General features: G+C 56.5%; 60 protein-coding genes, 1 pseudogene and 1 other annotated feature (2 of these 62 only partly in view). Of the genes and pseudogenes, 36 read left to right on the top strand and 25 right to left on the bottom strand.

Annotation, left to right across the window (positions count from 1 at the left end):
- Positions 1-251, top strand: the final stretch of a protein-coding gene (locus ACF8PE_RS01980; RefSeq protein WP_117386085.1) for a DNA topoisomerase III. 1,654 nt of this gene lie to the left of the window's left edge; 251 of the gene's 1,905 nt are visible here — the last part of the coding sequence; the start codon falls outside the window, past its left edge; it ends in the stop codon at positions 249-251.
- A 72-nt stretch (positions 252-323) separates the two neighbouring features.
- Here ACF8PE_RS01980 and gdhA read toward each other — a convergent pair whose 3' ends face one another.
- Complete coding sequence (gene gdhA / locus ACF8PE_RS01975) at positions 324-1,667, bottom strand: NADP-specific glutamate dehydrogenase (RefSeq protein ID WP_103792879.1); 1,344 nt, start codon at positions 1,665-1,667, stop codon at positions 324-326.
- A gap of 236 nt (positions 1,668-1,903) precedes the next feature.
- Between gdhA and ACF8PE_RS01970 the strand changes: the two genes are divergently transcribed.
- Positions 1,904-2,179 (top strand): YnjH family protein, encoded by a 276-nt coding sequence (locus ACF8PE_RS01970; protein WP_032617697.1) that lies wholly within the window; start codon positions 1,904-1,906, stop codon positions 2,177-2,179.
- Here ACF8PE_RS01970 and ACF8PE_RS01965 read toward each other — a convergent pair.
- The gene (locus ACF8PE_RS01965) at positions 2,145-2,555 is read right to left on the bottom strand and encodes a pyrimidine (deoxy)nucleoside triphosphate diphosphatase (RefSeq protein ID WP_077226404.1); all 411 of its coding nucleotides are present in this window, start codon (positions 2,553-2,555) and stop codon (positions 2,145-2,147) included. The genes ACF8PE_RS01970 and ACF8PE_RS01965 overlap by 35 nt on opposite strands.
- Positions 2,556-2,696: 141 nt before the next feature.
- On the opposite strand from ACF8PE_RS01965, the gene ACF8PE_RS01960 reads away from it, so the two are divergent.
- Together ACF8PE_RS01960 and ACF8PE_RS01955 are read left to right on the top strand one after the other, a co-directional pair.
- Complete coding sequence (locus tag ACF8PE_RS01960; protein WP_233629078.1) at positions 2,697-3,197, top strand: carboxymuconolactone decarboxylase family protein; 501 nt, start codon at positions 2,697-2,699, stop codon at positions 3,195-3,197.
- Entirely contained in the window at positions 3,190-3,801 is a 612-nt protein-coding gene (locus ACF8PE_RS01955; RefSeq protein ID WP_234549075.1) for a CDP-alcohol phosphatidyltransferase family protein, read from the top strand. The genes ACF8PE_RS01960 and ACF8PE_RS01955 overlap by 8 nt, the downstream gene beginning before the upstream one ends.
- A 12-nt stretch (positions 3,802-3,813) precedes the next feature.
- Here the strand turns inward: ACF8PE_RS01955 and ACF8PE_RS01950 are convergent, their stop codons facing one another.
- The 6 genes from ACF8PE_RS01950 to xthA all read right to left on the bottom strand — a co-directional run bounded on the left by ACF8PE_RS01950 (position 3,814) and on the right by xthA (position 10,029).
- Positions 3,814-5,121 (bottom strand): rhodanese-like domain-containing protein, encoded by a 1,308-nt coding sequence (locus ACF8PE_RS01950; RefSeq protein WP_200142802.1) that lies wholly within the window; start codon positions 5,119-5,121, stop codon positions 3,814-3,816.
- A gap of 87 nt (positions 5,122-5,208) precedes the next feature.
- Positions 5,209-5,841, bottom strand: a complete 633-nt coding sequence (locus tag ACF8PE_RS01945; RefSeq protein WP_234549074.1) for an ATP-binding cassette domain-containing protein — start codon at positions 5,839-5,841, stop codon at positions 5,209-5,211.
- Entirely contained in the window at positions 5,841-7,376 is a 1,536-nt protein-coding gene (locus ACF8PE_RS01940) for an ABC transporter permease subunit (protein WP_234549073.1), read from the bottom strand. Before ACF8PE_RS01940 ends, ACF8PE_RS01945 begins: the two co-directional genes overlap by 1 nt.
- The gene (locus ACF8PE_RS01935) at positions 7,349-8,512 is read right to left on the bottom strand and encodes an ABC transporter substrate-binding protein (protein WP_392494498.1); all 1,164 of its coding nucleotides are present in this window, start codon (positions 8,510-8,512) and stop codon (positions 7,349-7,351) included. Before ACF8PE_RS01935 ends, ACF8PE_RS01940 begins: the two co-directional genes overlap by 28 nt.
- 20 nt (positions 8,513-8,532) lie before the next feature.
- A complete protein-coding gene (locus ACF8PE_RS01930; RefSeq protein WP_077226399.1) occupies positions 8,533-9,219 on the bottom strand; it encodes a TVP38/TMEM64 family protein in 687 nt (228 codons plus the stop codon).
- Positions 9,220-10,029, bottom strand: a complete 810-nt coding sequence (gene xthA, locus ACF8PE_RS01925) for an exodeoxyribonuclease III (RefSeq protein WP_077226398.1) — start codon at positions 10,027-10,029, stop codon at positions 9,220-9,222.
- Positions 10,030-10,473: 444 nt separating this feature from the next.
- On the opposite strand from xthA, the gene ACF8PE_RS01920 reads away from it, so the two are divergent.
- From ACF8PE_RS01920 to ves, 7 genes are all read left to right on the top strand, one after another.
- Positions 10,474-11,694 carry an aspartate aminotransferase family protein gene (locus ACF8PE_RS01920; protein WP_234549072.1) on the top strand — a complete coding sequence of 407 codons (1,221 nt, stop codon included), beginning with the start codon at positions 10,474-10,476 and terminating at the stop codon, positions 11,692-11,694.
- Positions 11,691-12,725: an arginine N-succinyltransferase gene (astA, locus tag ACF8PE_RS01915; RefSeq protein ID WP_077226397.1), complete on the top strand. Its 1,035-nt coding sequence runs from the start codon at positions 11,691-11,693 to the stop codon at positions 12,723-12,725. Before ACF8PE_RS01920 ends, astA begins: the two co-directional genes overlap by 4 nt.
- A complete protein-coding gene (astD, locus tag ACF8PE_RS01910) occupies positions 12,722-14,209 on the top strand; it encodes a succinylglutamate-semialdehyde dehydrogenase (RefSeq protein WP_234549070.1) in 1,488 nt (495 codons plus the stop codon). Before astA ends, astD begins: the two co-directional genes overlap by 4 nt.
- Entirely contained in the window at positions 14,196-15,521 is a 1,326-nt protein-coding gene (gene astB, locus ACF8PE_RS01905; RefSeq protein WP_032617710.1) for an N-succinylarginine dihydrolase, read from the top strand. Before astD ends, astB begins: the two co-directional genes overlap by 14 nt.
- 10 nt (positions 15,522-15,531) lie before the next feature.
- Positions 15,532-16,497, top strand: coding sequence for a succinylglutamate desuccinylase (gene astE / locus ACF8PE_RS01900; RefSeq protein ID WP_059308163.1), 966 nt, complete (start codon positions 15,532-15,534; stop codon positions 16,495-16,497).
- Between the two features lie 338 nt (positions 16,498-16,835).
- Positions 16,836-17,324, top strand: a complete 489-nt coding sequence (gene spy, locus ACF8PE_RS01895; protein WP_032617714.1) for an ATP-independent periplasmic protein-refolding chaperone Spy — start codon at positions 16,836-16,838, stop codon at positions 17,322-17,324.
- A 296-nt stretch (positions 17,325-17,620) separates the two neighbouring features.
- Positions 17,621-18,178: an environmental stress-induced protein Ves gene (gene ves, locus ACF8PE_RS01890; protein ID WP_059308162.1), complete on the top strand. Its 558-nt coding sequence runs from the start codon at positions 17,621-17,623 to the stop codon at positions 18,176-18,178.
- Here the strand turns inward: ves and cho are convergent.
- A complete protein-coding gene (gene cho, locus ACF8PE_RS01885; protein WP_165717689.1) occupies positions 18,147-19,034 on the bottom strand; it encodes an excinuclease Cho in 888 nt (295 codons plus the stop codon). The two genes, ves and cho, sit on opposite strands and share 32 nt — an antisense overlap.
- 85 nt (positions 19,035-19,119) lie before the next feature.
- Complete coding sequence (gene nadE, locus ACF8PE_RS01880; RefSeq protein ID WP_032617717.1) at positions 19,120-19,947, bottom strand: ammonia-dependent NAD(+) synthetase; 828 nt, start codon at positions 19,945-19,947, stop codon at positions 19,120-19,122.
- 231 nt (positions 19,948-20,178) lie between these two features.
- Between nadE and osmE the strand changes: the two genes are divergently transcribed.
- The 7 genes from osmE to chbG all read left to right on the top strand — a co-directional run bounded on the left by osmE (position 20,179) and on the right by chbG (position 26,031).
- Positions 20,179-20,520: an osmotically-inducible lipoprotein OsmE gene (osmE, locus tag ACF8PE_RS01875; RefSeq protein ID WP_032617719.1), complete on the top strand. Its 342-nt coding sequence runs from the start codon at positions 20,179-20,181 to the stop codon at positions 20,518-20,520.
- A gap of 271 nt (positions 20,521-20,791) precedes the next feature.
- Positions 20,792-21,109 (top strand): PTS N,N'-diacetylchitobiose transporter subunit IIB, encoded by a 318-nt coding sequence (gene chbB, locus ACF8PE_RS01870; protein WP_032617720.1) that lies wholly within the window; start codon positions 20,792-20,794, stop codon positions 21,107-21,109.
- Between the two features lie 84 nt (positions 21,110-21,193).
- Entirely contained in the window at positions 21,194-22,552 is a 1,359-nt protein-coding gene (gene chbC / locus ACF8PE_RS01865; RefSeq protein WP_032617721.1) for a PTS N,N'-diacetylchitobiose transporter subunit IIC, read from the top strand.
- A 46-nt stretch (positions 22,553-22,598) separates the two neighbouring features.
- Positions 22,599-22,955: a PTS N,N'-diacetylchitobiose transporter subunit IIA gene (gene chbA / locus ACF8PE_RS01860; protein WP_032617722.1), complete on the top strand. Its 357-nt coding sequence runs from the start codon at positions 22,599-22,601 to the stop codon at positions 22,953-22,955.
- Positions 22,956-22,983: 28 nt separating this feature from the next.
- On the top strand, positions 22,984-23,802 hold the full coding sequence (chbR, locus tag ACF8PE_RS01855) for a transcriptional regulator ChbR (protein WP_032617723.1): 819 nt from the start codon (positions 22,984-22,986) through the stop codon (positions 23,800-23,802).
- Between the two features lie 103 nt (positions 23,803-23,905).
- Complete coding sequence (locus ACF8PE_RS01850) at positions 23,906-25,261, top strand: 6-phospho-beta-glucosidase (RefSeq protein WP_103792867.1); 1,356 nt, start codon at positions 23,906-23,908, stop codon at positions 25,259-25,261.
- A gap of 11 nt (positions 25,262-25,272) precedes the next feature.
- Positions 25,273-26,031 (top strand): chitin disaccharide deacetylase, encoded by a 759-nt coding sequence (chbG, locus tag ACF8PE_RS01845; protein WP_103792866.1) that lies wholly within the window; start codon positions 25,273-25,275, stop codon positions 26,029-26,031.
- A gap of 81 nt (positions 26,032-26,112) precedes the next feature.
- Here the strand turns inward: chbG and katE are convergent, their stop codons facing one another.
- Positions 26,113-28,371 carry a catalase HPII gene (katE, locus tag ACF8PE_RS01840; protein WP_077226390.1) on the bottom strand — a complete coding sequence of 753 codons (2,259 nt, stop codon included), beginning with the start codon at positions 28,369-28,371 and terminating at the stop codon, positions 26,113-26,115.
- Between the two features lie 198 nt (positions 28,372-28,569).
- On the opposite strand from katE, the gene cedA reads away from it, so the two are divergent.
- Positions 28,570-28,824, top strand: coding sequence for a cell division activator CedA (gene cedA, locus ACF8PE_RS01835; RefSeq protein WP_071886525.1), 255 nt, complete (start codon positions 28,570-28,572; stop codon positions 28,822-28,824).
- 58 nt (positions 28,825-28,882) lie between these two features.
- Here the strand turns inward: cedA and ACF8PE_RS01830 are convergent, their stop codons facing one another.
- The 4 genes from ACF8PE_RS01830 to hxpB form a co-directional block, all read right to left on the bottom strand.
- The gene (locus ACF8PE_RS01830) at positions 28,883-30,274 is read right to left on the bottom strand and encodes an L-cystine transporter (protein ID WP_032617728.1); all 1,392 of its coding nucleotides are present in this window, start codon (positions 30,272-30,274) and stop codon (positions 28,883-28,885) included.
- A 129-nt stretch (positions 30,275-30,403) separates the two neighbouring features.
- Complete coding sequence (locus ACF8PE_RS01825; RefSeq protein WP_032617729.1) at positions 30,404-30,994, bottom strand: metal-dependent hydrolase; 591 nt, start codon at positions 30,992-30,994, stop codon at positions 30,404-30,406.
- 92 nt (positions 30,995-31,086) lie between these two features.
- On the bottom strand, positions 31,087-31,848 hold the full coding sequence (kduD, locus tag ACF8PE_RS01820) for a 2-dehydro-3-deoxy-D-gluconate 5-dehydrogenase KduD (protein ID WP_077226389.1): 762 nt from the start codon (positions 31,846-31,848) through the stop codon (positions 31,087-31,089).
- 147 nt (positions 31,849-31,995) lie between these two features.
- Positions 31,996-32,664, bottom strand: coding sequence for a hexitol phosphatase HxpB (hxpB, locus tag ACF8PE_RS01815; protein ID WP_032617731.1), 669 nt, complete (start codon positions 32,662-32,664; stop codon positions 31,996-31,998).
- Between the two features lie 143 nt (positions 32,665-32,807).
- Between hxpB and ACF8PE_RS01810 the strand changes: the two genes are divergently transcribed.
- Positions 32,808-33,344, top strand: coding sequence for a YniB family protein (locus ACF8PE_RS01810; RefSeq protein WP_117386206.1), 537 nt, complete (start codon positions 32,808-32,810; stop codon positions 33,342-33,344).
- A gap of 39 nt (positions 33,345-33,383) precedes the next feature.
- On the opposite strand, the gene ACF8PE_RS01805 is transcribed toward ACF8PE_RS01810, so the two are convergent.
- From ACF8PE_RS01805 to pfkB, 3 genes are all read right to left on the bottom strand, one after another.
- Positions 33,384-34,244, bottom strand: a complete 861-nt coding sequence (locus ACF8PE_RS01805; RefSeq protein ID WP_165717693.1) for a fructosamine kinase family protein — start codon at positions 34,242-34,244, stop codon at positions 33,384-33,386.
- Between the two features lie 105 nt (positions 34,245-34,349).
- On the bottom strand, positions 34,350-34,640 hold the full coding sequence (ghoS, locus tag ACF8PE_RS01800; RefSeq protein ID WP_191152861.1) for a type V toxin-antitoxin system endoribonuclease antitoxin GhoS: 291 nt from the start codon (positions 34,638-34,640) through the stop codon (positions 34,350-34,352).
- An 88-nt stretch (positions 34,641-34,728) separates the two neighbouring features.
- Complete coding sequence (gene pfkB, locus ACF8PE_RS01795) at positions 34,729-35,661, bottom strand: 6-phosphofructokinase II (protein ID WP_392494379.1); 933 nt, start codon at positions 35,659-35,661, stop codon at positions 34,729-34,731.
- 293 nt (positions 35,662-35,954) lie between these two features.
- Between pfkB and ACF8PE_RS01790 the strand changes: the two genes are divergently transcribed.
- Together ACF8PE_RS01790 and ACF8PE_RS01785 are read left to right on the top strand one after the other, a co-directional pair.
- A complete protein-coding gene (locus ACF8PE_RS01790; RefSeq protein ID WP_032617735.1) occupies positions 35,955-36,713 on the top strand; it encodes a YdiY family protein in 759 nt (252 codons plus the stop codon).
- Between the two features lie 255 nt (positions 36,714-36,968).
- Positions 36,969-37,202, top strand: a complete 234-nt coding sequence (locus ACF8PE_RS01785) for a hypothetical protein (protein ID WP_117386102.1) — start codon at positions 36,969-36,971, stop codon at positions 37,200-37,202.
- Positions 37,203-37,382: 180 nt separating this feature from the next.
- Here ACF8PE_RS01785 and yniD read toward each other — a convergent pair whose 3' ends face one another.
- Both yniD and yncL read right to left on the bottom strand, forming a co-directional pair.
- Positions 37,383-37,490, bottom strand: coding sequence for a small membrane protein YniD (gene yniD / locus ACF8PE_RS01780; protein WP_098946236.1), 108 nt, complete (start codon positions 37,488-37,490; stop codon positions 37,383-37,385).
- Between the two features lie 100 nt (positions 37,491-37,590).
- On the bottom strand, positions 37,591-37,683 hold the full coding sequence (gene yncL, locus ACF8PE_RS01775) for a stress response membrane protein YncL (protein WP_072036629.1): 93 nt from the start codon (positions 37,681-37,683) through the stop codon (positions 37,591-37,593).
- A 326-nt stretch (positions 37,684-38,009) separates the two neighbouring features.
- On the opposite strand from yncL, the gene thrS reads away from it, so the two are divergent.
- The 14 genes and pseudogenes from thrS (at position 38,010) to selO (ending at position 50,623) form a co-directional block, all read left to right on the top strand.
- Positions 38,010-39,938: a threonine--tRNA ligase gene (thrS, locus tag ACF8PE_RS01770; protein ID WP_032617737.1), complete on the top strand. Its 1,929-nt coding sequence runs from the start codon at positions 38,010-38,012 to the stop codon at positions 39,936-39,938.
- Between the two features lie 3 nt (positions 39,939-39,941).
- Positions 39,942-40,484 carry a translation initiation factor IF-3 gene (infC, locus tag ACF8PE_RS01765; RefSeq protein ID WP_059287945.1) on the top strand — a complete coding sequence of 181 codons (543 nt, stop codon included), beginning with the start codon at positions 39,942-39,944 and terminating at the stop codon, positions 40,482-40,484.
- Between the two features lie 96 nt (positions 40,485-40,580).
- The gene (rpmI, locus tag ACF8PE_RS01760; protein WP_001124225.1) at positions 40,581-40,778 is read left to right on the top strand and encodes a 50S ribosomal protein L35; all 198 of its coding nucleotides are present in this window, start codon (positions 40,581-40,583) and stop codon (positions 40,776-40,778) included.
- A gap of 51 nt (positions 40,779-40,829) precedes the next feature.
- Positions 40,830-41,186, top strand: a complete 357-nt coding sequence (gene rplT / locus ACF8PE_RS01755) for a 50S ribosomal protein L20 (protein ID WP_032617738.1) — start codon at positions 40,830-40,832, stop codon at positions 41,184-41,186.
- Positions 41,187-41,303: 117 nt separating this feature from the next.
- Positions 41,304-41,427: a sequence feature (Phe leader region), on the top strand.
- Positions 41,309-41,353: a pheST operon leader peptide PheM gene (gene pheM / locus ACF8PE_RS01750; RefSeq protein WP_001386830.1), complete on the top strand. Its 45-nt coding sequence runs from the start codon at positions 41,309-41,311 to the stop codon at positions 41,351-41,353. Its footprint overlaps the feature before it by 45 nt.
- 40 nt (positions 41,428-41,467) lie before the next feature.
- Positions 41,468-42,451: a phenylalanine--tRNA ligase subunit alpha gene (gene pheS / locus ACF8PE_RS01745; protein WP_032617740.1), complete on the top strand. Its 984-nt coding sequence runs from the start codon at positions 41,468-41,470 to the stop codon at positions 42,449-42,451.
- Between the two features lie 15 nt (positions 42,452-42,466).
- Positions 42,467-44,854: a phenylalanine--tRNA ligase subunit beta gene (pheT, locus tag ACF8PE_RS01740; protein WP_144837682.1), complete on the top strand. Its 2,388-nt coding sequence runs from the start codon at positions 42,467-42,469 to the stop codon at positions 44,852-44,854.
- A 4-nt stretch (positions 44,855-44,858) separates the two neighbouring features.
- Positions 44,859-45,158 carry an integration host factor subunit alpha gene (gene ihfA, locus ACF8PE_RS01735; protein ID WP_006820203.1) on the top strand — a complete coding sequence of 100 codons (300 nt, stop codon included), beginning with the start codon at positions 44,859-44,861 and terminating at the stop codon, positions 45,156-45,158.
- A gap of 101 nt (positions 45,159-45,259) precedes the next feature.
- Positions 45,260-46,240, top strand: a complete 981-nt coding sequence (gene btuC / locus ACF8PE_RS01730; RefSeq protein WP_059308153.1) for a vitamin B12 ABC transporter permease BtuC — start codon at positions 45,260-45,262, stop codon at positions 46,238-46,240.
- Between the two features lie 36 nt (positions 46,241-46,276).
- Positions 46,277-46,828 (top strand): glutathione peroxidase, encoded by a 552-nt coding sequence (locus ACF8PE_RS01725; RefSeq protein WP_392494374.1) that lies wholly within the window; start codon positions 46,277-46,279, stop codon positions 46,826-46,828.
- Positions 46,828-47,583: a vitamin B12 ABC transporter ATP-binding protein BtuD gene (gene btuD / locus ACF8PE_RS01720; RefSeq protein WP_164540187.1), complete on the top strand. Its 756-nt coding sequence runs from the start codon at positions 46,828-46,830 to the stop codon at positions 47,581-47,583. The genes ACF8PE_RS01725 and btuD overlap by 1 nt, the downstream gene beginning before the upstream one ends.
- A 71-nt stretch (positions 47,584-47,654) precedes the next feature.
- The gene (locus ACF8PE_RS01715) at positions 47,655-48,119 is read left to right on the top strand and encodes an NlpC/P60 family protein (protein WP_059308152.1); all 465 of its coding nucleotides are present in this window, start codon (positions 47,655-47,657) and stop codon (positions 48,117-48,119) included.
- Positions 48,120-48,406: 287 nt separating this feature from the next.
- Positions 48,407-49,119 (top strand): annotated as a pseudogene (locus ACF8PE_RS01710) (EAL domain-containing protein).
- Between the two features lie 61 nt (positions 49,120-49,180).
- The gene (selO, locus tag ACF8PE_RS01705; protein ID WP_392494371.1) at positions 49,181-50,623 is read left to right on the top strand and encodes a protein adenylyltransferase SelO; all 1,443 of its coding nucleotides are present in this window, start codon (positions 49,181-49,183) and stop codon (positions 50,621-50,623) included.
- On the opposite strand, the gene ACF8PE_RS01700 is transcribed toward selO, so the two are convergent.
- The 5 genes in view from ACF8PE_RS01700 to ACF8PE_RS01680 are tightly spaced (at most 48 nt apart) and all read right to left on the bottom strand, a layout consistent with a single transcriptional unit that may run on beyond the window.
- Positions 50,620-51,399, bottom strand: a complete 780-nt coding sequence (locus tag ACF8PE_RS01700; RefSeq protein ID WP_144837688.1) for a heme ABC transporter ATP-binding protein — start codon at positions 51,397-51,399, stop codon at positions 50,620-50,622. The genes selO and ACF8PE_RS01700 overlap by 4 nt on opposite strands.
- The gene (locus ACF8PE_RS01695) at positions 51,392-52,384 is read right to left on the bottom strand and encodes an iron ABC transporter permease (RefSeq protein WP_130588983.1); all 993 of its coding nucleotides are present in this window, start codon (positions 52,382-52,384) and stop codon (positions 51,392-51,394) included. Before ACF8PE_RS01695 ends, ACF8PE_RS01700 begins: the two co-directional genes overlap by 8 nt.
- The gene (locus tag ACF8PE_RS01690; protein WP_191152856.1) at positions 52,384-53,205 is read right to left on the bottom strand and encodes a hemin ABC transporter substrate-binding protein; all 822 of its coding nucleotides are present in this window, start codon (positions 53,203-53,205) and stop codon (positions 52,384-52,386) included. The genes ACF8PE_RS01695 and ACF8PE_RS01690 overlap by 1 nt, the downstream gene beginning before the upstream one ends.
- Positions 53,202-54,230 (bottom strand): hemin-degrading factor, encoded by a 1,029-nt coding sequence (locus tag ACF8PE_RS01685; protein ID WP_200142817.1) that lies wholly within the window; start codon positions 54,228-54,230, stop codon positions 53,202-53,204. The genes ACF8PE_RS01690 and ACF8PE_RS01685 overlap by 4 nt, the downstream gene beginning before the upstream one ends.
- 48 nt (positions 54,231-54,278) lie before the next feature.
- A protein-coding gene (locus ACF8PE_RS01680; RefSeq protein ID WP_144883169.1) for a TonB-dependent hemoglobin/transferrin/lactoferrin family receptor crosses the window boundary here: on the bottom strand, positions 54,279-55,007 show its final stretch. 1,257 nt of this gene lie beyond the right edge of the window; only the last 729 of its 1,986 coding nucleotides appear in the window; its start codon lies off the right edge, out of view — the gene reads right to left on this strand; its stop codon occupies positions 54,279-54,281.

Raw genomic sequence — 55,007 nt, 5'->3', positions numbered from 1 at the left:
ATGCCGGAAAGGCGCTGATCCACTCCCTGCCGGAGATGGCCGCAAGACCGGATATGACCGCGCACTGGGAGTCAGTACTGACCCAGATCAGCGAAAAACAGTGTCGATATCAGGATTTTATGCAGCCGCTGGTGGGCACGTTATTCGATCTGATTAACCAGGCGCGGAACACGTCCGTCAGGGATTTTCGTGGCATGGTTGCGCCGGGTGGCGATAAGAAGAAAAAGTTCAAAAAGAAGAGTACGGCCTGAAAATTCGCCGGGTGGCGCGACGCTCACCCGGCCTGAGTTTTTCGCCCTCTCCCTTGAGAAGAGGGCGCAGAATCAGATCACACCCTGACCCAACATCGCATCCGCGACCTTCACAAACCCGGCAATGTTCGCCCCGCGAACATAGTTGGTCTGCTTCTCTTCCCCGCCATACTCAACGCAAGCGTGGTGAATATCCAGCATGATGTGATGCAGGCGCGCATCCACTTTCTCTGCTTTCCAGCCCATACGCGCGGCATTCTGCGCCATCTCCAGGCCTGAGGTTGCCACACCGCCAGCGTTGGCTGCTTTACCCGGTGCGAACAGCACGCCAGCCTGCAGGAACAGGTCGGTGGCTTCGATAGTGGTTGGCATGTTAGCCCCTTCGGCGACTGCTCTGACACCGTTGGCGATCAGCTGGCGTGCCGCATCCACATCCAGTTCGTTCTGGGTCGCGCATGGCAGGGCGATATCGACCGGTACAGCCCACGGCTGTTTGCCTTCAAGATAGGTCAGACCGAACTCACGGGCATAATCGGCCACACGGCCGTCGCGGCTGGCTTTGATTTCGCACAGGCGCGCCAGTTTTTCAGAGGTGAAGCCCGCTTCGTCAACCACGGTGCCGCTGGAGTCAGAGGCGGTGATCACCCGGGCACCCAGTTCCATTGCTTTCTCGATAGCGTACTGGGCCACGTTGCCAGAACCCGACACCGCCACGCGCATGCCGTCGAAGCTCATTCCGTGACGCTTCAGCATCGCTTCAGTGAAGTAGACCAGACCGTAACCGGTCGCTTCCGGGCGGATCAGGCTGCCGCCGAAGGAGAGGCCTTTCCCGGTGAAGACGCAGGCGCTGTTGTTGGAGAGTTTTTTCATCATCCCGGCCATAAAGCCCACTTCACGCCCGCCCACGCCGATATCCCCGGCCGGTACGTCGGTATCCGCGCCCAGGTGACGGTACAGTTCGGTCATCAGCGCCTGGCAGAAGCGCATCACTTCGCCTTCGCTTTTGCCTTTCGGATCAAAATCGCTGCCGCCTTTGCCGCCGCCCATAGGCAGGGTGGTGAGGGCATTTTTAAAGGTTTGTTCAAAGCCGAGGAACTTCAGGATCGACAGGTTAACCGACGGGTGGAAACGCATCCCGCCCTTGAATGGACCAATCGCAGAGCTGAACTGGACACGCCAGGCGCGGTTGACCTGCACCTGATTACGGTCGTCAACCCACACTACGCGGAACTGGATCACGCGCTCGGGTTCAACCAGGCGTTCAAGCAGAGACATCTGACGGTAGCGCGGGTTTTGTTCCAGGAATGGCCAGAGGGTGGTCATCACTTCACGTACGGCCTGAGCAAATTCGCTCTGATGTGGGTCACGCTGTTGAACGCGGTTCAGAAAGGATTCAAGAGAGCACGCCTGGTCCATATTGATAAGTTCCTCTAATATTTTGGGATTATTTTATTTGTAACAAAAAGATGCATGTTGTTGTGTTTTTCGACTATACCACCCGATGCGCTTTGTGACGCAAGCTAAATTTTGTCCTCAAGTTAAATTCATTACACGTGCCGGGTCATAACAAAAAACGATGATCGGCGGGATTAAAGCTTCCCGGGTTTTTTACCGTTATAGTGAATATCAGGACACAACAGGAAGAAGCGTCGATGAAGCGTATTGTGATGGCTGTTTTGCTTGGGGTTTTCGCGGCCGGCAGTCAGGCCGACCAGCGGTTTGGTACCGGGGTGGATGTGAATATCCCGCCGGAGATCTTCAGCTCCAGCGGTCAGCGCCCGCCGCCGTGCAACCAGTGCTGCATCTATCAGGATCAGAACTATTCCGAAGGGGCGGTGGTGAAGGCCGACGGGGTGTTATTGCAGTGCCAGCGCGATCAGAATGCCATTAGCACTAATCCGCTGGTCTGGCGTCGCGTAAGAGAATAAACGCCTCCAGCAGGGGGATATCCGCCGGGGCAAGATCGTAGCTCAGCGCCTCGCGCGGAGAGCACCACGCCAGTTGGCTGTGATAGTGCGTTTCGGGCGTGCCGGTAAACGCCGGCACGTGCCAGGCGTGTAGAGTGATAAGCCGCTGCGACACTTCACGCTGGTGGCTGGCGATATAGCGCGTGGGCCGGGCCTCGATGCCCAGCTCTTCGCGCAGCTCACGTACCAGGGCGTCGGGCTGCGTCTCTCCCGCCTCCACTTTGCCCCCGGCAAACTCCCACAAACCGGGTTGATCCGCATGCAGCGGGCGCTGCGCCAGTAAAATTTTGCCATCCTGTTCGAGAATAGCGCAAACAACATCGAGTGTTTTTAGCATGGTCGTCAATAATGAGTGAGAGAGAAAGCGTTAGGATCTGCGTACTTATTAGCGACCAGGGAGCATCCTGTGAAAGAGTCACCGCCAGTCTGGGTTAAACCCATCGAATCCATCCCCGCCAGTTTAACGCCAATCGCCAGGATGCAGAAAAAACATTATGGCGCGGTGCTTAACCCGCTGCGCTGGTGGGGGAGAATGCCCCGGCTATTCTGGCTGGTGGCGCTGTTTGTCGGGTATCTCGAACGTAAAAAATCGCCTCTCGATCCGGTGCTGCGTTCGCTGCTGATGACCCGCGTCTCTCAGGTGTGCCATTGCGCGTTCTGCATCGATGCCAATGCGTTACGTCTGGCGCAACGCAGCGGCGGAATGGCAAAGGTACAGGCCGTTGCAACATGGCGCGACAGCACGCTCTTCAGCGACCAGGAGCGCGCTGCACTGGCCTATGCCGAGGCGGTTTCCGCTACCCCGCCGGTGGTTGACGATGCACTAAAAGCCGCATTGCGCCACCACTTCAGCGAACAGGCGATTACGGAGATGACCTCGTTGCTCGCTTTTCAGAACCTGTCAGCGCGTTTCAATGCCGCGCTGGATATCCCCTCGCAAGGGTTATGCGTCATGCCTGGAGAAAAACACGATGCTTGACCGTCACCTCCACCCGCGCCTGAAACCGCTACTCAACCGGCTGGTGATGAGACTGGATAAACCGGAAATCAGCCCGGACGGCATAACGTTGATCGGCTTTGCCATCGGCGTGCTGGCCTTGCCGTTTCTGGCGCTGGGCTGGTATCTGGCGGCGCTGGTGGCCATTGTACTGAACCGCCTGCTGGACGGACTGGATGGCGCACTGGCGCGACGCAGAGGATTAACCGATGCCGGTGGCTTTCTTGATATCGCCCTCGATTTTCTGTTTTATGCCCTCGTGCCCTTTGGCTTTGCCCTCGCGGATCCCGCGCTTAATGCGTTGCCAGCCGCCTGGCTACTGTTTGCCTTTATTGGCACCGGCAGCAGCTTCCTGGCGTTTGCCACGCTGGCCGCGAAGCATGACATCGACAATCCGGGCTATGCCCACAAGTCGTTTTACTATCTGGGTGGGCTAACAGAAGGAACCGAAACCATCCTGCTGTTTGTGCTTTTCTGCCTGTTCCCGGCGCACTTTGCATGGCTGGCGTGGGTTTTCGGCGCGTTGTGCTGGCTCACCACCGCAACGCGCATCTGGAGTGGTTATCTGACGCTGAAAGAGGCTTAGCGTCAGGCAGGATCAGAGTGACGCGTCTGGCCCGCGTTCACCGGTAGCAACCGGATTCTGCGGGTTGCTGCTCCATTCGTACCAGCCGCCGTCATAGACGCCGACATTTTTCCAGCCCATCGCCCGGGCATACATAAAGGTTTCCGATGCCCGCCAGCCGGTGCCGCAGTAAAACGCCACCTGCTGATCAGGCAGAATATGCCACTGCTTCCACATCGCGGCGATATCCTCTGCGCTACGCATGGTTCCATCCGGGTTATGGAAATCTTCCATATGGGTAGAGTCACTTCCGGCATGACCCCAGCGTGCGCCTGCGATCTCGCCTTTTGGCTTAATGTAGCTGTAGCCGCTGGTCACGCCGGTAAATTCCGGCCAGGAGCGGATGCTCACCAGAGAAGCATCCTTGCGGTGCAGCAGGCCACGTGCCTGTTCGGTATTCAGCATCAGCTGTGGCTGACCCGGGATCGGCGCGCCAAAATCGGCCGCTGGCGTCACTTTATTCGGTGTGCCGCGTTCAACCGGCAGTTTTGCATTGTCCCAGGCTTTCCAGCCGCCATCCAGCAGGCGAACATCTTTCACCCCGGCATAGAGCATGATCTGCGCCACGCGCGCGGCGGCATACACATCGCGGCCGTAGAGGATCACCGTGGTGTCATGGCGAATGCCATGTTTTGCCAGCATCGCTTTGAGATCCGCATCAGAAACTTTGTTCCACAGCGGCTCGCTTTCCACTTCATTGGTGTCGATATAGTCTGCGCCGGGGATGTGGCTCAGCAGATAAAATTTGGGTGCGCCCCAGGCCGCTTCAATCACTCTCCACTCGCCGGCAGGCGCAGCCGTGACCGGCTTACCCTGCTGGAGCTGGTGCAGCCACTGCGGGTAGACCAGTTGCTCGAAGTGGGCGAGACGCTGGAGGCGCGCCGGGGTTTGCAGGGCATCACTCAACAACGTGACCTGGCTGAAACCCGCCTGATTCAGCCGCGCCTTAACGGCCTGGTTATCGCTGTCGCTACCGTACAGGGCAACCGGCGTGGTCGGCGTGAGCTGGTGCTGCGAAGCCCAGGCTTTCAGCTGGGTCTCGTTCATGGCCCCAAGCCAGCTGGCGGAAAGGTTCAGCGCGGCAGGCTCGTGGCCGGACGGACCGTTCAGGGTCTGCGGCCAGCCGTTGTAGAAGGCGCTGGCGCGGGTGTCAATCAGGGCGCCTTGCTGTTGCTGAAGCGCTGTCAGCGTGAGGGAAGGTGCCATTTCAGCAGCAAAAGAAGAGAAAGCGGCGAGACCTAAAGCGGCGGTCAGCGCGGTCAGTTGAGAAACACGTTTCATCGAAAAGCCCGATCGTAAAGAAATGAGCCGTGATTGTGGCAACCTGCCAGCCAAAAAACGTTGCGTTTGCGCAGGATGTCATGGAATTCATTGCCAGCCCGCCATCGGCAGCACGCGCCCGTTCGGGGGAATATCTTCGTCATCGTGCGTGACCTGTACCACCGGGATCTGCCGGGTGCGCACTTCCGCGAACACCCAACGGCGAAACTGGTCGCGCAGGTTTTTATCCAGGCGGCTAAAAGGTTCATCGAGCAGCAGCGCCTGCGGCTGGGCCAGCAGGGCGCGGAGCAGACTTACCCGGGCGCGCTGGCCACCGGAGAGCGTAGCGGGGTCGCGATGAAAAAAACCGTTCAGTTCGGCGGCGTCCAGCGCCGCAATCACCGCCTGCTGTCGGCGCTCGCCTTTAATCGCCGCCGGAAGCGCCAGCAGCAGATTCTGCCCGACGCTGAAGTGATCGAAGAGCAAGGCATCCTGAAACAGCAGGCCCACTCCGCGCTGCTCGGTGGGCAGGGCGTCACAGCGCCGGGCGTTGATCCACAGCTCACCTGCGGCGCGAAAATCGCCGGGCAGGGCACCTGCCATCCAGGCAAACAGCGACGATTTACCGCTGCCGGACGGGCCCATCAGGGTGAGAATGTCGCCAGGCCGCACGCTGAAGTTAACGTTGTGCAACAGCGTCGTGTGGCGCAGCGCGAGCGAAACATCCTTAACCATCAGCATTAACGTAACCCCTGTCGAAAACGGCCAACCAGCCGGGAAATCAGGATGCAGGCGGCGAAAACCAGCATCGGCAACAGCAATTGCCACAGCGCCTGGGCCGCCAGCACGGCGCTACTGCCCCCGCTACTGAGCGCCACGGCGTCGGTGGTCAGGGTGGCGAACCGGCCGCTGCCCAGCCACAGGGTGGGCAGATACTGCGCCATGCTGACGGAAAACCCGACGGCAAAGGCGGTGAGCGCCGGGCGGATCATCTGCGGGCATTTGACCAGCCAGAATATTTTAAGCGATCCCCATCCCAGTGTGCGGGCAATCAGAATCAGGCGCGGATCGAGTCGGCGCCAGGCGGGCTGCATTACCAGCAGCATCCACGGCAGTACCCACAGTAAATGCCCCCACAGCACGGCGATCCATTGCCCGTCGAGTTGCAGCAGCAAGGCCAGCTGATACTGCCCGGCCACCAGCGGCAGGGCGGGGAGGGCCAGCGGTAGCCAGACCCAGAAGCCGCCGCGCTGTGGACCCCACTCCAGCCAGAGCAGGATCATCCCCAGGGCAAGCGCCGCCGAAGCGAGGCCCAGCGTCAGGCTCTCGCCCGCCGTCTCGCGGGAGACACTGGCATTGCCTGCGGTTAGCACCAGTATTACCACGCTGACGATCCCTGCTAACGGCAGTAGCAGGCCACAGGCGCGTCCCACCCTTAGCGGGCGCGGCGTCGGGCGCTTCCCGGAGATATCCGGGATAGTGCGGCGCCAGCGTTGCCAGCCGATAAACAGCATGACGGCGATCAGCTCCAGCAGCACCAGCAGGATCACGCACACCAGCATCCCCTTCGCCTGCTGTTGCGCATCGCCCTGCGAAAGCCACTGCCAGGCCAGCACGGCGAGGGTGGGGGGATTACCCGGCCCGAGGATCAGGGCCACATCCACCGCCGACAGCGTCCAGGCGATCACTGCCAGCATCACCGCCCCCAGCGCGGGCGCAATGGCGGGCAGGATCAGCCAGCGCAGCGCCTGCCAGCGGCTATAGCCCAGCGTTCGCAGAATAGTGACTTTTTGCGCCAACGTTTTTTCTGGCAGCGAGGCGTAAATAGCCCAGATAACAAAGGCGCTCTCCTTGACGGCGAGGGTCAGGCCCAGCCCAATCCCATAGCGATCCATAACCGGCGAGCAAAACGAACAGACGCGGTAAAGTTCACCGCCTTCGGCAAACATCAACAGCACGCTGACGGCAAAGGCCACATGAGGGATCGCCAGCAGCCAAGGCAGGTGATTACACAGCCGCCGCCAGCGACTGCCGGGCCACAGCGCAGCCACCACCGCCAGCGCCAGGAGCAGCGCACCGACGGCGGCAATCAGGGTAGACACCAGGGTGGCGATCAGCGCCTGCGGCAACTGCGGATCCGCCGCCAGCGCCCGCCAGTTCTCCAGAGAGAAAACCGGCGGTAACAGCAGGGCAAAGGCGGGCAGCAGCGGCAGATAAACTGCCGCCATGAGTGCCCACGCGAGCCAGCTTAGTGGGTGCCGTAGCGACGCAGCCATGCCTGCTCCAGCGCATTAACCCAGGCGGCGTGGGGTTCGCCGAGCGTTGCAGGTAAATCGGTTGGAATAAACTGGCGCAGCTGTGCGGCCTCAGCAGCGGGCACTTTTTGCGGATCCAGCACGCTCGGATCGCCCCAGTTGGCCGGGTCGGCCTTGCGGATCTGCGCCTGCGGGGAAAGTAAAAAGTTGGCGACCACTTTTGCGCCTGCGCTGGCAGAGGCATTGGCCGGGATGGTGACGAAGTGTACGTTGCCAATCATCCCCTGTTGAAAACCGAAGCTGTAGCTGTCAGCGGGCAATGCTTTGCTGTTCACTTGTTGCCGGGCATGGGCCGGATTGAATGTGATCGACAGGTTTAAGTTGCCATTGGCCAGCAAGGCATCCATCCGCGCCGGAGACGGTGGAAAATCCTTGCCCTCGCGCCACAGATGAGGATGCAGTTTATCCAGATAAACCCATAGCGGGGCGGTGACGGCGGCAAAGGTGGCGCTGTCCGGCGGCTGTTTTAGCGCGTCGGGTTGGGTGGTCTGGGTCAGAAGGATCTGTTCCAGAAACGCGGTGCCGGTAAAGTCAGGCGGGCGCGGGTAGGTAACAGTGCCAGGATGTTGCGTGGCATACTCCAGCAGCGCCTCGGGATCCTTAAGGGGGTGCGGCAGGGTCTGACGGCTGGCGATAAAGGTGAGTTGTGCGCTGCCCCACGGGGATTCAGCCCCCTCCGTCGGGATGGCGAAATCCTCTGTCACCGGTTTATGAGTGTCGACGTAACGCCAGTTGGGAAGGCTTTGCGCCCACCCGGTCTGCAACAACCCGGCGGTTTTCAGGGTGCGGAAGTTCTCGCCGTTGACCCAGAGCAGATCAACCGAGCCGTTGGTTTTGCGCCCGGCGCTGGCCTCGGTCTGGATGCGCTTCACCGCATCGGCCGCATCCGCCAGACGGACAATCTTCAGGTTAATGGCGTAGTGGCTTTTCATCTCGCCACTCACCCAGTCCAGGTAGCGGTTCACCGCCTCGTCACCGCCCCAGGCATTGAACCAGACGGTCTGGCCCCGGGCATCCTCTTTGGTTTTCTGCCAGCCGTCATCAGCCAGCGCCGGCCCTGCGATCAGCAGGCCGGTCAATAACATGCAAAAACGCACACGGCGCATAATGCCCCCTGTTATAAAGACGTTCGGGAAAAGCGGGCGAACAGCCAGCGGGTGATAAGCGGCAGCAGCCCCAGTAGCGTAAAGGCAAAAACCACGCCCGGCGAGAGGATATCATGCAGCGACGTTATCTGCCCCAACTGGTGGCCCGCATTGAGATAGACAATAGCCCCCGGTAACATCCCAAGCTGGCTAACCCACCAGTAGCGCCATACCCCAAGGCGCGTTACCCCGGCGAGCAGGTTAACCACAAAGAACGGGAACAATGGCATCAGACGCAGGGCAAACAGATAAAATGCCCCGTCCCGCGCCACCCCGTCATTAACGGTGCGCATCTGCCCGGCAAAGCGGTGCTGCACCCAGTCGCGCAGCAGATAACGGCTGACCAGCATCGCCAGCGTGGCGCCCAGCGTCGAGGCGAAAGAGACCAGCAGGATCCCCGGCCAGAGACCGAACAGCGCCCCGCCGAGCAGGGTCAGCAACGCAGCCCCCGGCAATGACAGGGTGGTCACCAGCACATAGAGAATAAAATAGAGGGCAGCGCTCTGGCGCGGGGCCTGCTGGCAGTAAAGCAGCAGCGCCTGATGCCGCGCCTGAAGATTTTCCAGCGTTACGCTGCCGGGCGGCAATTGCGTATAAATAACAATAAATGCGCCCAGAAGGGCGCATATCAGGATGATTTTACGGGCGTTTGTCGCCATTCATTTGACGTCGAACGTCGCCCATACCGGGGCGTGGTCGGACGGTTTTTCCATGCTGCGGATTTCGTAGTCGATCCCGGTTTCGACACAGCGCTCTGCCAACACGGAGCTTGCCAGCAGCAGGTCGATACGCAGGCCGCGGTTATCATCAAACCCTTTGGAGCGATAATCGAACCATGAGAAGCGATCCTGAGTCTCCGGGTTGGCGTGGCGGAACGTATCCACCAGACCCCAGTCCATCAGACGCGCCATCCATTCGCGCTCTTCCGGCAGGAAGGAGCATTTCCCGGCGCGCAGCCAGCGCTTGCGGCTGTCTTCGCCGATGCCGATATCCAGGTCAGTGTGGCTGATGTTCATGTCGCCCATGATCAACACCGGGTTCTCTTTTTTCAGCTCGGTTTCGAGGTACGACTGCAGATCCTGGTAGAACTTCTCTTTGGCCGGGAATTTTAGCGGGTGGTCGCGGCTCTCGCCCTGCGGGAAGTAACCGTTGATCACAGTGATGTTGCCAAGCGGTGAAGGAATTTCCGCCATGATGATACGACGCTGGGACTCTTCGTTGTCGCCCGGGAAGCCGCGACGCACGGAGACAGGGGTCTCTTTAGTGAGCAGCGCCACACCGTAATGGCCTTTCTGGCCATGATAAAAGACGTTGTAGCCCAGTTTCGCCACCTCTTCGAGAGGGAACATGTCGTCGTGGACTTTTGTCTCCTGCAGGCCGATAACGTCAGGCTGATGTTGATCAACGATGGCTTGCAGTTGATGAGGACGGGCGCGCAGGCCGTTGATATTAAAAGAGACAAATTTCATAGTCGCTGCCAGTGCAAGGTGAATAGTGCAAGGATGGTAGCAGAATTTCGTTGGGCTGACTGCCGCCGCTGCGTATGTTCCACCAATTACTGTGACAGATCGCGCCGACAGTGCAATTTTTGCACCGAACTGGCCCGGGATGCCCTGTAATGGCGCGAAAAGGGACCACAAATTTCGCGAGCGATCACAATTCCAGAATTATATTTGGCTTCTGCATAAAACAGCTATTTTTCATGCGGCAAAGCCCCGCTTGTTGTAAAAATATTCACTTATTATGCAAAAACAGTGAATAACGCCATATTATAACTCATTGATATTACGTTACCCCATCCCGTTTATGCATTTTTAGTGCTGGCTGGCACGATCGCTGCAATCTACATTTACAGCGCAAACACTAAAATATTTAACATTTAATCAACCTTTTATTTACCGGATGAGGTCGCTATGTCTCTGTCAATTACGCGTGAAAACTTTGATGAATGGATGATGCCGGTTTACGCTCCGGCGGCTTTTATTCCGGTACGGGGAGAAGGCTCACGCCTGTGGGATCAACAGGGTAAAGAGTACATCGACTTTGCCGGGGGGATTGCGGTTAACGCCCTGGGTCACGCGCATCCAGCGCTGCGTCAGGCGCTGAACGACCAGGCGGCGAAGTTCTGGCATACCGGCAACGGCTACACCAACGAACCCGCGCTGCGCCTGGCGAAAAAACTGATCGACGCCACCTTCGCCGAAAAAGTGTTCTTCTGTAACTCCGGAGCCGAAGCGAATGAAGCGGCGCTGAAGTTGGCGCGTAAATATGCCCACGACAACTTTGGCAACCAGAAAAGCGGCATCGTCGCCTTCAAAAATGCCTTCCATGGCCGCACGCTGTTTACCGTTAGCGCGGGCGGGCAACCTTCCTATTCACAGGACTTTGCGCCGCTGCCGCCGGATATCCGCCACGCGGTCTATAACGATCTCCAGTCTGCCAGCGAGTTGATTGACGATACCACCTGTGCGGTGATCGTCGAGCCCATGCAGGGCGAGGGCGGCGTGCTGCCTGCGGATAAGGCCTTCCTGCAAGGGCTGCGCGAACTGTGCGATCGTCACAACGCGGTGCTGATTTTCGATGAGGTCCAGACCGGGGTTGGCCGCACCGGCGAGCTGTATGCCTATATGCATTATGGCGTTACGCCGGACGTGCTCTCCACCGCCAAGGCCCTCGGTGGCGGCTTCCCAATCGGTGCCATGCTGACCACCGACAAATTCGCCCGGGTGATGACCGTTGGCACCCACGGGACCACCTACGGCGGCAACCCGCTGGCATCGGCGGTGGCCGGTCAGGTACTGGATATCATCAACACCCCGGACGTGCTGACCGGCGTTAAGCAGCGTCACGACTGGTTTGTCGAACGCCTGCAAGCCATTAACAGCAAAACGGGGCTGTTTAAAGAAATACGGGGCCTGGGGCTGCTGATTGGCTGCGTACTCACGGAGGAATTTGCCGGAAAAGCTAAACTTATTTCACAGGAAGCGGCAAAAGCGGGCGTGATGGTACTGATCGCCGGGGCTAACGTGGTGCGCTTTGCGCCTGCGCTGATCGTCAGCGAGGAAGAGGTGCAGGCCGGGTTAGATCGCTTTGCGCTGGCCTGTGATCGTGTGAAGTCTGGGGTGTCATCATGATGGTCATCCGTCCCATTGAGCGCGGGGATTTATCCGCCCTCATGCAGCTTGCCGGTAAAACAGGAGGCGGGCTGACCTCGCTTCCCGTTGATGAAAAAACGCTCTCGGCGCGCATCGAACGCTCGCTGCAGACCTGGCAAGGGACGCTGCCGAAAGGCGAACAGGGTTACGTGTTTGTTCTGGAAGAAGCTGCCACCGGCACCGTGGCCGGGATCTGCGCCATCGAGGTGGCGGTGGGATTAAACGACCCCTGGTATAACTACCGCGTCGGCACCCTGGTGCACGCGTCGAAAGAGCTGAACGTCTACAACGCGCTGCCCACGCTGTTTCTCAGTAACGATCACACCGGCAGCAGTGAACTCTGTAGCCTGTTTCTCGATCCCGACTGGCGCAAGGAGGGCAACGGCTATCTGCTCTCCAAATCGCGCTTTCTCTTTATGGCCGCCTTCCGCGATCGCTTTAACGAAAAAGTGGTGGCCGAGATGCGCGGCGTGATCGACGAAACCGGCTTCTCGCCGTTCTGGCAAAGCCTGGGCGAACGCTTCTTCTCGATGGAGTTCAGCAAAGCCGACTACCTGTGCGGCACCGGACAGAAAGCCTTTATTGCCGAGCTGATGCCGAAACACCCTATCTATACCCATTTCCTCAGCCCTGAGGCGCAGGCCGTGATCGGCCAGGTGCATCCGCAAACCGCCCCGGCGCGCGCGGTGCTGGAGAAAGAGGGCTTCCGCTACCGCAACTATGTCGACATCTTTGACGGCGGCCCGACGCTGGAGTGCGATATCGACCGGGTAAGGGCGATCCGCAAAAGCCGTCTGGTGGAAGTAGCCGAAGGCCAGCCTGCGCCGGGTGAGTGGCCTGCTTGCCTGGTCGCTAATGAACAGTATGACCAGTTCCGCGCCACGCTGGTGCGCGTGGATCCTGAATGTGAACGTCTGGTGCTGACCGCAGCACAACTGGATGCCCTGAAATGCCGCGCTGGCGATCGTATTCGCATGGTGCGCCTGTGCCCCGAGGAGAAAACAGCATGAACTTATGGATCAATGGCGACTGGGTGACCGGCGAAGGTGAATCCCGCACCAAATACAATCCGGTGGGACAGGAGAGGTTATGGCAAGGGGCCGATGCCAGCGCCGCGCAGGTCGAACAGGCGTGCCGGGCAGCGCGTGCGGCCTTCCCGGGCTGGGCAAAGCTACCCTTCAGTGCGCGTCAGGCCATCGTTGAGAAATTTGCCTCTCTGCTGGAAGCCAATAAGCAGGAGCTGACTCGGATCATTGCCAGCGAAACCGGCAAGCCGCGCTGGGAAGCGGCAACGGAAATCACCGCGATGATCAACAAAGTCGCCATTTCGATAAAGGCCTACCACACCCGTACCGGCGAGCAGCACACCGAGATGGCCGACGGGGCAGCCACGCTGCGCCATCGTCCGCACGGCGTGCTGGCGGTGTTTGGCCCCTATAACTTCCCCGGCCATCTGCCGAACGGCCACATCGTGCCCGCGCTGCTGGCGGGTAACACGGTGATCTTCAAGCCGAGCGAGCTGACGCCGTGGAGTGGTGAGGCGGTGGTAAAACTGTGGGAGCAGGCCGGGCTGCCGCCGGGCGTGCTCAATCTCGTCCAGGGTGGACGGGAAACCGGGCAGGCATTGAGTGCCCTGAGCGATATTGACGGCCTGCTGTTTACCGGCAGCGCCGGGACCGGCTATCAGCTGCACCGCCAGCTGGCCGGTCAGCCAGAGAAAATTCTGGCCCTTGAGATGGGCGGCAACAATGCCCTGATCGTTGACGACCCGGCGGATATCGACGCTGCGGTTCACCTGACGATCCAGTCAGCCTTTATCACTGCCGGACAGCGCTGCACCTGCGCCCGTCGTTTGCTGGTAAAAAGCGGTGCCGAAGGCGATGCCTTCCTCGCCCGGCTGGTGGAGGTGAGCGCGAAACTGCTGCCAGGGGCGTGGGATGCCAACGACCAGCCGTTTATGGGCGGGTTGATTTCCGAGCAGGCGGCGAAAAACGTTTATCACGTCTGGCGGGAACACGTTGCCCGCGGCGGGCGGTCGCTGCTCGATCCCCGCCTGGTGCGGGCGGGCACCTCTTTACTGACCCCGGGGATCGTCGACATGACGGGCGTGCGTGATGTGCCGGATGAAGAGGTCTTCGGGCCGTTGCTCTGCATATGGCGTTATGACGATTTCGACCAGGCTATCGCGATGGCTAACGCTACGCGTTACGGCCTGTCGTGCGGCCTGATCTCGCCGGAACGCGAAAAATTTGACCAGTTGCTGCTGGAGGCACGTGCCGGGATCGTCAACTGGAACAAACCGCTTACCGGTGCGGCCAGCACCGCGCCATTCGGCGGCGTGGGTGCCTCCGGCAATCATCGCGCCAGCGCCTGGTATGCGGCGGATTACTGCGCCTGGCCCATGGCGAGCCTCGAAACCCCGGCCATCGTCCTGCCGGAGCAGCTGAGTCCGGGCCTCGATTTTACGCGGGAGAAGCGTCATGAAAGCGCGTGAGGTTAACTTCGACGGGCTGGTGGGCTTGACCCACCACTATGCCGGGCTGTCGTTCGGCAATGAAGCCTCGACTAAGCACCGCTTTCAGATCTCCAACCCGCAGCTGGCGGCAAAGCAGGGGCTGTTAAAGATGAAGGCGCTGGCGGATGCAGGCTTTCCCCAGGCGGTGATCCCGCCTCAGGAGCGGCCTAACGTCGGCGTGCTGCGCCAGCTCGGCTTTACCGGCACCGATGAGCAGGTGGTGGAGAAGGCCGGCACGCAGATGCCGCAGCTGCTCTCTGCCGCCAGTTCCGCCTCCTCCATGTGGGTGGCGAATGCCGCGACGGTAGCCCCGTCGGCAGACACGCTCGACGGAAAAGTGCACTTTACCGTTGCCAACCTGAACAACAAATTCCACCGGGCCAGTGAAGCCGGTACCACCGAAAAGGTGCTGCGCGCCATTTTCCGCGATGGATCCCGCTTTAGCGTCCATACGGCGCTGCCGCAGGTCGCGATGTTCGGTGACGAAGGCGCGGCAAACCACAACCGCCTCGGCGGCGACTACGGCGAGCCGGGCCTGCAACTGTTCGTCTATGGTCGTGAAGAGGGGGGTAATGAGGCACCGGCCCGCTACCCGGCGCGTCAGACTCTGGCCGCGAGCCAGGCGGTTGCCCGGCTGAACCAGGTCAACCCCGGGCAGATCCTCTTCGCCCAGCAAAACCCGAGAGTGATTGACCAGGGGGTGTTCCACAACGACGTGATCGCCGTGTCGAACCGCCAGGTGCTGTTCTGCCACGAGCAGGCGTTTGTCGATCAGCCTGCGCTGCTTCAGACCTTGCGCGAGCGGGTGCCCGGCTTCATGCCGATCGAAGTGCCGACCGGGGCAGTGTCGGTCCAGGACGCGGTGTCCACTTACCTGTTCAACAGCCAGCTGCTGAGTCGCGACGACGGCAGCATGATACTGGTCCTGCCGCAAGAATCGCAGGATCACCCTGGCGTCTGGCGCTATCTGAACGGTCTGGTGGCAGAAGATAACCCTGTCAGCGAGCTGCGGGTGTTTGATCTGCGCGAGAGCATGGCCAATGGCGGTGGCCCGGCCTGTCTGCGCCTGCGCGTGGTGCTGACTCCCGAGGAGCAGCGGGCAGTTAACCCGGCGGTGATGATGAACGAGACCCTGTTTAACACCCTCAATGACTGGGTGGACCGCTACTATCGCGACCGTCTGACTCAGGCCGACCTGGTGGATCCGCAGCTGTTGCGCGAAGGGCGCGAGGCGCTGGATGCCCTGACCCGTATTCTGCAACTCGGGTCTGTCTACCCGTTCCAGCAATAAAGGAGGCCTGATGGAAAACTTTCTGGCGCTGACGATGGCCGATGAAACACCTGCCCACCTTCAGGGCAAAGGGGCCTCCTTTGACTGGCGCTGGCTGGCGCGCGGGGTACTGGAGTTCACGCCTGAGGTCGCGAGCGAGCGTGCCCTGGTGCTCTCGGCCGGGATCCACGGTAACGAAACCGCGCCGGTGGAAATCGTTGATCTGCTGGTGCGGGCGCTGTTTCGTGGCGAATTGACGCTACGCTGCCGCCTGCTTGTTATCTATGGCAATCCTCCGGCGCTGAGGGCCGATAAGCGCTACCTGACCTGCGATATCAACCGCCTGTTCAGCGGGCGCGGAGCGCAGTTTCCGGCCTGTGATGAGACCGCGCGCGCGGCGCTGCTGGAGGAGCTGGTGGGTGCGTTTTATCAGCAGGCAGGGGCCGACCGCTGGCATCTCGATCTGCATACCGCCATCCGCGCCTCGTATCATGAGCGTTTTGGCGTACTGCCCCAGCGCAATCAGCCGTGGGATGAGGCATTTATTCAGTGGCTGGGGGATGCCGGGCTGGAGGCGCTGGTCTTTCATCAGGCGCCGGGCGGGACATTCACCCATTTTAGCTGCGAACGCTTTGGTGCCCTTGCCTGTACCCTGGAGTTGGGCAAGGCGTTGCCGTTCGGCCATAACGATCTGTCGCGTTTTGCCACTACCCATCGGGCGCTGTTTGCTTTACTGAGCGGCGAGGCGCCAGCGCAACATGCTGAGCCTGTTGAGCACTATCGGGTGGTGCAGCAGATCACTCGCCGCAGCGAGGCCTTCGTGCTGCACATGGCGGCGCATACCCTCAACTTTACGCCATTTCGCCAGGGGGTATTACTGGCGGAGGATGGCGATGAACGCTACGAAGTGCACAAGCCGACCGAATATGTTCTGTTCCCGAACCCTGCCGTGGCCTTTGGTTTGCGTGCCGGACTGATGCTGGAAAAAATCACCTGACACTCCTCTGACCCCATCAGCGTAATGCGATGGGGTTGTTTATTTTCTCAGCCATTTCATTGTTCTCCTGTTTTATTACAGATTATTCCTGGCTGTTTGCTTTATTATTAATCTTCTTCCCGGTATACTCCTTCACAATCTCTTTAAAATCAGCCAGATGTATATTTCTGTTTCAACTCTCCACGCTTTATCCTTATTTTCTCCATATTTGACGATAATTTGTTTTTTACACTTTCATTGTTTTACCCTTGCTCTGATTAATTGACGATAAACCCCGTAAAGTGAATCTCGTCAACACGGCATAGCGCCGAAGAATAACTGAAAGGAAGGACAAAATTATGCGTAAATTAACTGCACTGTTTGTTGCCTCTACCCTGGCTCTGGGCGCTACCAGCGCGGCGTTCGCCGCAGATACCGCCACCACGACCGCGGCACCTGCCGAAAGCAAAATGATGCATCACAAAGGCAAGCCGGGTATGCATCACGACATGATGTTTAAAGATCTGAATCTGACGGATGCGCAGAAAACGCAAATCCGCGACATCATGAAAAGCCAGCGTGACCAGATGAAGCGTCCATCGGTTGAAGAGCGCCGCGCTATGCATGACATCATCGCCAGCGACAGCTTCGATAAAGCGAAAGCCCAGGCGCAGGTCGACAAGATGGCCGAGCAGAACAAAGCCCGCATGCTGGCGCACATGGAAACCCAGAACAAGATTTACAACATCCTGACCCCGGAACAGAAAAAACAGTTTGATGCGAATTTTGAGAAGCGTCTGACAGAACGTGCCGGGCCGGAAGGTAAAATGACCCCACCAGCCGAATAATCGGTTCAGCCATTCAAGACCGCCGGAGTCCTGTTCACCCAAGCATATTTGCTGTGGACAGGTCCGGCGGTTTTTTCTTTTCTGCCCTCTTGCCAGCCGCCGCCATCCCGGTATTCTCCTGTTATCGATTTGCAGAATGTGTTTGAAATTTCTGGCGTTACGGATTTTTTCGTCGTCAGGCTAAGGCCGTTGGACACGTCTGCCGATACTACACAGTGATGATCTAACGATAACAATCAAAAAGCGACCGCCCTGCGCGGGTTGCTCTGGCGCCTGTTGCGCCATTCGGAGAGGTGATGGAATTCTTTGATATCCGTAAAATGCCGATCAGCCTCTGGCGTAACGGGGCCGGTGAAACACGCGAAATATGTTGTTTTCCCCCCGCAACCCGGGAATTTAACTGGCGCGCCAGTATTGCCTCCCTCGCCAGCAATGGCGACTTTTCCGTCTCGCCTGGCATTGATCGGGTGATCACGCTACTGGAAGGAGGGGAAGTCCATCTTGATGGCGGCAATGCGTTTACGCATACGTTACAGCGTCATCAGCCCTTCAGCTTTGCCGGCGATCTGCCAGTCAAAGCAAAGCTGTTAGAGGGACAAATGTCGATGGATTTCAATATTATGACCCGCCGGGATCGCTGTCGGGCAAAGGTGCGGGTGGCGGATCGCACCTTTACCACGTTTGCGTCACGTGGCGGGGTGGTGTTTGTCCTGAGCGGCGCCTGGCAGCTGGGTGAGAAGCTGCTCACCGCCGATCAGGGCGCATGGTGGCACGAAGGCAACCATACGCTGCGGCTGCTGAAGGCGGAGGGAACGCTGTTGTTCAGCGAGATTTTTTGGCTTCCGGGGCACTAAGAGGAATGATCTCGTAGTTGCCGGTCAGCAGCGGCTTACAGAGAATTTTATACCCATCCTGATCAAAACCGGCGGGCGTGCGCAGCAGGTCCGCCGCCTCGTCCAGGCTGTCGACCGCGCCCAGCCAGAGCCAGTTATGGATAATATGGTAGTGGGTCATATCCGGGCGCGACTCTTTCAGCGCCACGGCGCTGTCCCACGGCCAGCAGGTGACACCAATCGCCTGCAACCCCTCGACTAAGCGCTGGTGATGATCCTCAACGCTCTCTTTCCCACAGCATGCTCCGGCACAGCGTTTCAGGGCGGAACGGAAACAGGCCCGCCCACGACTTAACGACTCCAGTCCCAGCAGGCCATAGCAGAGCTGACGCTCGTCGGCCAGGGTCTGCAGGGTTTGCAGCGCTGCCCGACGGTTGGCAAAGAGACCAAAAAGATTGGGGGTGTGCGAAAAATCGACCTCGCGGGCATAGACTATCTGCGGTTTGCCCTCGGTGATCTGCAGTGAGCAGAGCTGGCGATTGCGGCGCAGCCGTTTATTGAACAGCGGCTGCTGCTCCTTGATTAAACGGGCTTCCAGCAGCAGCGCGCCCAGTTCACCTGCAGTCTGGATCCAGGTAATACGCCGGGACTGGCGCAGCATGGCGGCTTCGTCCGGCGTGCGAAGATGCGACAGCACCCGGCTGCGAATGTTGACGCTTTTACCGATATATAGGGGCATGGCATCGCTGTCGCCATGAAAGAAATAGACGCCTGGCTGCTTCGGCAGTGCCTCCAGCCATGGGCGCAGATGTTCGGGATATTCATAGATAGCTGCTGCTTCGAATTCAAGCCGCGGTGCCGATTGACGCCTGCTCACAACATACTCCTGATACTGTTCAGGCATACAGTGTAGCAGCTGTGGTGTGGTTAAAAAAGAGGCGGCAGAGGCCGCCCCGACAGAATTATTGTTTCCAGAAGTCGTCGAATACCGTGATCGGCGGGCGACGTTTGTGTTCGGTCTTCAGATACCAGCCCTCGATAATCCGGGCGGTGCCTTCATCCAGCGTTTTGCCTTCCAGATAATCGTCAATGTTTTCATAGGTTACACCCAGCGCGGCCTCGTCGGGCAGAGAAGGGCGGTCGTCTTCCAGGTCAGCGGTAGGGGCTTTCTTATATAAATGCTCCGGGCAGCCCAGCGCGGCCAGCAATTGCTTGCCCTGACGCTTGTTGAGACGGAACAGCGGGTTAATATCTGTGCCGCCATCGCCATATTTGGTGAAGAAACCGGTCAGCGCCTCTGCCGCATGGTCAGTGCCCACCACCACGCCGCTGGTCATCCCGGCGATGCTGTACTGGGCTTTCATCCGCTCACGGGCCTTTTCGTTGCCGCGTACGAAGTCGCTCAGTTCAATGCCCGCGTCGCGCAACGCTTTTTCGCTGGCCAGCACCGCTTCTTTAATATTCACGGTCAGCACGCGATCCGGCTGGATGAAGGCGATGGCATCCTGACAATCCTGCTCATCGAACTGCACGCCGTAAGGCAGACGCACCGCGATAAACTGCAGGGATTCATTGCCTGTTTCTGCACGCAATTCGCTGATGGCCATCTGGGCGAGCTTCCCGGCGAGGGTGGAGTCCTGACCGCCGCTAATGCCCAGCACCAGCGACTTCAGAAACGGGAAGCGGGTTAAATAGGATTTCAAAAAATCGACGCTACGGCGGATCTCTTCTTCCGCATTAATGGTGGGTTTGGCACCCAGCGCCTGGATAATTTCTTGTTGCAGAGCCATTTAGCCCCTCCGTTACACAAATTTGCCTGATGGATGTTCTGTTAAAGCTAACTCGTCATGGGGAAAACGACAAGGATCACACATTTGAATTGGGTGAATCAGAGCGATTTAGTAGCTTATGCTTGAATTACAGGAATTTTCCGAAAAAACTTTGCCGTCACGCTTGAGGTTGAAAAATGTGGTTTTCTATTCCAGGCTTACTTAACACGCTGATAAACAAGAGGACGGAATATGAACAAGAATTTAGCAGGAATGTTAGGCGCAGCGGCAGTAATGACTTTACTGGCAGGGTGTACCGCGTATGACCGTACCGCTGACCAGTTTAAAGAACCCGTCGTAAAAGACGTTAAGAAAGGGATGAGCCGTGCACAGGTACAGCAGCTGGCCGGTAAGCCGTCATCAGAAGTGACGATGATCCACGCTCGTGGCACCTGCCAGACCTACATCCTGGGTCAACGCGATGGTAAAACTGAAACTTACTTTGTGGCCCTCGACGATACTGGCCACGTGATCAACTCCGGCTACCAGACCTGCGCGGAATATGACACCGATCCGCAGGCACCTAAAGCCTGATATCGCTTTTCCTGAGCAAAGCGACAAACCGGCCACCTGGCCGGTTTTTTTACGTCGCTACCCATCTTAATTCTCACCGCGAATTATTTACCTAAAATGTGAAGGGTGTCATAACACCAGGTCAAGGAGAGACAATTGTAGTCTCTTATGAATTATCTCCCGGATAGCAGTTGCCGTATACTCCATTCATCAGATACGCCAGCGAAGGATTCCGGTCGGTCAAGGCGGGAACATCGTGGCGAAGCGGTGAGCACATTAGAGGGAAATTGCTATGGAAAAGAAACATATCTATCTGTTTTGCTCAGCGGGCATGTCAACGTCACTGCTGGTGTCAAAGATGCGCGCGCAGGCAGAGAAGTACGAAGTACCTGTCGTGATTGAAGCGTTCCCGGAAACCCTGGCGGGTGAGAAAGGGAACAATGCGGATGTGGTGCTGTTAGGGCCACAAATCGCTTATATGTTGCCAGAAATTCAACGTCTGTTACCGAATAAACCGGTGGAAGTGATCGACTCTGCGCTGTACGGCAAAGTGGATGGTTTGGGTGTTCTTAAAGCTGCTGTAGCGGCGATTAAAAAAGCTGCTAATTAATTTAATTTATTATTTTTCCCGTCAAAGAGCAATTTCACACACACTTACGCCGCAATATTATTGCGGCATTTAAGGGCATTTTCTATGAGTAGATTTATTGCTGCGCTTGAAAAGGTACTCCTTCCTTTTGCAGTTAAAATAGGAAAGCAACCGCATGTCAACGCCATTAAAAACGGCTTTATTAAAGTTATGCCGTTAACCCTGGCGGGGGCCATGTTCGTTTTAATTAATAACGTTTTTCTTAGCTTCGGTGATGGTTCATTCTTCTATTCATTAGGTGTGCGTTTAGATCCCTCAACTATTGAAACGTTAAATGGTTTCAAAGCCATCGGCGGCAATGTGTACAACGGTACACTGGGTATTATGTCGCTGATGGCACCTTTCTTTATTGGGATGGCGCTGGCAGAAGAGCGTAAAGTTGACGCGCTGGCCGCCGGTTTATTATCTGTCGCTGCCTTTATGACCGTGACTCCCTACAGCGTCGGTGAAGCTTACGCGGTGGGGGCCAACTGGCTGGGCGGGGCAAACATCATTTCCGGTATCGTGATCGGCCTGGTCGTGGCGGAAATGTTTACCTTTATTATTCGTCGCAACTGGGTGATTCGTTTACCCGACAGCGTACCGGCATCGGTGTCGCGCTCATTCTCGGCGCTGATCCCTGGCTTCATTATTCTCTCCATCATGGGCACCATCGCCTGGGCGCTCTCTCACTGGGGCACTAACTTCCACCAGATCATCATGGACACCATCTCCACACCGCTGGCCTCTATGGGTGGCGTCGTGGGCTGGGCTTACGTGATTTTCACCTCCCTGCTATGGTTCTTTGGCGTACATGGCTCCCTGGCGCTGGCCGCGCTGGACAGCGGCATCATGACGCCGTGGGCGCTGGAAAACGTGGCACTCTACCAGCAGTACGGTTCCGTTGACGCGGCGCTGGCGGCCGGTAAAACCTTCCACGTATGGGCCAAACCGATGCTCGACTCCTATATCTTCCTGGGCGGTACCGGGGCGACACTGGGTCTGATTATCGCGGTGTTTATCACCTCCCGTCGTGCAGATCACCGTCAGGTGGCGAAGCTGGCGCTGCCGTCAGGCATCTTCCAGATTAACGAGCCTATCCTCTTCGGTCTGCCGATTATCATGAACCCGGTGATGTTTATTCCGTTTGTTCTGGTGCAACCGCTGCTGGCCGCCATAACCCTGACCGCCTACTACCTGGGCATTATCCCGCCGGTGACCAACATTGCGCCGTGGACCATGCCAGCGGGCCTGGGGGCTTTCTTCAACACCAACGGCAGCGTAGCGGCCTTCCTGGTGGCGATGTTTAACCTCGGTGTGGCGACCCTGCTCTATATGCCGTTCGTTGCCATCGCTAACAAGGCCCAGACCACCATTGATGAAGAAGAGAGCGAAGAAGAGATCGCTCTGGCACTGAAATTCTGATGTCGTCTGACGCGGGGCAACCCGCGTCAGTACAGGAGAAACGAAAATGTTTGATTTAGACCATGTTGTTGCAGAAGAAGTGGAAAACGTAGCAGAGAACGACCTTGAAGAAGTGGTGATGGGGCTTATCATCAACTCCGGTCAGGCGCGTAGTCTGGCGTACGGCGCCCTGAAAAAAGCCAAGCAAGGTGATTTCGATACGGCGAAAGAGATGATGGCCCAGTCGCGCACCGCGCTGAATGAAGCGCACCTGGTGCAAACAAAACTGATCGAAAGCGATCAGGGTGAAGGTAAGATGAAGGTCAGCCTGGTGCTGGTCCATGCCCAGGATCACCTGATGACCTCCATGCTGGCGCGTGAGCTGGTGGCGGAACTCATCGAACTTCACGAGAAAATGCAGTAAGTCAGACTGATAGCAGGAGGTCAGCGCAATGGAAATCACTACCGCCCGGGAACAACAGCTGTTCAATGGTAAAAATTTTCATGTGTTTATCTACAACAAGGTGGAGAGCATTAGCGGTCTGCATCAGCATGACTACTATGAATTCACCATTGTGTTGACCGGCCGCTATTTTCAGGAGATCAACGGCAAGCGGGTGCTGCTGGAGCGCGGGGACTTCGTCTTTATCCCCATGGGTTCCCATCATCAGAGCTTTTATGACTTTGGTGCCACGCGCATTCTCAACGTTGGCGTCAGTAAACGCTTCTTCGAAACCCACTACGCGCCGCTGCTGCCGTTCTGCTTTGTGGCCTCGCAGGTTTATCACGTCAAAAGTGAGTTCCTGAACTGGATCGACACTGTTATTGCCTCGCTTAACTTTCGTGACAGTGAATTTGATGAATTTATTGAAACGGTGACCTTCTATGTCGTCAACCGCTTACGCCACCATCGCGAAGAGCAGCAGGTGACGGACGATATCCCGCAATGGCTGCGTACCACCGTTGAAATGATGCACGACAAACTGCGTTTTGGGGAAAATGCGCTGGAGAATATGGTGGCCCTGTCGGGTAAATCGCAAGAGTACCTGACCCGGGCGACCCAGCGTTATTATCAGAAAACGCCGGTGCAAATAATTAATGAAATACGGATCAATTTCGCCAGAAAACAGCTGGAGATCACCAACTATTCGGTGACGGATATTGCTTACGAATCCGGTTATAGCAGTCCGAGCCTGTTTATTAAGACCTTCAAGAAATTGACCTCTTTTACACCTAACAGCTACCGGAAAAATATCACGGTTATTAATTAACGTCCGGCGGGATCACCGCCGGGAATAGCGATTTAAATGCTTGCCCTAAATATATGGGACGGGACCGCTATACTCTAATGGCGGATCTCCCAGGGAGAATATTATGCAAAAGAAACTGAAAGTCGTAACCATCGGCGGCGGAAGCAGCTATACCCCGGAATTACTGGAAGGGTTCCTCAAGCGTTATCATGAACTGCCGGTCAGCGAACTGTGGCTGGTGGACGTGGCCGAAGGCCAGGAAAAGCTCGATATTATTTTTGACCTGTGCCAGCGCATGGTTAAAAAAGCGGGCGTGCCGATGACCGTGCATAAAACCCTCGATCGTCGCCAGGCGCTGAAAGATGCCGATTTCGTCACCACCCAGCTGCGTGTTGGCCAGCTTAAGGCGCGCGAGCTGGATGAGCGTATCCCGCTGAGCTACGGCTATCTGGGTCAGGAGACCAACGGTGCCGGTGGCCTGTTTAAAGGGCTGCGTACCATTCCGGTGGTTTTCGACATCATCAAAGACGTGCAGGAGATCTGCCCTCAGGCGTGGGTGATCAACTTTACCAACCCGGCCGGTATGGTGACCGAAGCGGTCTATCGCCACACCGATTTCAAACGCTTTATCGGGGTATGTAATATCCCTATCGGCATGAAGATGTTTATCCGCGACGTGCTGGCCCTGACCGATAACGATGAGCTTTCCATCGACCTGTTCGGCCTGAACCACATGGTCTTTATCAAAGACGTGCTGGTTAACGGCGAGTCACGCTTCGCTGAACTGCTGGACGGCGTGGCGTCGGGCACCCTGAAAGCCAGTTCGGTGAAAAATATTTTCGACCTGCCGTTCAGCGAAGGGCTGATCCGCTCCCTGAATCTGTTGCCGTGCTCTTATCTGCTTTATTACTTCAAGCTGAAAGAGATGCTGGCGATTGAGATGGGCGAGTACTACAAAGGCGGCGCCCGGGCGCAGGTGGTGCAGAAGGTGGAAAAACAGCTGTTCGATCTCTATAAAAACCCGGATCTGAACGTGAAGCCGAAAGAGCTGGAGCAGCGCGGCGGGGCATATTACTCCGATGCGGCTTGCGAAGTGATCAACGCTATCTACAACGACAAGCAGGCAGAGCATTACGTCAACGTGCCGCACCACGGTCACATTGATAATATCCCGGCCGACTGGGCGGTGGAGATGACCTGCATCCTCGGTCGCGAGGGGGCGAAGCCGCATCCCCGCCTGACCCATTTCGATGACAAAGTGATGGGGCTGATCCACACCATCAAGGGCTTTGAAGTGGCGGCAAGTCAGGCGGCGCTCAGCGGCGAGCTGAACGACGTGCTGCTGGCCCTGAACCTCAGCCCGCTGGTGCAGTCCGATCGTGATGCCGAGAAATTGGCACGCGACCTGATTCTGGCCCATGAAAAATGGTTGCCAAACTTTGCCGCCACTGTCGATAAGCTAAAAAGTGAGCAGCACTAAGAGGGATGACTATGCAATATCTGCTGATCGTCAACGCCGATGACTTTGGCCTGTCAAAAGGCCAGAACTACGGCATTGTGGAAGCCTGTCGGCACGGCGTGGTGACCTCAACCACCGCCATGGTTAACGGCGATGCGATTGAGCACGCCGCTGAACTCAGCCGGGCGCTACCGGAACTGGGAGTCGGCATGCACTTTGTTCTGACGCTCGGTATGCCGCTGACGCCAATGCCAGGGCTGACACGGGAGGGGCAATTGGGCAAATGGATCTGGCAGATGGCAGAGCAGGGGACGTTGCCGCTCGATGAGATCGCCCGCGAGCTGGACTGTCAGTTCAATCGCTTTGTCGATCTTTTCGGACGTGAGCCGACTCATATCGACAGTCATCATCATGTGCATATGATCCCGGCCATCTTCCCCATTGTGGCCGAGTTTGCCCGCCGTAAAGGGGTGGCACTGCGGGTGGATCGTCACTCTGAAGGCTTCAGCGAACTGAACGCCGAACTCCCGCCGACCACCGACGGTTTCAGTAGCGCATTTTATGGCGAGGAAATCAGTGAAGCGCTGTTCTTGCGCGTGCTGGATCACTCTGTACAGCAGGGCGAACCCTCGCTGGAAGTGATGGCGCATCCGGCCTTTATTGATAACACCGTTCGTAAAAGCGCCTATTGCTGGCCGCGCCTGACGGAACTTGATGTGCTGACATCGACCTCGCTGAAATATGCGATTGCCGAGCGCGGATATCGTCTGGGGACGTTCAGGGATTTGTGAGGAACAGCCCGGTAGCGCAAAGCTAACCGGGCAGAAAAAATACACCAGGCCGGGTGAGGCGAAGCCGCCACCCGGCTTTTTTTACGCCGGTATGCTGGCGATTTTACTGCGACGCGACCAGACACGGTGCGCCGCCATTTGCAGGACCAGCTCGTCCATAAACGCGCCTGCCGCGGTATCGCCCTCAATAATCCCTTCTTCGCCCTGATCCGCTACCTTCAACAGGGGTTTGAACTGCCGCGCATCGCCTGCCAGCGCAATCGGCTTGAGGTGCTTGTAGGCTTCCAGCAGATAGTAGACGGCATCCCCGCTTTTCAGCAGACTCTGGATATCACCGCAGGGCACCACCACCGCATCGACGGTCAATGACGGCGATCCCTCAAAGGTGGCCGCCACCGGCAACACCGAGCCATCATCGGCGATCACGTCCCCCATTCGGGAGTAGAGCAGCTTGGCGTGTACACCTTTCGCCTTCAGCGCCTGCAGCACCGCCAGCACGTCACTGGCCCGCGGGGCGTCATTGAGTAATACCGCCACGACCCGGCCTTTGATATCGCCACCGGGAACGGCATACAGACTGAGAGCAGGGTCTTTTTTCACGCCGCTGACATCCTGCGGTGGGGCCATATTGCGTTGCGCCTCGCTGAGGGTCAGCCCCAGGTTGTCCGCTACGCCCTGGGCGAGGGTAATATCAATACGCGCCAGCTGATCGACCACCCGCTCACGGATATAGGCCCGCACCACTTTACTCAGCTCAAAGCTGAAGGCTCCGATAATGTGCTCCTGCTCGACAGGCGTCTGGCTTTGCCAGAACAGGCGAGGGTGAGCGTAATACTCGGCGAAAGAGGGGCTGCGTTCGCGAATTTTGGACCCTTCCACGCGCTCCTGATACGACTCAAAACCGCCACGTTTTGGCCCCGGTGGGGTCTCGCGCGGCCAGTTGTCGTTGATGGAGTTTGGTTCGTAGTTGGCCGGATTGGTGTCGATCTCCATCCGATGCATCCCGTCACGCTGGAAATTATGGTACGGGCAGGTTGGCTTGTTGATCGGGATCTCGTGGAAGTTCGGCCCGCCCAGACGGCTGATCTGGGTGTCGGTGTAGGAGAACAGACGCCCCTGCAATAACGGGTCGTTGGTAAAGTCCAGCCCGGGGACGATATGCCCAGGGTGGAAGGCCGCCTGCTCGTTCTCGGCAAAGAAGTTATCCGGGTTACGGTTGAGCACCATTTTACCCACCAGTTGAACCGGTACCAGCTCCTCGGGGATCAGCTTGGTCGGATCGAGAAGGTCAAAATCAAATTTGAACTCATCCTCTTCCGGGATCAGCTGGAAGCCAAGCTCATATTCCGGGTAATCGCCCGCTTCGATGGCTTCCCAGAGATCGCGGCGATGGAAGTCCGGGTCGCGCCCGGTGAGCTTCTGCGCCTCATCCCACACCAGCGAGGCTTTACCCGCCACCGGCTTCCAGTGGAAACGCACAAAGGTGGCTTTGCCTTCGGCATTAATCAGCCGGAAGGTGTGGATACCAAACCCCTCCATGGTGCGATAGCTGCGGGGAATGCCGCGGTCGGACATTGCCCACATCACGTTATGCAGGGTTTCGGGCTGCAGCGACACGTAGTCCCAGAAGGTGTCGTGCGCGCTTTGCCCTTGCGGGATCGCCCAGTGTGGCTCTGGTTTTACCGCATGAACAAAATCGGGGAACTTGTGTGCGTCCTGAATGAAAAAGATCGGCGTGTTGTTACCCACCAGATCAAAAATACCCTCTTCGGTATAAAACTTGGTCGCAAAGCCACGAATATCGCGCACCGTATCGGCAGACCCAGCGCCGCCCTGCACCGTGGAGAAGCGTACAAACACCGGGGTGATTTTCTCCGGGTCAGAGAGGAACGCGGCTTTGGTGATATCGCTCAGATTTTTGTAAGGCTGGAAATAGCCGTGCGCAGCTGAACCGCGGGCGTGAACGATACGCTCCGGGATGCGCTCATGGTCGAAATGGGTGATCTTCTCACGCAGGATGAAATCTTCGAGCAGGGTCGGACCGCGGGTCCCGGCGCGCAGCGAGTTCTGATCGTCAGCGATGCGCACCCCCTGATTGGTGGTGAGCGGACAGTTTTCGCCGCCTTTGCGTACGGCCTCCAGCGCGTTCAGCTTTTCATTGCCGGTATGCGGTGCCTTCAGGCTGCCGGGTGCCGTTGGCTCCTTGCCCGGCGGGGTAGGAACAGGGCTGGCGAGGTGGGAACCATCGTCGGGAGCCAGTGAATCCATCCCGGGTTTCGCTTCGTTTTCGTCATGTACCGGGGATTGCTGCGGGTGGTGAGTCTTATCATTTTGCGACATTGCACTCGTCTCCTGTTTTCATTACTGAAACACGGTCATATTTGCGTTAAAACTCAATAACTATAGAACATTACGGGTAGAACACCGGGTGATAACCCGATCTCTGGCTGCCGCTTACGCTTGAGATGACACATGGGGCGCGACGCAGGAGGGGCAATCGGCTATCATAGGAATTTACTGATTTTTGAGTTTGCTTTAGTGAACCCGCTGCTTATGAAACCTCTTCGCCAACAAAATCGTCCTGTTATCAGTTACCAGCCCCGCGTTGAACCCGCGCCGCCAGAACATGCCAGCAAAATGGATGGCTTTCGTGACGTGTGGTTGTTACGCGGCAAATACGTGGCCTTTGTGCTAATTGGCGAGCGTTTTCGCCGTTCACCGGCGTTTAGCGTGCCGGAGTCGGCTCAACGTTGGGCGATGCAGGTCCGCCAGGAAGAAGAAGTTGAGGATTAACAGATAATAAAAAACCGCCTTCATCACTGAAGGCGGGTTTTTTTAGCAGGGGAGGCGCTTAGCGATGCGCCAGCTCCGCATGTTCATCGCTTTCCAGCACCGCTTTATCGGTCTGCTTCAGCCACTGGCTGGTGAGCGTACCGGCCGTCATTGAGCCGCTGACGTTCAGCGCAGTACGGCCCATGTCGATCAACGGTTCAACGGAGATCAGCAGTGCCACCAGCGTAACTGGCAGACCCAGCGCAGGCAGGACAATCAGCGCGGCGAAGGTCGCGCCGCCGCCCACACCGGCCACGCCAGCAGAACTCACGGTCACAATCCCGACAAGGGTCGCAATCCAGACCGGATCCAGCGGGTTAATACCTACCGTTGGTGCAACCATCACTGCCAGCATCGCCGGGTAGAGACCAGCACAACCGTTCTGACCAATAGTCGCGCCGAAGGAGGCAGAGAAACTGGCGATCGATTCCGGCACGCCCAGACGACGGGTCTGCGCTTCCACGTTCAGTGGAATGGAGGCAGCGCTGGAGCGGCTGGTAAAGGCGAAGGTCAGCACCGGCCATACTTTACGGAAATATTTCAGCGGGCTGACGCCGTTCACGCCGAGCAGGATGCCGTGAACCACAAACATAATGCCCAGGCCGAGGTAGGAGGCCACCACGAAGCTGCCCAGCTTGATGATGTCCTGCAGGTTAGAGCCTGCCACCACTTTGGTCATCAGCGCCAGAACGCCGTATGGGGTCAGCTGCATCACCAGACGCACCAGCTTCATCACCCAGCTTTGCAGGGTATCGATGGCGGTCAGGACGCGCTCGCCTTTCGGAGCGTCATCTTTCAGCAGTTTCAGCGCAGCCACACCGAGGAAGGCAGCGAAAATCACCACGCTGATGATTGACGTTGGGTTGGCCCCGGTCAGATCGGCAAACGGGTTTTTCGGGATAAAGGAGAGCAGCATCTGCGGTACGGTAAGATCCGCGACTTTACCCGCATAGTTGGTCTCGATGGCGGTCAGACGCGCGGTTTCCGCGGTGCCCTGCACCAGGCCTTCGGCGGTCAGGCCAAACAGGTTAGTAACCAGCACACCCACCAGGGCGGAGATCAGTGTAGTAAACAGCAGCGTGCCGATGGTCAGAACGCTGATTTTACCCAGCTGAGACGCATTATGCAGACGGGCAACAGCGCTCAGAATAGAGGCAAATACCAGCGGCATGACAATCATCTGCAGCAGCTGGACGTAGCCGTTACCGACTACGTTAAACCACTGGATAGAGTCTTTCAGTACCGGGTTGCTGGCACCGTAAATGGCCTGCAGCGCCAGCCCGAAGACCACGCCCATTACCAGACCGACCAGAACTTTTTTAGCGAGGCTCCACTGTTTGTGACGCGACTGCGCCAGCAACAACAGTAAGCCAACGAACACCACAATGTTCGCGATTAATGGAAAATTCATCCCCGTTCTCCTGATTGAATAGCAGATCGTATTAGGTCCGACCTTATTGCCGCAAGATTATCAGAAGTGTGATCGCGTCGCTTATATCCAAATGGAATGGGTTATGCCAAAACGCCTGAATTTGTCCAGTTACTGCTCACTTTGATGGTGAATAAAGCGATTGAACTGAAACTGCAGGGAATTGATCATGTGCGAAGACCAGCGCACGGCACCGTTTTCCGGCAGCGTCTGCGGCATCCACACCGCCCATGCGAACAGGGCCATGCACAATGCGCGCTCTAACTGGTTGCCTTTTTGTGGGCGCAGGATCGGCAGACGAAAACGCCAGCGGCAGGGCCACAGCAGGGGAACACCCGCCGGAGTGAGCATGTCGGCCAGAATATGGCTCAGATAGCCCAGCACCATTCCCTGGATAGCATCCGCCGGGATCAGCCAGCTGTCGGGCACTTTTAAATAGAAGAGCGTGAGGGCGGCAAAGACCGCCAGCAGACTATGGGTAAAACCGCGATGGCCGCAGGCGCGGGCAATGGGTTTGGAGATCCACTTCAGCCGCTGCCCGAGCAGCGACTTGGGGTGATCGATATCAGGTAACAGGCAGGTCAAAACTGCCGATGGCACGATATGCCACCAGTCGCCCTGCGCCAGCACAGGTGTAAGCTCAGCGTTTTTGGCAAACACTGCGCAGGCGAGAGAAAAGAGCAGATGACCTTCCGCCGTCATGATAAAACCCACTAAACTGTCAATGCATCCAGTATAGGGATTTTATACAGTATACGGAAGTAGTGACGGTGTAACTCTTTGTCACAAAGCGGTTAACGTGCGAGCCAGCCTCCATCGACGGCGAGGGTATAGCCGTTGACGTAATCCGAGGCTGACGAGGCCAGAAATACTGCCGGACCCTGCAGGTCCTCCGGCTTGCCCCAGCGACCCGCCGGAATGCGGTCGAGGATCTCTTTGCTGCGCTGCTCGTCATCGCGTAACTGCTGGGTATTGTTAGTCGCCATATAACCCGGCGCAATGGCGTTCACATTGATGCCATGTTGTGCCCACTCGTTAGCCAGCAGGCGGGTGATACCCAGCACGCCACTTTTCGATGCGGTATACGAAGGAACGCGGATCCCCCCCTGGAATGACAGCATCGAGGCGATATTAATGATCTTGCCCCCTTGCCCCTGGGCGATGAACTGACGGGCCACGGCCTGCGACAGGAAAAAGACCGATTTCAGGTTGAGATTCATCACCTCATCCCAGTCCTTTTCGCTGAAGGTCAGGGCATCTTCCCGGCGGATGGTACCGGCGTTATTGACCAGAATATCCACGCGGCCCATCCCGGCGACAACCTGCTCGACGATATCATTGATGCCGTCCTGCTTGCTGAGATCGGCCTGGATTGCCATAAAACGGCGGCCCAGTGCTTTCACGCCTGCGGCAGTCTCTTCGGGGATCCGACGATTGACGCTCACGATGTCGCAGCCTGCCTGTGCCAGACCCAGCGCCATGCCCTGGCCAAGACCGGTATCACAGCCGGTCACGATGGCAACTTTTCCTGAAAGATTAAAGGCATCCAGTATCATACAAACCTCAGAAAGTAGGGGGGTATAGTTGTTCTGAGATAAGCATAGAAGCAGCAAATGGGAATATCAAATTAAAATGAAATGATGTTTTAAAAATTTTATGTTGATCATGTTTGCGGGCAACCCGGCGCTGCCCGCTGACATTAATTACCCGTGCAGATGCGCCACGGTAAGGTCCTGCAGTGAGTCGAGTTTAACGTCTGCCAGCGCGTAGCGGACGTCATGCCGGTTCTCCTCGGCGGGGACAACAATAGAGCGCATCCGCGCTGCTTTGCTGGCAATCATGCCGTTGACTGAGTCTTCCAGCGCCACGCAGGTGGTCGGGTCGACACCGAGCTTCGCGGCGCAGTCCATATATACCTGGGGGTGCGGTTTGCTGTAAGGCAGTTTTTCTGCCGAAGCCAGCGCATCAAAGCTGTCGTGCAGATCAAACATAATCAGCACTTTCTCCAGCATATGCAGCGGCGAGGCGGAAGCCAGGCCAACCTTCAGCCCCTGGGCCTTGCACAGGGCCACGGCTTCACGCGCCCCTTTCAGCAGCGGACGGTTCTCTTCCACCAACGTAATCGCCCGGTTGATGATGCGGTCGGTCACCTCGTCACGGCCAGGGCCTGACCAGGGCTGGTGGGCATACCAGAGTTCCACCACCATATCGATACGCAGGCCCAGGGTATCCGGCAGTTCGTGACGGCGGCTGATATCCACGCCCAGGCTGGCCATCACATCCAGTTCGGCACGATCCCAGAGCGGCTCGGAATCAATCAGTAATCCATCCATATCAAAAATGGCTGCAAGAATTTGACGCGGAGTCGACATGCAACTTCTCCTTTCTTGGGGTGAGCAGTGATAAAGACTACCTAACCCCAGCAATTTACCATATCGCCTGCAAAGAACGGGCGAAAATGAGATCCAGCAGGTAGACTTAGCCTCAAAGGATGTATTTTAAAAATGAGGAACCGATGACATATCAACAAGCTGGACGGGTAGCAATACTGAAGATCATCGCCGGATGGATTATTTTTATCCCGGCAGTCATCTCAACCATTATTTCCGTCCTGAAATTTATCTATGACCACAGCGAAAAGCAGGCCGGGATCAATGCCGTGATGCTGGATTTTGCCCATGTCATGATCGAAATGATGCGCTTTAACACGCCGTTTCTGAATTTCTTCTGGTACAACTCTCCGACACCCGACTTCAGGCAGGGCATGAACATTGCTTTCTGGATCATCTTTGCCCTGATCTTTATCGCCCTGGCGTTGCAGGCTTCAGGTGCGCGGATGCGCCGACAGACGCGTCTTATTCGTGAAGGGCTGGAGGCCCAGTTGATTCTGGAGAATGCGAAAGGGGATGAAGGGTTAACGCGCGAACAGATCGAATCGCGTATTGTGGTGCCGAACCACACCATCTTTTTGCAGATTTTCACCCTCTATGTACTGCCGGTGCTGATGATCATCGCCGGGTACTTCCTGTTTTCCCTTCTCGGCCTGTTATAAGTATACGCCGCCGGGCAATGTAGCCCGGCAGTCTGCACCTTATGCCGCCAGCACGCGATCCAGCGCTTTCTGCGCATTTACCATATGCTCACCGCCAAACAGGATGGCGCGGTTCATCAGGGTATAAAGCTGATACACGGGTTGCCTTTGCAGAAAGTCGGCCGGTAAGGGTGAAATGGACTGATAGCCGTCGTAAATCTGCGGCGGCTGTTCTGGATGTAGCGGCAGCATGGCCAGGTCGCACTCTCTGTCCCCCCAGTAGCAGGCCGGATCAAAGATATAAGGACCGCTTGGACCCAGCGCGCAGTTGTCCGACCATAAATCGCCGTGCAGCAGGGAAGGTTGCGGCTGATGCGAGGCCAGGCGCTGCTGGATATGATCGACAATGGCATCGATGTTGCCGAACTCCAGCCCTTTTTCTGCTGCCAGCTCCAGCTGCCAGCCTATCCGCTGTTCGGCAAAGAAGGTCGACCAGCGTCGTTGCCAGGCGTTGGGTTGGGGAGTAGTGGAAAGGTCGTTGTCAAAATCGAGACCGAACTGCGGCTGATCGCTCCATTGATGCAGACGGGCAATCTGTTGCCCCAGAATAAAGGCATTGTGCGCATCAAGTGGGCGGGCAGGGAGGTAATCCATCACCAGAAAGCTGTAGTCGCGATCGCTGCCGACGGCCCGGACCTGGGGTACGGAGACGGTTTTGCTGCGGGAGAGCAGTTCCAGCTGGTCAGCCTCAGCGGTAAAGATGGGTAAAAGTTCACGTTCATCACATTTAACGAAGAGGTCGCGTCCCGCATAGCGCAGATGCCATGCGGCGTGGATCTCGCCTCCTGGCAGCTCGTTACGCAGTTCAATTTCACCTTCGCCCAGTTGTTCACTTAAAAGATGACTGATAGCCTGCCACATGATCGCTCTCCCATGTTGTCTGCCAGATCATAAAGTTAGCGTGAAACTATGGTCAAAAAACACGAACTAACGCACATCTGCGCCGTTTGGTTGGCCCTGTGGCATTTATTGCTGCTGTTTTTGCCAGTTTTCCCAGCTCGTCACCTCAACCTGCGGCTCTTTTCCGGTGGCGTTCTCTACCAGACCCGTGGCAAGCGTCTTTACCTCGTCTTCACTCAATGGGCTAACCAGCCCGTAGGTATGGGTGCCCAGTTCATGCAGGTTGCCGTCCTTGTCAGTCATGGTCAGTAAAAAACCGCCGCGGGTAAGATTGTTGTTGATTTCATTGAGTTCCGTCAGTGAGTCTTCATGAATTTTGACGGTTACCACATAGCGAGCGATCTCTCCACTGCTCATAATTCACCTCATTGTTATCACGAAATTTTTTTAGCATAGACGATTCATGTCATTTGTCGCCCTCGCCGGGTAGCCGGGAGGGCAACGATTATGCATTTGTCAGGTATGTAAATATTTTCTGCGTGTCATCCAGCGAGCACAGCCGGGTGCCATGATTGATGGTTGCCGCACTGCCTGCGGCTACGCCGTATTGGGTCATCTCCCGTAGGGACGCACCTTGCGCCAGCTTCAGTGTCATCGCGCCCACCATGCTGTCACCCGCGCCGACGGTGCTCTGGCTTTTCATGGGGGGTGGCACCACCTGCACCGAGCCGGTTTCATCCACGGCCAGTGCGCCTTGCGGGCCGAGGGACACGACAACCCGCCGGGCTTTGCCGCTCTTCACCAACTCTTCCGCGGCGCTGCGCACGTCATCCGGCTGGCTTAGATCGCGATTGACCAGTGCGCTAAGCTCTTTCTGGTTAGGTTTCACCAGCTCGATGTTGCCAAGGGTCAGCGCGGCGCTGAGGGCCTCCCCGGAGCTGTCAACGATACAGCGGATACCGTTCTGTTGCGCAGCGCGAATTAGCTGCGTCAGCCGTTCGGTTTTGACACCCGGTGACAGGCTGCCGCTGATAACCAGCAGCGCGCCACTCTCGATGGCCAGCACTTTCTCTTCCAGCTGGCGAAACTCATCTTCGCTCAGGGTCGCGCCGGGCATGACAAAGCGGTACTGCTCATGGGTGGATTCAACATGTACGTGCAGGTTTTGCCGGGTCCAGTCATGGGATTCAACCGTATCCACGGCGACCTGCTCATCAGCCAGCAGCGAGACGAGGTGTTCGCCCGTCGCACCGCCAGCGGGAAAGATGGCGGTTGCTTTACCGCCAAGGTGAACAATGGCCCGCGCCACGTTAATCCCGCCGCCGCCGGGTTCGAACACTGGCGCGCTGCAGCGGAGTTTACCTTCAGGATAGAGTTGAGCCGTCAGGGTTGCGCTGTCCAGAGAAGGGGAGAGCGTCAACGTAAAGATACGATCCATGCTGATCTCCTGTGAATGAGTATAACCTTAAGCCTGGCACCGAACCTGCGGAAGGGAAAGTAAATAACAATATGATTTTCAATATGAATATCGTTACCTACCGTGACTTTTATTTATAAATAACAGGCTGCTTTGAGATCGTTCTTATTCCAAAAATGAAACAAGAAATCATTGCTATGTTATTTGAGCCTTTTTATAATTTGTTACCTTTCGCGGGATCCCATGGCATTGATCCGCAAGAAAGTTTCCGGGACCGTAATGGTCTCTTTTTTTGTTGTACGGACTCTTTATAAATGAAGCTCTTAAAGACAGTACCCGCTGCAATGATGGTAGCGGGAGGCCTGTTTGCGTCACTGCATGCAACAGCCGATGATTCCGTTTTTACTGTCATGGACGATCCCTCCACTGCACAGAAACCTTTCGAAGGTAACCTGAACGCAGGTTATCTGGCGCAATCGGGCAATACCAAAAGCTCTTCCCTGACTGCCGATACCACCATGACCTGGTACGGCAACACCACCGCCTGGTCGCTGTGGGGTAACGCCAGCAACACCTCGTCTAACGATGAACGCTCTTCCGAGAAATATGCGGTGGGTGGGCGTAGCCGTTACAACATGACCGACTTTGACTATCTATTCGGCCAGGCAAGCTGGTTGACTGACCGCTATAACGGTTATCGTCAGCGTGACGTGGCAACAGCGGGTTATGGTCGCCAGTTCCTGAACGGGCCGGTACACAGCTTCCGTTTTGAATTTGGTCCAGGTGTACGTTACGACGAATACACCGACGGCGATACTGAAACCCAGCCGCTGGGCTATGCGTCCGGGACTTATGCCTGGCAGATGACCGATAACGCCAAATTTAGCCAGGGCGTTTCTGTCTTCGGTGCTGACGACACGACCGTTAACTCCGAGACGGCGCTGAACGTCGCCATCAACGCCCATTTCGGGTTGAAAGTGGCTTACAACGTGACCTGGAACTCCGAACCGCCAGCATCTGCACCGGAACACACCGATCGCAGAACCACGGTCTCTCTGGGCTACAAAATGTAATCGCAGCGGGTCAATAATATATTGACCCGTTTTTACTTTTTGTGCTGATAAATAATAAACAGTGTTTTAAAATATAGCCGTAGCCGATATCTCCATATTGTCTCCATAATTCCCCGGTTTGTTAACATTCAGTTTATTTGACACGAATTGATAAATATTTTGACTATGCAAAAGTGTGATCCAGATCTAAACTATCAGGACAAGCTAGATATTGCCTAAAGTTGGTCTGTATTAATTCAGTAAGAGAAAAACATTATGAATAAACTCACAACTGCATCTGCAGCAATCGTGCTTTCGGCACTGTCATTCGGTGCATTTGCCGCTGATTCTGTATATCACTCTGCCAGTGACACTTCTACACAAATTGGCATTACCAAGGCCTCTGATGTTGAAGCCGGATCGAACATCGCTCCTGGCTCGCAATCCACCGGGCAATCTATGGATGACGCGTTCGACGTGCATAAACTGGTCGCCGGTGAATGGTCTTGATTGATTTATCAAACACAATACATTCATTTATCGGCAGTTATAGCTGCTAAAAAAACCGGGTTTTGATGTACCGGTTTTTTTATTTTTAAAGTTTATGTAAAGATAATTAAAACGGATGTTTAAATCCGTTGGGTTCCGCAAAAAAGTAATACCTTTACCGGGCTGAAATGGGTGATAAGATTAGCCCCAAAGTATTGCTGCCCAGCGTAATATCAGCAGGGCAGCACAAAGGGTGATTAACACAATCACCATCTTCCAGTATTTTTTAGAAAAGCGTTTCGTCGGCATCTTATCATCCTTGTTCTTTGGTTGCGGTCGTTTACCAAAGAGCAAACATAATTTAGTTTCGCCGGAAGGTTAAAGCGTCAGGCGCTTCCAACAACGAGCGTCAGAACCAGTGAAACTTATCTGCCAGAATCACGAGTAATGCGGTGGCAGAAAGAATGTTAAGGATAACGACTGTTCTGCTGGATACGTTCATAATATGCCCCATAGTGTATTGAAGGACCTGTTCAAGAATAGCTCAGCCACCCGGTATTGCGAGAAGCTGTTTGAAATTCCACGTTAAACTCATGCAAAAGTACTAACGCGTTCAATCTGCCCAGAAGGGTGTTTTCACCCAGGCGTTAGTGTTACCATCAACAGGCTGATCGTAAATTGCCATTTTTCTGATTTCGATCCTGTGCATGATTGCGGGCCAATTTGACGATTGTTGGTCAGATGGCTTTGCAATTCACTGTAAATCAAAGATTATTTTCTTTGCATATGCTCTTATGTGTGGGGCATCACTGCAAATAAGGATATAAAATGCCTGTAATTACTCTTCCTGATGGCAGCCAACGCCATTTCGACCGAGCCGTCAGCCCAATGGATGTTGCGCTGGATATCGGCCCGGGTCTGGCGAAAGCCACTATTGCTGGGCGCGTTGACGGTGCGCTGGTTGATGCTTCCGATTTAATTGAAAACGATGCGAAGCTGTCGATCATCACCGCGAAAGACGAAGAAGGTCTTGAGATCATTCGTCACTCGTGCGCTCACCTGCTCGGTCATGCGATCAAGCAGCTGTGGCCTAACACCAAAATGGCTATCGGCCCGGTTATCGACAACGGCTTTTACTATGACGTTGACCTTGACCACACGCTGACCCAGGAAGATATCGAAGCCCTCGAAAAGCGTATGCACGAGTTGGCTGAGAGCAACTACGACGTCATTAAGAAGACGGTGAGCTGGCACGAAGCGCGTGAAACCTTCGTGAAACGTGGTGAAAACTACAAAGTCACTATTCTTGACGAGAACATTGCTCATGATGACAAGCCTGGCTTGTATCACCACCAAGAATACATCGACATGTGCCGTGGACCGCACGTGCCGAACATGCGCTTCTGCCATCACTTCAAGCTGATGAAAACCGCAGGCGCTTACTGGCGTGGCGACAGCAACAATAAAATGTTGCAGCGCATCTACGGTACCGCCTGGGCTGACAAAAAAGCCCTGAACGCGTACCTGCAGCGCCTGGAAGAAGCGGCGAAGCGTGACCACCGTAAAATCGGGAAACAACTCGACCTGTATCATATGCAGGAAGAAGCGCCGGGTATGGTCTTCTGGCACAACGACGGCTGGACTATCTTCCGTGAACTGGAAACTTTCGTGCGTTCCAAGCTGAAAGCGTACCAGTATCAGGAAGTGAAAGGCCCGTTCATGATGGACCGTGTGCTGTGGGAAAAAACCGGCCACTGGGACAACTACAAAGATGCGATGTTCACCACCTCTTCAGAGAACCGTGAATACTGCATCAAGCCAATGAACTGCCCGGGTCACGTTCAGATCTTTAACCAGGGTCTGAAATCCTATCGCGATCTGCCGCTGCGTATGGCAGAGTTCGGTAGCTGTCACCGTAACGAGCCATCAGGTGCGCTGCATGGTTTGATGCGTGTTCGTGGCTTTACGCAGGATGATGCGCATATCTTCTGTACTGAAGATCAGGTGCGTGATGAAGTTAACGCCTGTATTCGTATGGTCTACGATATGTACAGCACCTTTGGCTTTGAGAAGATCGTAGTCAAACTCTCAACGCGCCCGGAAAAACGTATCGGGAGCGATGAGACCTGGGATCGTGCTGAGGCGGATCTCGCCGTAGCGCTGGAAGAAAACGGCATTCCGTTTGAATACCAGTTGGGCGAGGGCGCATTCTACGGTCCGAAAATTGAATTTACCCTGTATGACTGTCTCGATCGTGCATGGCAGTGCGGTACTGTACAGCTGGACTTCTCCCTGCCGCAGCGTTTAAGCGCCTCTTATGTTGGCGAAGATAACGAGCGTCAGGTACCGGTAATGATTCACCGTGCTATCCTCGGTTCACTGGAGCGCTTCATCGGCATCCTGACCGAAGAGTTTGCGGGCTTCTTCCCAACCTGGCTTGCGCCAGTGCAGGTTGTAGTGATGAACATTACCGATTCTCAGGCTGATTACGTTAAAGAATTGACGCAGAAACTACAAAATGCGGGCATTCGCGTAAAAGCAGACTTGAGAAATGAGAAGATTGGCTTTAAAATCCGCGAGCACACTTTACGTCGTGTCCCGTATATGTTGGTCTGTGGTGATAAAGAGGTGGAAGCAGGCAAAGTTGCCGTTCGCACCCGCCGTGGTAAAGACCTGGGCAGCCTGGACGTAAATGAAGTGATTGAGAAGCTGCAACAAGAGATTCGCAGCCGCAGTCTTCAACAACTGGAGGAATAAGGTATTAAAGGCGGAAAACGAGTTCAAACGGCACGTCCGAATCGTATCAATGGCGAGATTCGCGCCCAGGAAGTTCGCTTAACAGGTCTGGAAGGCGAACAGCTGGGGATTGTGAGTCTGAGAGAAGCAATCGAAAAGGCTGAAGAAGCTGGAGTAGATTTAGTTGAAATCAGCCCTAACGCCGAACCGCCAGTTTGTCGTATCATGGACTACGGCAAGTTCCTTTATGAAAAGAGTAAGTCTTCTAAGGAACAGAAGAAGAAACAAAAAGTTATCCAGGTTAAGGAAATTAAATTCCGTCCTGGTACCGACGATGGCGATTATCAGGTAAAACTCCGCAGCCTGATTCGCTTTCTGGAAGATGGCGATAAGGCCAAGATCACGCTGCGTTTCCGCGGTCGTGAGATGGCCCACCAACAGATCGGCATGGAAGTGCTTAACCGCGTCCGTGAAGATCTGAGTGAACTGGCAGTAGTCGAATCCTTCCCTACGAAGATCGAAGGCCGCCAGATGATCATGGTGCTCGCTCCTAAGAAGAAACAGTAGGCCTTCAAGTAGCAATTCCTGTGGAGCCGACAGGCTTCGCAGGTTTTGTTCGCCTGGGTTTCGTTTATTTAACAATGCGAAGTGGAAGTTATTAAGATGCCAAAAATTAAGACCGTACGCGGTGCTGCTAAGCGCTTCAAAAAAACCGGTAAAGGTGGTTTTAAGCACAAGCACGCAAACCTGCGTCACATTCTGACTAAGAAAGCTACCAAGCGTAAACGTCACCTGCGTCCGAAAGCCATGGTTTCTAAAGGCGATCTGGGTCTGGTTATCGCGTGCCTGCCGTACGCATAAGTCGTAAACGTTTTTTAACTTTTTAATTAGAATAGATACAGGAGAGCACATATGGCTCGCGTAAAACGTGGTGTAGTTGCCCGCGCACGTCACAAGAAAATTTTGAAACAAGCCAAAGGCTACTACGGTGCGCGTTCACGCGTATACCGCGTTGCCTTCCAGGCAGTTATCAAAGCTGGTCAGTACGCTTACCGTGACCGTCGTCAACGTAAGCGTCAGTTCCGTCAACTGTGGATTGCGCGTATCAACGCAGCAGCACGTCAGAACGGTATTTCTTACAGCAAATTCATCAACGGCCTGAAAAAAGCCTCTGTTGAAATCGACCGTAAGATCCTGGCTGACATCGCAGTATTCGACAAAGTAGCGTTCACCGCTCTGGTCGAAAAAGCGAAAGCAGCTCTGGCATAAGCCAGTTGAAAGAGGGAGCTAGTCTCCCTCTTTTCGTTTCAACAGCATCAAAACATTGACAATTTTCCGGCGACCCTTTTCAATAAGGCGTTAGGTCCCTTACCACACAAGGTAATGCAAGCATGAATGCTGCTATTTTCCGCTTCTTCTTTTACTTTAGCACCTGATATCAGGAGGCTAGCGCGTGAAAGACGAAACGGAAAACAGCGCCAGAAAGCCTCCTGATGGAGGCTTTTTTCGTATCTGCCGCTTGTAAATATCGCTACATAACGAGGAAAACCATGTCACATCTCGCAGAGCTGGTTGCCAGTGCAACGGCCGCCATTAACCAGGCCTCAGATGTTGCCGCGTTAGACAATGTCCGCGTCGAATATCTGGGCAAGAAAGGGCACCTGACCCTTCAAATGACTACCCTGCGTGAGTTGCCGCCAGAAGAGCGCCCGGCTGCAGGTGCGGTGATTAACGAAGCCAAAGAGCAGGTGCAGCAAGTGCTGAACGAGCGTAAAAACGCGCTGGAAAGCGCCGCGTTGAACGCCCGTCTGGCTGCTGAAACCATCGATGTCTCCCTGCCGGGACGCCGTATCGAGAACGGTGGGCTGCACCCGGTCACCCGCACTATCGACCGTATTGAAAGTTTCTTCGGTGAGCTCGGCTTTACCGTGGCGACCGGCCCGGAAATCGAAGACGATTACCATAACTTCGATGCCCTGAATATCCCAGGCCACCACCCGGCACGTGCTGACCACGACACTTTCTGGTTTGATGCGACCCGCCTGCTGCGTACCCAGACCTCTGGCGTGCAGATTCGTACTATGAAGGAGCAAGCGCCGCCGATCCGCATCATCGCGCCAGGTCGCGTCTATCGTAACGACTACGACCAGACCCACACCCCAATGTTCCACCAGATGGAAGGGCTGATCGTTGATAAAAACATCAGCTTCACCAACCTGAAGGGCACGCTGCACGATTTCCTGAACAACTTCTTTGAGGAAGATCTGCAGGTTCGTTTCCGTCCGTCCTACTTCCCGTTCACCGAACCGTCCGCAGAAGTTGACGTGATGGGTAAAAACGGCAAATGGCTGGAGGTACTGGGCTGCGGCATGGTGCATCCGAACGTGCTGCGTAACGTCGGTATTGATCCGGAAGTCTACTCCGGCTTTGCGTTTGGCATGGGGATGGAACGTCTGACCATGCTGCGCTATGGCGTGACCGACTTACGCGCATTCTTCGAAAACGATCTGCGTTTCCTCAAACAGTTTAAATAAGGGCAGGACAGAACAATGAAATTCAGTGAACTGTGGTTACGCGAATGGGTAAACACCGAGCTGGACAGCGAGGCGCTCTCTAACCAGATCACCATGGCTGGCCTGGAAGTGGACGGCGTAGAGCCGGTTGCAGGCGCCTTTAACGGCGTGGTTATCGGTGAGGTTGTGGAGTGCGGTCAGCACCCTAACGCAGACAAACTGCGTGTCACCAAAGTTAACGTGGGCGGCGAACGTCTGCTCGATATCGTCTGCGGCGCAGCAAACTGCCGTCAGGGCCTGAAAGTGGCTGTGGCAACCGTGGGTGCGGTGCTGCCGGGCGATTTCAAAATTAAAGCGGCGAAACTGCGCGGCGAGCCATCTGAAGGCATGCTGTGCTCCTTCTCCGAGCTGGGTATTTCCGACGATCACTCCGGCATCATTGAGCTGCCAGCGGACGCCCCGATTGGCACCGACCTGCGCGACTACCTGAAGCTCGATGACAACACCATCGAAATCAGCGTCACCCCGAACCGTGCCGACTGCCTGGGCATCATCGGTGTTGCCCGCGACGTGGCGGTCCTGAACCAGACCGAACTGAACGCGCCTGAAATCGCGCCAGTGGCGGCCACCATTACTGACACGCTGCCGATTCAGGTTGAAGCCGTTGACGCCTGTCCGCGCTACCTGGGCCGCGTAGTGAAGGGTATCAATGTTAAGGCGCCAACGCCGCTGTGGATGAAAGAGAAGCTGCGTCGTTGCGGTATCCGTTCCATCGATGCCGTTGTTGACGTGACTAACTACGTCCTGCTGGAGCTGGGTCAGCCGATGCACGCGTTCGATAAAGATCGTATCGAAGGCGGTATCGTCGTACGTATGGCGAAAGAGGGTGAAACTCTGGTCCTGCTGGACGGCAGCGAAGCCAAACTGAATGCCGACACCCTGGTGATTGCCGATCACGGCAAAGCCCTGGCTATGGGCGGGATCTTCGGTGGCGACCACTCCGGCGTGAACGATGAAACCCAGAACGTGCTGCTGGAGTGTGCCTTCTTTAGCCCGCTGTCCATTACCGGTCGCGCGCGTCGTCATGGTCTGCATACCGATGCTTCTCACCGCTATGAGCGCGGCGTGGATCCAGCTCTGCAATACAAAGCGATGGAGCGCGCGACCCGCCTGCTGATTGATATCTGCGGCGGCGAAGCTGGCCCGGTCATTGATGTCACCAGCGAGGCGCATCTGCCGAAGCCTGCGACCATCACCCTGCGTCGTAGCAAGCTGGACCGCCTGATTGGCCATCACATTGCCGATGCACAGGTGAGCGACATTCTGCGCCGTCTGGGCTGTGACGTCACCGAAGGCCAGGACGAGTGGACAGCCGTTGCGCCGAGCTGGCGTTTCGATATGGAGATCGAAGAAGATCTGGTGGAAGAAGTTGCCCGTGTCTACGGCTACAACAACATTCCTGATGAGCCGGTGCAGGCTGGGTTGGTGATGGGTTCCCATCGTGAAGCGGATCTGTCTCTGAAGCGTGTGAAAACCATGCTCAACGACAAAGGTTACCAGGAAGTGATCACCTACAGTTTCGTTGACCCGAAAGTGCAGCAGCTGATCCACCCGGGCCAGGAAGCGTTGATCCTGCCAAGCCCAATCTCCAGCGAAATGTCAGCCATGCGTCTGTCGCTGCTGCCGGGCCTGCTCAGCACCATCGTCTACAACCAGAACCGTCAGCAGAGCCGCGTACGTATTTTCGAAACCGGCTTGCGCTTTGTGCCGGACACCCAGGCTAACCTTGGCATTCGTCAGGATCTGATGCTGGCAGGGGCGATTTGCGGTAACCGCTATGAAGAGCACTGGGACCTGAGCAAAAACAGTGTTGATTTTTACGACCTGAAAGGCGATCTGGAATCCGTACTCGACCTGACCGGTAAATTGTCTGAAATTGAGTTCCGCGCTGAGGCCATTCCGGCCTTGCATCCGGGCCAATGTGCCGCGATTTATCTGAAAGGTGAACGCGTTGGTTTCATTGGTGTTGTGCATCCAGAGCTGGAACGCAAACTGGATCTCAACGGCCGCACACTGGCGTTTGAACTGGAGTGGAACAAGGTCGCAGACCGCGTCATTCCTCAGGCTCAGGACGTTTCTCGCTTCCCGGCAAACCGTCGTGATATCGCCGTTGTGGTGGCCGAAAATGTGCCTGCCGCAGATATTTTGGCCGAATGTAAGAAAGTTGGCGTAAATCAGGTAGTTGGCGTAAACTTATTTGACGTGTACCGCGGCAAGGGCGTAGCAGAGGGCTTTAAGAGCCTGGCTATCAGCCTGATCCTTCAGGATACCAGCCGTACACTCGAAGAAGAGGAGATTGCCGCTACCGTTGCCAAATGTGTAGAGGCATTAAAAGAGCGATTCCAGGCATCATTGAGGGATTGAACCTATGGCGCTTACAAAAGCTGAAATGTCCGAATATCTGTTTGATAAGCTTGGGCTTAGCAAACGGGATGCCAAAGAGCTGGTTGAGCTGTTTTTCGAAGAGATCCGTCGCGCTCTGGAAAATGGTGAGCAGGTAAAACTCTCCGGCTTTGGTAACTTTGATTTGCGCGACAAGAATCAACGTCCGGGTCGTAACCCGAAGACGGGTGAGGATATTCCCATTACAGCCCGCCGCGTGGTGACCTTCAGACCCGGCCAGAAGTTAAAGAGCCGTGTCGAAAACGCTTCACCCAAAGCAGAGTGATATGATCTAACCAAAAAGGCCGCTTATGCGGCCTTTTTTCTTTGCGCTGCTATAAACCCACCGTAAAATCAGAGACATCATTCACCCGCAAAATGACTTCAATGCCCGAATTTGCCCGTCAGCAGTACCGATCCAATCTGCGTAAATTGCTCGCGCTCATACTGGCGCTCGTTATCGCCCTGGGATTGAGCCTTTGCGCGGGCGATCTGTGGATTGGCCCTGAGGCGTGGTTCACTCCCCGGGGGGAGCTGTTTATCTGGCAAATCCGTCTGCCGCGTACTCTGGCTGTGGTGCTGGTGGGCGCAGCGCTGGCGCTCAGCGGGACGATCATGCAGGCGCTGTTCGATAATCCGCTGGCCGAGCCCGGCTTATTAGGCGTATCGAACGGTGCCGGGGTAGGGCTGATTGCCGCCGTGATGCTCGGCGGCGGGGCGATGTCGGGCTGGAGCTTAAGTCTCTGCGCCATCGCCGGCGCGTTGATCATTACCCTTATTTTGCTGCGTTTTGCCCGCCGTCATCTCTCCGTGAGCCGCCTGCTGCTTGCCGGCGTGGCGCTGGGTATCATCTGTAGCGCCCTGATGACCTGGGCGGTCTATTTCTCTACCGCCTTTGATCTGCGCCAGTTGATGTACTGGATGATGGGAGGCTTTGGCGGCGTGGACTGGGGGCAGGGCTGGCTGATGCTGCTACTGTTACCGGCCATCGTCTGGGCCTGCTTTCAGGCACCCCCGTTGAATATTCTGGTGCTGGGAGAGATTTCGGCCCGCCAGCTCGGCCTGCCGCTCACCTTCTGGCGCAACACGCTGGTGGTCGCCATCGGCTGGATGGTGGGTGTGAGCGTGGCCCTGGCCGGTGCGATTGGCTTTATCGGCCTTGTCATTCCCCATATGCTACGTTTGTGTGGTATTACCGACCACCGGCTGTTATTGCCTGCTGCGGCGGTAACAGGCGGCGCAGCGTTGCTTTTCGCTGATATCATCGCGCGCCTCGCGCTCAACGCCGCAGAGCTGCCCATTGGGGTAGTGACCGCCACGCTGGGCGCACCCGTGTTTATCTGGCTACTCTTAAAAGCCGGACGTTAAGTACAGCCCATCTGAACCACAACCTGAGAGAATGCTATGCCGAACGATATTCTGAACATCGAAGTAACGACCATTGATGGCAAAACCACCACCCTGGAAGAGTACAAAGGCAAGGTGCTGCTGGTAGTGAACGTGGCATCGAAATGCGGCCTGACGCCGCAATATGAGCAGCTCGAAAATATCCATAAAGCCTGGGAAAAAGACGGTTTTACCGTACTCGGTTTCCCGTGCAACCAGTTTCTCGGCCAGGAGCCAGGTAGCGAAGAGGAGATCAAAACCTTCTGTAGCACCACTTATGGCATCACCTTCCCGATGTTCAGCAAAATCGAGGTGAATGGCGACGCACGTCATCCGCTGTATCAAAAATTGATTGCCGCCGCACCTGTCGCGGTTGCCCCTGAAAGCAGCGGTTTTTATGAGCGTCTGGCGAGCAAAGGCCGCGCGCCGCTCTATCCTGACGACATCTTATGGAATTTCGAAAAATTCCTGATTGGCCGCGATGGTGAAGTGGTACAGCGTTTTGCGCCAGATATGACCCCTGAGGATCCGATCCTGATGGAAGCGATCAAGCTGGCCCTCGCGAAGTAATGTCGATGTTGATGCAGCTGGATGGGGTGACGGAACACGGGCGTCTGCAACCGCTTTCCGCCCAGGTGAATGCGGGGGAGATCCTGCACCTGGTCGGCCCGAACGGGGCAGGTAAAAGCACATTGCTGTCACGTATGGCCGGGCTGAGTGCCGGGCAGGGCGACATCCTGTTACAGGGCGAGTCGCTTTCCCGGTGGTCCTCCGCGTCGCTGGCCTGCCGCAGAGCGTATCTGGCGCAGCAGCAAACCGCGCCATTCGCTATGCCGGTCTGGCACTATCTGACGCTGCATCAGTACGACAGTCAGCAGAAAACGCTGCTGGAAGAGGTGGCGGCGGCGCTGGGTATTGAGGATAAGCTGCCGCGCCACGTCAGCCAGCTCTCCGGCGGTGAGTGGCAGCGCGTGCGGCTGGCTGCCGTGATCCTGCAAATTCACCCTGGCGGCAACCCGCACGGCCAGCTATTGTTGCTGGACGAGCCGATGAACAGCCTCGACGTCGCTCAGCAGGTGGCGCTCGACAGGCTGTTAAGCGCACTGTCACGCCAGGGAATTGCGGTGGTTATGAGCAGCCACGATCTGAACCATACGCTGCGCCATGCCCATCGCGTCTGGCTGCTGAAAAGGGGCCAGTTGATTGCCAGCGGCACCCGCGATAGCGTGCTGACGCCGCCGAATCTGGCTAAAGCGTATGACATGCCCTTCCGTCGACTGGATATCGAAGGTCACAGAATGATCATTTCGACATCACAGGAATAAGCGCTTATTGCGTAGCGGCATATTCACAGGCTAAATTACGGAAAGCATAAAAATCAGAGGATTCGTCAGGAATGCGATTCTGTTTTCTCCTTATGGCCGCGCTATTTCTTGCAGGATGCAGTAGCCATCGCGCACCGCCGCCCAATCCGCGGCTGTCTGATTCTATCGCCGTGATTGCAGGCCTGAACGATCAGCTCCATAACTGGGGCGGTACGCCTTATCGCTACGGCGGCATGACCCGCCGTGGGATTGATTGTTCTGGATTTGTGCTGCTCACGTTCCGCGACCAGTTTGCGCTACAGTTACCACGCGAAACTCGTCAGCAGGCAACTATCGGCACCGAAATTAATAAGGATGAGCTGCTTCCGGGCGATCTGGTTTTCTTCAAAACCGGCTCCGGCGAAAGCGGGTTGCATGTCGGGATATACGACACCGACGATCAGTTTATTCATGCCTCGACCAGCCGTGGCGTCGTGCGTTCCTCCCTCAATAATGTCTACTGGCGTAAAAATTTCTGGCAAGCCCGACGCATTTAATCCTGTCGCGCCGCCCGGCGCGACACTCTTTTCATCCGTATAGGCTATTCATTAGCGTGGTTTAATAGTTAAAGATTAGTTAGCGGATGAATTAATTTGATGCAATTCTGATGATTCGCGACAACTGGCTATTAAGCCGTATCCAGGATAAGATTATTTCAGGACTAAGGAAATTCCGAATATTAAATGGAACGAATGAAATTAATCTTATTAAAATCCATAACGTTGAATTGCTTCAGCATATGTTTCAGGATGTCATGTATCGTCTTTAAACCGGGTCGGACGCCATGATTGTGATGCTGGATATTGCTTATCAGTCGGAATTGTTATTACTCCCTGCACGACAAGATACAGGGGCGCTTATAGGCATTGAAATAGTCGTTAACTTTGTCGGCGTGGATAACCAGGTGCGCATTCGACCGAACTCGTGCGCCCCTACCTCACCCGCGAGCAAGAGCTAATGCTGTTTCAGGAGCAGTTAGCAATGCTCGACAGCTGCAAACTCTTTTTTATTCAGCAGCAGCTCACGGCATGGATAAATATCTCTCCAGCCATCGTTGAATACCTGTTAATGGGTGAAAACGGTGTTGCGATATGTGAACAACATCCGTGGCTGGAGTTCTGCATTAATGAGAATTATCCTGATCTCAATAAAGGCAATATGAATACCACCCTGATGGACTTTGCCCTGCGTTTTCCGCTGATACTGGGCAATTTCGGTGCCGGAGATGCCTCCACCAAAGCCATTTTTGATGGCATGTTTAAACGTGTGGCGCTGGATAAAAACTTCATTCAGCAGCATTTAACAGATAATACATTCGAACTCTTACTACGGGCGATAATGACCCAGGTTTCACCCTACTGTCAGTCATTGATGGTCGCGGGTGTGGACGATGACATTGCCCTGCAACGGCTGTCTACATTTGGCTTTAGTGCCATGCAGGGCGGCTTATGGCCTGCCGTTCCCCTTGAGCGCATTACCACCCTGGTACAGGGATAACCCTTTTCTTGCCTGGTGTTTAACCTCTGATAAACCCACTACACTAAAAGCAGGAGGACCTATGACCCTGTCTTTTACCGCGCACTGGCATGACGAATTACCCGGTTTTTATACGGCCCTGAAACCCACTCCCCTGAATAATGCCCGCCTGATCTGGCATAACACGGCGCTGGCCGCCGATCTGGCGATCCCCGAAACGCTGTTTACGCCTGAACAGGGCGCTGGCGTCTTTGGCGGCGAAACCCTGCTGCCAGGCATGCAGCCGTTGGCCCAGGTCTACAGCGGACATCAGTTCGGCGTATGGGCCGGACAGCTGGGGGACGGGCGAGGGATCTTGCTCGGCGAGCAGCAGCTTGCTAACGGACAAACGATGGACTGGCACCTGAAAGGGGCCGGGCTGACGCCTTACTCGCGTATGGGTGACGGGCGCGCCGTCCTGCGTTCAACCATTCGCGAAAGCCTGGCCTCAGAAGCGATGCACGCCCTTGGGATCCCCACCACCCGCGCGCTGTCGATAGTCACCAGCGATACGCCCGTGGCGCGTGAAACGATGGAACAGGGCGCGATGCTGATCCGCATTGCGCAAAGCCACGCCCGTTTCGGTCATTTTGAACACTTTTACTATCGCCGCGAGCCGGAGAAAGTTCGCCAGCTGGCGAATTTTGTCATTAACCACTACTGGCCGCAGTGGAAAGACGATGCCGATAAATACATCCTCTGGTTCCGGGATGTTGTGGCGCGTACCGCCTCGCTGATCGCCAGCTGGCAGACGGTGGGTTTTGCCCACGGGGTGATGAACACCGACAACATGTCGATCCTCGGCCTGACCATCGATTACGGCCCGTACGGTTTCCTCGACGACTACCAGCCAGGCTATATCTGTAACCACTCCGATTATCAGGGGCGCTACAGCTTTGATAACCAGCCTGCGGTAGGGCTGTGGAACCTGCAGCGGCTGGCGCAGTCCCTGTCGCCATTTATCGATGTCGATGCCCTCAACGACGCCCTGGATGGTTACCAGGAGGTGCTGCTACAGCAGTACGGCAAACTGATGCGCCGTAAGCTGGGGATGATGACCCAGGAGCAGGGGGATAATGAGATCCTCAATAATCTGTTTGCGCTGATGGCACGGGAAGGCAGCGATTACACCCGCACCTTCCGTATGCTGGGGCAAACCGAGCAGCACAGTGCCGCCTCACCGCTGCGCGATGAGTTTATCGACCGTCAGGCCTTTGATGACTGGTTCGCGATCTACCGTACCCGCCTCCAGCGTGAAAACATCGCGGATGATGAGCGTCAGGCGCAGATGAGTGCCGTTAACCCGGCCATGGTGCTACGCAACTGGCTGGCGCAGCGGGCGATCGAGCAGGCTGAAAAGGGCGACTACGCCGAGCTTCACCGCTTACATGAAGCCCTGCGCACGCCGTTTGCCGACCGCAATGATGACTATATCAACCGTCCGCCCGACTGGGGTAAGCGGCTGGAAGTGAGTTGCTCAAGCTAAGGGGCAAGAAACACCTGGGGAGTGGAGTTGAGGGGATGCAGGCCAACGTGCACCTGCGCGCCGTACCAGCGCGTAAGGTCGTCAGCCTGCAGCACCGATGGCGGCGTTCCCTGGGAGACAATCCTGCCTTCATGTAAAAGCACGATCCGGTCGGCCCATAAGGCAGCCAGATTGAGATCGTGCAGCACCACGCAGACGTGTAGCTTCCCGTGAGCAGTCAACGCCTTCAGCAACCGCAGCAGATGCTGCTGGTGGTAGAGATCCAGCGCTGAGGTCGGCTCATCAAGAAACAGCCAGCCGCGCGGCCCGCCCTCGCACCACAGCTGCGCCAGCGAACGCGCCAACTGCACACGTTGTTGCTCTCCGCCCGACAGGGCCGCGTATCGACGACCGGCCAGGAGGTGACACCCGGTGAGCTGCATCACCTCGCTGACAATCTGCGCCTCAGGCTGCGGCGTCCAGGGGGCACGCCCCATCCCGATTACCGCTTCTACAGGCCAGTCAAATCCCAACTGGGTTTGCTGGCGCATCACCGCCCGCTGACGCGATAACGCCTGGGTACTCCACTTCTCCAGAGCTTTTCCGTCCAGCAGACAGCGCCCGGCAGCGGGAGTAAGAAAACCGGTTAACAGGCGCAGCAGAGTAGATTTCCCCGCCCCGTTGGGACCGATCAGCGCCACCAGCTCCCCCTGCGCGAGCGACAGCGAAACGTCGCGAACCACCTCCCGGCCCGCCACGGAGTAAGACAAGCCTTCTGCGAGCAAGGGTTCAGCCATGCTGACCTCCACGACGGAAAATAAGCCACAGGAACCAGGGTGCACCGAGAATACTGGTCAGCAGTCCCACCGGCATCTCCGCTGGCGCGACCAGCGTGCGTGCAGCCGTATCCGCCATCAGCAGCAGAAACGCCCCCGCCAGCACCGAGCCGGGGATCACTGCCCGGTGATCCGACCCTAGCCACATGCGCATCAGGTGCGGCACCACCAGGCCAATAAAGCCAATCACCCCGCTGACCGCCACCGCAGCCGCCACCAGCAGGGCGCTACACAGAAGCAAAACACGTTGAACGAGGCGCACATCCACGCCCAGATAGTGAGCCTCTTCCTCGCCCAGCTGCAGCAGGTTGAGAGCCGCCGCCAGGCGCCAGATCACCAGCACCGTGGGGATCATTAGCGAGGTGACCGCCAGCAGAGTGGACCACTGCGCCTGGCCGAGGCTCCCCATGCCCCACAGTGAGAGCTGACGCAGCTGCGCGTCATTACTGACCCAGGAGAGGACACCCACTGCCGCGCCGCACAGCGCGTTGATGGCGATCCCTACCAGCAGCAGGCGCGAGAGGGAGCTTTCCCGCTGCTGGCTGAGCAGGAAAATCACCACCGTGGCTGCCAGCGCACCGAGAAAGGCCGCCAGCATCGGGGCGTAAAGCATCAGCAGAGCGGGGAGGGTAACGGGTAACACCACCCACAGTGCGACGGCGCAGGCGGCACCGCTGCTGATCCCCAGCAAGCCGGGGTCTGCGAGCGGGTTGCGAAACAGCCCCTGCATTACGCAGCCCGCCAGCGCCAGCGAGCCGCCAATCACCAGCGCCAGCAGCACCCGCGGCAGACGAATGGTGAGCCAGATTTGGCGCAGCGCCTCGTCACCGCCGTTCCACAGCACGGTCACCGGCAGGCGCAACGCGCCAAAACCGGTGGCCAGCAGCGTCATCAGCGCCAGCGTCGTTGCCAGTCCCCACAGGGATAAGCTGACCCGACGAGGCATCAGGGCAGTTGCTCGGCTTTACTGCGCAGCTGGCCAATGGCCTGCGGGGTACGCACGCTAAACCCGAGCAGCGCCATATCGTCAATCTGCAATACCTGTTTGTTCCGACCGGCAGGGGTTTGCGCCAGACCTGGCAGCTTCCAGAGATTCGCTTCCCCGCCCATAGCATTTACCCCGTCCTGTGAAATCACGACCAGATCGGGCTGGCTGGCGATCACCCCTTCCTGGGAGAGCGGCTGATAGCGGGAGAACCCCTGCATGGCGTTACGCAGCCCGGCCGCGCGGATCGCCGCATCGGCACCGGTATCCTGCCCGGCGGCCATAGCGGTCATCCCGCCGTGGTTGAGAATAAACAGCACGCGCTTATTGATGGGCGAGGCGGGCAGTGCCGCCAGCTCTTGCTGCAGGCGCTGGCGCAGCGCTTCCCCTTCGGCAACGCGGTGCGTCGCCTGCGCCACCACCCGCACTTTCTCGTCGATCACGCTCAGGGCATTGCTGCCCGGCACTGTTACCACATTCACCTTGCTCTGCCCGACCTGTTTTAGCGCCAGAGAAGGCTGTGCCTGCGCGCTGGCTAATACCAGCGTCGGACGCATCGCCAGGATCCCTTCGGCATTAAGCTGGCGCAAATAACCCACGTCCGGCAGGGCGGTAGCCTGCTGCGGCCACTGGCTGGTGCTGTCGCGCGCCACCAGCGCGTCTTCGGCACCCAGGGCGTAGACAATTTCCGTCACGTCGCCGCCAAGGGCGACGATCTTCTCCTGCGCGGCGCCAGAGACGGCCAGCGGTAGGGCGAAGAACAGGGCGAGAAGGGTTCTCATGCGGCCAGCCCTTTTACCGTGAGAGCGTCGATCTGCGAACGCCACTGGCTCTGCTCTGGTTCACCTTCAGTGCGCTGGCCGTAAAGCTGCGCGATCTGCGTCCCGTCGGCGGCAAAGAGTTCGAGGCTGGTAACGTGGCCGTCGGCGGTAGGTTTACGCGTTACCCAACTTTCTGCGATGGTCTCCTCCAGCAGATGCAGGGTAAAGGCCGGGTTGAAAATGTTCAGCCAGCCTTTCATTGGCACCACTTTGTCCACGGTGCCGGTGAAGATCTGCACGCAGCCGCGGTTGCCAACGAAGATCATGATCTCGTTGCCCGCCTGGCGGGCGTCGTTTAGCAGCTGCGACAGCGCGCGGTTATCGACCTGGCAAGCGAGATCGTCACTCACCAGTCGGAACGCCTGCTGACGGGTCAGACTGTGGCGTTTCAGCAGGCCGAAGAACTGATGGACGTCGGTCATCGCGCGCCACTCGCTGTCCACCGTCGCGGCGTCGGCAGTTGTCACATTGGTTGTCGGATCGGCAGCTTTCAGCGCCAGCGGGGGATTATCGGCAAAGATAAAGCGGGACAGCAGATCGCCCCAGGCGGACACGTCGGTGTTATCGGTGGTGTACACCTTCAGCAGCGCATCGCCCTGATAGTCGAAAAACTGAATGCTCTGACGCTCGCCGCGGGCGGTGGTCTCGGTGATATGAAACGCGCTGGCCCACTGACTAAGGAACAGACGCAGATCCAGCGCACGCGGGTTAAGCACCAGCCCGGCATGGCCGTTCAGATGCTGGTTAGTAAACGCGCCTACCTGTTCATGAACCGCGTATTCGTTGCGGCAGATGCATTTGGTTTCACCCACCGCTTCCAGCGCGCCGAGGATCTCGCGGATTTCGCCGTGCAGACGCCACGCATCATGCCCCACCCGCGCCCAGGTCAGTTCCGCTTCGCTGATGTTCATCAGTGCAGCGATGTCACGGGCGTATTTCCCGGGATGTTGTTCTTTTAGCTCAAGCCAGCGTGTGTAGTGATTCATTCTCTCTTCCTTTCGGATAAATGCCCTGGCAGCGCCAGGGCAGGGTCATTACCACTGATAACTCACGAAAATCTTGCCGTTGCGGCCATCCTGCGGGATGCCCTGCGGCGACCAGTATTCTTTGTCGAAGGCGTTGCCCAGCACCAGCGTGGTGGTCACGCCTTTCAGCGCCTGCTGGCCCTGATAGCTGACGTAAAAATCATTCACCGCGTAGCCGGGCTGGTGGCTGTAGCTGCTGCTCACGTGGGTGGAGCGATCGGCAAAGGTGCCGATCCAGCCAAGGCTAAAGCCACTCTGCGCCACCGGGATATCCAGCTTGCTGGAGACGGTGTCCGGGCTGATGCTGGAGATATACTCCCCGGTGTCGGTGTCTTTGCCACGGGTGCGGTTATAAGCGACATCCAGGGTGAACAGGCTGGCAGAGTATTTCGCCATCATGTCCCAGCCCCAGATTTTGGCGTTCGGCACGTTGTACGACATGGTAGTGGCCGCGGCAAAATCGACGGTAGTGGAGATGTAATCTTTGGCGTTGGTATCAAAGTAGCTGGCTTTGAACTCCAGCGCATCATTAGCCAGCAGCAGATCGTCAAAGCGCAGACCAAACCCGTACTCCTGAGTTTCGTTGGTTTCCGGGCGCAGGTTCGGGTTCGGCACCCAGTAGTTGGTGTAGAAGCGGCCAATAGAGAAGTGTTTAGCGTCGTTGTACATTTCGCCCATCGTCGGCGCGCGGAAGGCCTGAGCATAAGAGCCGAACAGCATCAGCCATTCTGCCGGGGT

The sequence above is a fragment of the Leclercia sp. GLN_9 genome, assembly GCF_043105735.1.
Classification (GTDB): domain Bacteria; phylum Pseudomonadota; class Gammaproteobacteria; order Enterobacterales; family Enterobacteriaceae; genus Enterobacter; species Enterobacter adecarboxylatus.
This window is presented reverse-complemented; position numbering and strand designations above follow the sequence as displayed.

What these genes read in the sequence shown, in the direction of transcription:
- ACF8PE_RS01685 (WP_200142817.1), bottom strand. Translation starts at nt 54,230, where the DNA reads ATGAATCACTACACACGCTGGCTTGAGCTAAAAGAACAACATCCCGGG.
- ACF8PE_RS01785 (WP_117386102.1), top strand. Translation starts at nt 36,969, where the DNA reads ATGAATAAACTCACAACTGCATCTGCAGCAATCGTGCTTTCGGCACTG.
- ACF8PE_RS01715 (WP_059308152.1), top strand. Translation starts at nt 47,655, where the DNA reads ATGCGATTCTGTTTTCTCCTTATGGCCGCGCTATTTCTTGCAGGATGC.
- yncL (WP_072036629.1), bottom strand. Translation starts at nt 37,683, where the DNA reads ATGAACGTATCCAGCAGAACAGTCGTTATCCTTAACATTCTTTCTGCC.
- osmE (WP_032617719.1), top strand. Translation starts at nt 20,179, where the DNA reads ATGAACAAGAATTTAGCAGGAATGTTAGGCGCAGCGGCAGTAATGACT.
- btuD (WP_164540187.1), top strand. Translation starts at nt 46,828, where the DNA reads ATGTCGATGTTGATGCAGCTGGATGGGGTGACGGAACACGGGCGTCTG.
- pheS (WP_032617740.1), top strand. Translation starts at nt 41,468, where the DNA reads ATGTCACATCTCGCAGAGCTGGTTGCCAGTGCAACGGCCGCCATTAAC.
- ACF8PE_RS01955 (WP_234549075.1), top strand. Translation starts at nt 3,190, where the DNA reads ATGCTTGACCGTCACCTCCACCCGCGCCTGAAACCGCTACTCAACCGG.
- ACF8PE_RS01695 (WP_130588983.1), bottom strand. Translation starts at nt 52,384, where the DNA reads ATGCCTCGTCGGGTCAGCTTATCCCTGTGGGGACTGGCAACGACGCTG.
- chbC (WP_032617721.1), top strand. Translation starts at nt 21,194, where the DNA reads ATGAGTAGATTTATTGCTGCGCTTGAAAAGGTACTCCTTCCTTTTGCA.
- rpmI (WP_001124225.1), top strand. Translation starts at nt 40,581, where the DNA reads ATGCCAAAAATTAAGACCGTACGCGGTGCTGCTAAGCGCTTCAAAAAA.
- ghoS (WP_191152861.1), bottom strand. Translation starts at nt 34,640, where the DNA reads ATGAGCAGTGGAGAGATCGCTCGCTATGTGGTAACCGTCAAAATTCAT.
- rplT (WP_032617738.1), top strand. Translation starts at nt 40,830, where the DNA reads ATGGCTCGCGTAAAACGTGGTGTAGTTGCCCGCGCACGTCACAAGAAA.
- pheT (WP_144837682.1), top strand. Translation starts at nt 42,467, where the DNA reads ATGAAATTCAGTGAACTGTGGTTACGCGAATGGGTAAACACCGAGCTG.
- chbB (WP_032617720.1), top strand. Translation starts at nt 20,792, where the DNA reads ATGGAAAAGAAACATATCTATCTGTTTTGCTCAGCGGGCATGTCAACG.
- thrS (WP_032617737.1), top strand. Translation starts at nt 38,010, where the DNA reads ATGCCTGTAATTACTCTTCCTGATGGCAGCCAACGCCATTTCGACCGA.
- ACF8PE_RS01945 (WP_234549074.1), bottom strand. Translation starts at nt 5,841, where the DNA reads ATGCTGATGGTTAAGGATGTTTCGCTCGCGCTGCGCCACACGACGCTG.
- katE (WP_077226390.1), bottom strand. Translation starts at nt 28,371, where the DNA reads ATGTCGCAAAATGATAAGACTCACCACCCGCAGCAATCCCCGGTACAT.
- kduD (WP_077226389.1), bottom strand. Translation starts at nt 31,848, where the DNA reads ATGATACTGGATGCCTTTAATCTTTCAGGAAAAGTTGCCATCGTGACC.
- ACF8PE_RS01700 (WP_144837688.1), bottom strand. Translation starts at nt 51,399, where the DNA reads ATGGCTGAACCCTTGCTCGCAGAAGGCTTGTCTTACTCCGTGGCGGGC.
- ihfA (WP_006820203.1), top strand. Translation starts at nt 44,859, where the DNA reads ATGGCGCTTACAAAAGCTGAAATGTCCGAATATCTGTTTGATAAGCTT.
- astE (WP_059308163.1), top strand. Translation starts at nt 15,532, where the DNA reads ATGGAAAACTTTCTGGCGCTGACGATGGCCGATGAAACACCTGCCCAC.
- ACF8PE_RS01805 (WP_165717693.1), bottom strand. Translation starts at nt 34,244, where the DNA reads ATGTGGCAGGCTATCAGTCATCTTTTAAGTGAACAACTGGGCGAAGGT.
- ACF8PE_RS01920 (WP_234549072.1), top strand. Translation starts at nt 10,474, where the DNA reads ATGTCTCTGTCAATTACGCGTGAAAACTTTGATGAATGGATGATGCCG.
- chbR (WP_032617723.1), top strand. Translation starts at nt 22,984, where the DNA reads ATGGAAATCACTACCGCCCGGGAACAACAGCTGTTCAATGGTAAAAAT.
- nadE (WP_032617717.1), bottom strand. Translation starts at nt 19,947, where the DNA reads ATGGCTCTGCAACAAGAAATTATCCAGGCGCTGGGTGCCAAACCCACC.
- ves (WP_059308162.1), top strand. Translation starts at nt 17,621, where the DNA reads ATGGAATTCTTTGATATCCGTAAAATGCCGATCAGCCTCTGGCGTAAC.
- ACF8PE_RS01810 (WP_117386206.1), top strand. Translation starts at nt 32,808, where the DNA reads ATGACATATCAACAAGCTGGACGGGTAGCAATACTGAAGATCATCGCC.
- pfkB (WP_392494379.1), bottom strand. Translation starts at nt 35,661, where the DNA reads ATGGATCGTATCTTTACGTTGACGCTCTCCCCTTCTCTGGACAGCGCA.
- ACF8PE_RS01970 (WP_032617697.1), top strand. Translation starts at nt 1,904, where the DNA reads ATGAAGCGTATTGTGATGGCTGTTTTGCTTGGGGTTTTCGCGGCCGGC.
- chbG (WP_103792866.1), top strand. Translation starts at nt 25,273, where the DNA reads ATGCAATATCTGCTGATCGTCAACGCCGATGACTTTGGCCTGTCAAAA.
- selO (WP_392494371.1), top strand. Translation starts at nt 49,181, where the DNA reads ATGACCCTGTCTTTTACCGCGCACTGGCATGACGAATTACCCGGTTTT.
- xthA (WP_077226398.1), bottom strand. Translation starts at nt 10,029, where the DNA reads ATGAAATTTGTCTCTTTTAATATCAACGGCCTGCGCGCCCGTCCTCAT.
- ACF8PE_RS01965 (WP_077226404.1), bottom strand. Translation starts at nt 2,555, where the DNA reads ATGCTAAAAACACTCGATGTTGTTTGCGCTATTCTCGAACAGGATGGC.
- gdhA (WP_103792879.1), bottom strand. Translation starts at nt 1,667, where the DNA reads ATGGACCAGGCGTGCTCTCTTGAATCCTTTCTGAACCGCGTTCAACAG.
- ACF8PE_RS01725 (WP_392494374.1), top strand. Translation starts at nt 46,277, where the DNA reads ATGCCGAACGATATTCTGAACATCGAAGTAACGACCATTGATGGCAAA.
- btuC (WP_059308153.1), top strand. Translation starts at nt 45,260, where the DNA reads ATGCCCGAATTTGCCCGTCAGCAGTACCGATCCAATCTGCGTAAATTG.
- hxpB (WP_032617731.1), bottom strand. Translation starts at nt 32,664, where the DNA reads ATGTCGACTCCGCGTCAAATTCTTGCAGCCATTTTTGATATGGATGGA.
- astA (WP_077226397.1), top strand. Translation starts at nt 11,691, where the DNA reads ATGATGGTCATCCGTCCCATTGAGCGCGGGGATTTATCCGCCCTCATG.
- ACF8PE_RS01790 (WP_032617735.1), top strand. Translation starts at nt 35,955, where the DNA reads ATGAAGCTCTTAAAGACAGTACCCGCTGCAATGATGGTAGCGGGAGGC.
- ACF8PE_RS01950 (WP_200142802.1), bottom strand. Translation starts at nt 5,121, where the DNA reads ATGAAACGTGTTTCTCAACTGACCGCGCTGACCGCCGCTTTAGGTCTC.
- chbA (WP_032617722.1), top strand. Translation starts at nt 22,599, where the DNA reads ATGTTTGATTTAGACCATGTTGTTGCAGAAGAAGTGGAAAACGTAGCA.
- ACF8PE_RS01940 (WP_234549073.1), bottom strand. Translation starts at nt 7,376, where the DNA reads ATGGCTGCGTCGCTACGGCACCCACTAAGCTGGCTCGCGTGGGCACTC.
- ACF8PE_RS01830 (WP_032617728.1), bottom strand. Translation starts at nt 30,274, where the DNA reads ATGAATTTTCCATTAATCGCGAACATTGTGGTGTTCGTTGGCTTACTG.
- ACF8PE_RS01690 (WP_191152856.1), bottom strand. Translation starts at nt 53,205, where the DNA reads ATGAGAACCCTTCTCGCCCTGTTCTTCGCCCTACCGCTGGCCGTCTCT.
- astD (WP_234549070.1), top strand. Translation starts at nt 12,722, where the DNA reads ATGAACTTATGGATCAATGGCGACTGGGTGACCGGCGAAGGTGAATCC.
- ACF8PE_RS01930 (WP_077226399.1), bottom strand. Translation starts at nt 9,219, where the DNA reads ATGGCGACAAACGCCCGTAAAATCATCCTGATATGCGCCCTTCTGGGC.
- spy (WP_032617714.1), top strand. Translation starts at nt 16,836, where the DNA reads ATGCGTAAATTAACTGCACTGTTTGTTGCCTCTACCCTGGCTCTGGGC.
- ACF8PE_RS01825 (WP_032617729.1), bottom strand. Translation starts at nt 30,994, where the DNA reads ATGACGGCGGAAGGTCATCTGCTCTTTTCTCTCGCCTGCGCAGTGTTT.
- ACF8PE_RS01960 (WP_233629078.1), top strand. Translation starts at nt 2,697, where the DNA reads ATGCAGAAAAAACATTATGGCGCGGTGCTTAACCCGCTGCGCTGGTGG.
- yniD (WP_098946236.1), bottom strand. Translation starts at nt 37,490, where the DNA reads ATGCCGACGAAACGCTTTTCTAAAAAATACTGGAAGATGGTGATTGTG.
- ACF8PE_RS01850 (WP_103792867.1), top strand. Translation starts at nt 23,906, where the DNA reads ATGCAAAAGAAACTGAAAGTCGTAACCATCGGCGGCGGAAGCAGCTAT.
- astB (WP_032617710.1), top strand. Translation starts at nt 14,196, where the DNA reads ATGAAAGCGCGTGAGGTTAACTTCGACGGGCTGGTGGGCTTGACCCAC.